The organism is Butyrivibrio fibrisolvens (assembly GCF_023206215.1).
Classification (GTDB): Bacteria; Bacillota; Clostridia; order Lachnospirales; family Lachnospiraceae; genus Butyrivibrio; species Butyrivibrio fibrisolvens_C.
This window is the reverse complement of the sequence record NZ_CP065800.1, coordinates 3,228,544-3,286,214: the sequence shown is the minus strand read 5'-3', so window position 1 is coordinate 3,286,214 and position 57,671 is coordinate 3,228,544. Positions and strand designations below refer to the sequence as shown.

Here is a 57,671-nt window from a genome sequence, read left to right as displayed (position 1 = left end):
ATTTTTCTTGCCATACAAGGCAAAAGTTTGTAAAATATATACATGGGACATGTGGGAGGAGAATCTAGTTTTATCTGCATTTTACCCAAAATAATTACATACTGGAGGACAGGATATGAACGTTTACACCACTGACAAGATTCGTAACGTTGTGTTGCTTGGACATGGAAGCTGTGGTAAGTCAACTCTGGCGGAAGCTATGTGTTATCTTGCCGGCGTTACATCAAGACTTGGTTCTATCGATGATGGCAATACCGTCAGCGATTATGACAAAGAAGAACAAAAGCGTAAGATTTCCATCAGTACATCTACTATCCCGATCGAATGGGATGGCTGTAAGATCAATATTCTTGATACTCCCGGTTTCTTCGATTTCGTTGGAGAAGTTGAGGAAGCTATAAGCGTAGCCGATGCAGCTATCATCGTTGTATCAGGTAAGAGCGGCATAGAAGTTGGAACTCAGAAGGCATGGGATCTGTGCGAAGAATACAATATTCCTCGTATGATCTATGTTTCAGATATGGATATCGATGAAGTTTCATATCGTCAGGTCGTCCAGGATTTAGTAGATAAATTCGGTAAGAAGATAGCGCCTTTCAATCTTCCTATTCGTGAAGATGAGAAGCTTATAGGATACGTTAATGTAATTCAGGAGAAGGCTTTCCGTTGGGAAAATAAAGAAGCAACTCCTATGGATGTTCCGGATTATAGTAAAGAATACCTTGCTTCCTATAGAGATACTCTTATGGAAGCAGTTGCAGAAACAAGTGAAGATCTCATGGAACGTTATTTTAACGGAGAGACATTCTCTGAGAATGAGATCAGATCAGCGCTTAGAACCAATGTATGTGATGGTAGCATAGTACCTGTAGAGCAGGGCTCATCTATATATTGTGAAGGTGTATATACACTTCTTGATGATATCGTTAAGTACATGCCAAGTCCTGAGAACCGTAAGATGAGCGGTATCAATACTAAGACTAATGAGATATTCGAAGCTAACTTCGATTTCTCAAAGCCTAAGACAGCATTTGTATTTAAGACCATCATCGATCCATTTATTGGTAAGTATTCACTTATCAAGGTTCGTTCAGGTGTTCTTAAGACAGATGATGTGCTGTATGATCCTAATAAGGATGAAGAAGTCAAGATCGGCAAACTCTACCTCCTTAGAGGTAACAAGACTGCTGAGATATCTGAGGTTCATGCAGGTGATCTGTGTGCTCTTCAGAAGCTCGATATCAGCACAGGCGATTCTCTTGCTACCAAGGCTACACCTGTACAGTATGCTAAGATGAATATCTCCACACCATATACCTGTCAGAGATATCATGCTCAGAACAAGAGTGATATTGATAAGATCGCACAGTCTCTTGCTAAGCTCCAGGCAGAAGATCCTACCATGAGAGTAGTCAATGATGCTGAGAATCATCAGTCACTTATCTATGGTATGGGTGATATGCATATAGATGTAATCGCGTCTAAACTCCTCAATGAGTATAAGGTTGCGATAGACCTTACAAAGCCGAAGGTTGCATTCCGCGAGACTATCCGTAAGAATGCTGATGTTGAATCCAAATATAAGAAGCAGACAGGCGGACATGGCCAGTATGGTCACGTTAAGATGCGCTTTGAGCCTCTTGGAGATGTGACTAAGTCTTATGAGTTTGCAGAAGAAGTTGTCGGCGGTGCAGTTCCTAAGAACTACTTCCCTGCAGTTGAAAAGGGTCTTGCAGAGTCTGTTCAAAGAGGTCCTCTTGCAGCATATCCTGTTGTAGGCGTTAAGGCTACACTTTATGACGGATCTTATCATCCTGTAGATTCTTCAGAAATGGCATTCAAGGTTGCAGCAAGACAGGCATTCAAGGACGCATTCATGAAGGCAACACCTGTTCTCCTTGAGCCTATCGTAACTTTGAAGGTTACAGTTCCGGATAACTTCACAGGTGATGTTATGGGCGATCTCAACAAGCGCCGCGGCCGCGTAACAGGTATGGATCCTATAGGCGGTGGCAAGCAGGTTATATCAGCCGATGTTCCTCAGATGGAATTGTACGGATACTGCACACAGCTTCGTTCTATTACTGGTGGTGCAGGAGATTTCGAATATGAATTTGCCCGCTACGAGCAGTGCCCTTCAGATGTTCAGGCCAAAGAGGTTGAGGCTAGAGCAGCTAAGGTTGCAGCAGATAGCGAGTCAGATGATTAACTTTTTTAGAGAAGGTAAAAAGGTTATCTAAGTTGCAGATAAGCACTGGGGGTGCTGACTGCAAAAAACAAAAAACAGAAGGTTTGGCGCTGGGGGGCATCAAACCTTCTGTTTTATTATTCACTCAAACTTCCCACTTGGGGGATGCCGGTCCGTCCAAGTGGGAAGTTAATCATTAAAACTATTTGATAAGTATCTTGCTATCCTAACTCTTGATATGGATCTCATCTATTGTAGATACTGTTATAAAGGCTTTTTCTTCAAATGAATCTATTATATCTCTTAGTTTTCTCAGCTCAAAATAAGTCACGTAGCAGATGACAGTCTTGTTCTTGCCTGCTATGGCTCCGTAGGAGTTCATTACAGTGCAGGTCTTCTTCATATCATTTCTTATCTTATCGATCATGGCGTCAGGATTTTTGGTAATGATGGTGACTCGCTTAATTGACTCGAAGTGATCTGTGAAGTGATCGATTATGGAGGAAGCAACTATATATACAAGGAGACCTAGAAGGGCGCTGTTTTGGTTTAGAAGGAAAAAAGCAAGGGCGTATACCATGATGTTGAAGGATACCAGTATAGAGGTCATACTGATATTCTTGCCTGTCTTCTCAGATACCTTGTCTACTACAATGTTGGCAAGGATCTCAGAGCCGTCTATGCAGCCTCCAAATCTCAGGATCATAGATAATCCTCCGCCCAGAATAGCACCGCCAAAAGCTACTGCTATAAAATGCTCAGTATCAAGGGTGAAGGGGATATTCTCAAAAATTTCAAGGCCTATGGTATAAACGGCAGATCCTATAAGAGCCTTGATAGTAAAATGTGTTCCAAGCGCAAAAAAGCCAGCGATTATAAATGGGAGAAAAGCAGCAAATACGCATGCAGACAAGTTTAAACCGGTCAGCTTACTTGCGATGATGCCAAGGCCGGCAGTTCCGTAGTCGAGTGCGTCATTGGGCAGAAGTATACAGGCAACAGAGAAGCTTGCCATCAGTGCACCTGTAATAATAAATATGTAAGACAAAAATTCAGAATAGCTCTTATTTGCGTTATTAGACATACACAGTATCCTTTTTTGATCGTTTACTCTAAATTATATATCGGAACAAAACATATGGAATACATAATTAATTTTGTAATGATCCAAAGACGTGAAATTTACTGCCTTGACACAAATCGTATGATTGTATACAATTATGCACAAATAAAATTCCACTTAAAAATCTACGTTTATTTTCATTATTACTATCAGGGAGGCAGCTGCAATGAGGCAGGATAATAACGCATTCCAGAATCGTCCGGTATCGATGAATTCTAAGAACAATCTTCTTCAGATTGAAGAGCACATGTATATCTTAGACGATGTCCAGAAGCCGAACGTTTTCAGAAACATGTTCCCTTATGAGGAAATTCCTAAGATTCCATTCAATGATCGTATCGTTCCCCACAATATGCCAAGGGATATATGGATCACAGATACAACTTTTCGTGATGGTCAGCAGTCACGTGCGCCGTATACTACAGAGCAGATAGTAAGAATCTATGATATGCTACATGAGCTCGGCGGACCTAATGGAATGATAAGGGCGTCAGAATTCTTTTTGTATAGTAAGAAAGACAGGGATGCGGTTTATAAATGTCTTGAGAAGGGCTACAAGTTCCCTGAGGTTACAAGCTGGATCCGTGCAAGTCAGGAAGACTTTAAGCTGGTCAAAGAGATAGGTCTAAAAGAGACAGGCATTCTGGTATCATGTTCAGATTATCATATTTTCTTAAAGCTCAAGATGACCAGAAGACAGGCTATGGAGCATTACCTTTCTGTCATCCGCTCCTGCCTTGATGAGGGTATAAGCCCCAGGTGCCATCTTGAAGACATAACCCGTGCAGATATCTACGGATTCGTGGTTCCTTTCTGTATCGAGCTTATGAAGTTAAAAGAAGAATATAATATACCGATAAAAGTCCGCGCATGTGATACAATGGGATATGGCGTCAATTTCTCAGGTGCTGTTATTCCAAGAAGTGTACAGGGTATCATATATGCACTTAATACTAATGGTGGCGTTCCATCAGAGCTTATGGAGTGGCATGGTCACAACGACTTCTACAAGGCTGTTACCAACTCAACTACTGCCTGGATCTATGGTTGCAGCGGTGTTAACTGCTCTTTGTTTGGAATTGGAGAGCGTACAGGTAATACACCTCTTGAAGCTATGGTATTTGAATATGCCCAGCTTAAGGGCAGCCTTAACGGCATGAATACTCAGGTGATAACTGACCTTGCAGAGTATTATGAGAAAGAGATCGGATTCCATATTCCGCCACAGACTCCTTTTGTAGGCAAGAATTTCAATGTTACAAGGGCAGGTATCCATGCTGACGGTCTTCTTAAGAACGAAGAAATCTACAATATCTTCGATACAGAGAAGTTCCTCAGAAGACCTCCGATAAGTGCTGTAAGCAATACTTCCGGCCTTGCGGGCATAGCACACTGGATCAACATTCATTATCATCTCAAGGATGATAATGCTATGGATAAAAAGTCTCCACTTGTTATAAAGATCAAAGAGTGGGTAGACAAGCAGTATGCAGATGGAAGAGTTACTGTATTAACTGACGAAGAACTTGTTACTGAAATCGGGAATGTTCAAAAAGAGCTGGGCATGGAAAATGTCTTAAATGAAGTATAAGAGTGAAGCCAATCACTCGGTATAATGAGGTTGAATATGGCAAATAAAGAATTGAATCCCGAAGAGATGGATAAGTACTCCTTACGGGGCAGAGTGTTCCACAAGATTCGCGAAGATATTCTAAGCGGTAAGTACAAGGACAATGAAGAGTTAAAAGAAGTAGCTATAGGCAAGGAACTTGGAGTTTCAAGAACTCCTGTTCGTGAAGCATTCAGACAGCTTGAACTGGAAGGTCTTATTAAGATCATCCCCAATAGAGGAGCATATGTTACCGGAATACATGCAAATGATGTAAAAGATATATACATGATCCGCTCTAAACTTGAGGGTCTGTGCGCAAGATGGGCCTGCGAGAATATCTCCAAGGAGCAGATGGAAGAGATGGAAGAGGTAGTATACCTTTCAGAATTCCATGCAGCCAAGGGACATATGGATCAGCTTGCGGAGCTTGATAACCGATTCCATACAATTTTGTATGAATCATGTCATTCCAAGATGTTAGAGCATACGCTTAAGGATTTCCATCAGTATGTACTTAGGATCAGGCAGAAGACCCTGTCTACCAACAGAGGGCCTGTATCCAACAAGGAACATGAACAGATCATGCTTGCTATCAAGGACAAGAATGCAGATCTTGCCGAGCAGCTTGCTAACCAGCATATGATCAATGCGTATTCCAATATGGTCAAATACGGATTGTATGATCTTTATAGTGATGATAGAGAAGATTCTGAAAAGAAGTAATGCATATTAAGACTAAACAATTAATGATATTAGAAAAGTTCTGATCATTTTTGAAAAAAGAACTAAATTTAAATGTAACTATTGTTTTTTATTCATGACAGGAGAAGATTTAATGGCTAAAATCCAGATGACTACACCAATTGTTGAGATGGACGGAGATGAGATGACCAGGATAATCTGGGCACTTATCAAGGAGCACCTTCTTACACCTTATATTGATCTTAAAACAGAGTATTATGATCTTGGTCTTAAGCACAGAGACGAGACTGACGATCAGGTAACAATCGATTCTGCCAATGCTACAGCTAAATACGGCGTAGCAGTTAAGTGTGCAACTATCACACCTAACGCTGACAGAGTTAAGGAATATGATCTTAAGAAAATGTACAAGTCCCCTAACGGTACTATCCGTGCGATCCTGGATGGTACAGTATTCCGTACACCTATCATGGTCAAGGGCATCGATCCTAATGTTCGTACTTGGGAAAAGCCTATAACACTTGCCCGTCATGCTTACGGCGATGTATACAAGAACGTAGAGATCAAGGTTCCGGGACCTGGTAAAGCTGAGCTTGTATTTACAGGCGCTGATGGCAAAGAAATCCGTGAGACAATCCAGGAATTTGACGGTCCCGGAATCATCCAGGGAATACATAACAAGGACAAGTCCATAGAAAGCTTTGCACATAGCTGCTTCCAGTACGCACTTGATACTAAGATGGATGTATGGTTTGCAACCAAGGATACTATCAGTAAGACCTATGATGCAGACTTTAGAGCTATCTTTGATCAGGTTTACGAAAAAGATTATAAAGATAAATTTGATAAAGCAGGCATAACATATTTCTACACACTTATCGATGATGCTGTAGCTAGAGTAATGAAGTCTAAGGGCGGATTCATCTGGGCATGTAAGAACTACGATGGTGATGTTATGAGTGATATGGTATCATCAGCTTTTGGTTCACTTGCTATGATGACTTCTGTTCTGGTATCTCCAAGCGGAGTATATGAATACGAAGCTGCACACGGAACAGTTCAAAGACACTATTACAAGCATCTTAAGGGCGAGGAGACATCTACTAACCCTGTTGCTACTATATTCGCATGGACAGGCGCTCTTAGAAAGCGCGGAGAGCTTGATGGTAATAAAGAGCTTATGGAGTTTGCAGACAAGCTTGAGAAGGCTACTCTGTCTACTATCGAAAGCGGCAAGATGACAGGTGATCTTCAGCTTATGACAACTCTTGAGAATACACAGAAACTGAATACAGAAGATTTCATTCTTGCAATCAAAGAGACACTTGAGAATATGTGACCTTTTTTGCAAGTAGGTATAGTAAACGACTTAAGAGAATGCACTTTGTAAGTTATCAAATGCCCTGTATGTCAGCATTGGATAACAGGCATAAAACATTTTCTAAAGTCGTTTACTGTTGTTAATGATAAAAATCCGCACTTGTTGCGGATTTTGTGTTATTATTGTTTAGGCTTGTTTTTTGACTGTTTGATCAAAAATGAAAATATTCCGTTTTCAAACCTAAATTGACGTTGCGAGCTCCACTAATTTGAACCATTAGTCACTCGCTATGCTCATTACATGAGGTTAAAATGAAGCCAAAATATAAATATCAACATGACACAATCTTAAAAAGAGATAACTAAAAGACAAATGATAACTTGTCAGCCAATAGTATTGGCCAGACAAAAGATAATAGTTATTCTAGAAAGGATCTAAAATGGATTACGCAAAGGTATCACTTGATAAGCACTACGAATGGAAGGGAAAGATTGAGGTTGCGCTCCGTGCTCCTGTTGATTCATCAGAAGCCCTGAGCCTTGCATACACTCCGGGTGTTGCACAGCCTTGTCTTGAGATTCAGAAGGATATAAATAAGAGCTACGAGCTTACAAGACGCTGGAATACAGTTGCAGTTGTAACTGACGGAACAGCAGTTCTTGGACTTGGTGACATCGGACCAGAAGCAGGTATGCCTGTTATGGAAGGTAAATGTGCACTCTTTAAAGCATTTGGCGATGTTGATGCATTTCCGCTTTGCGTAAGAAGTAAGGATGTTGACGAGATCGTTAAGACTATATCCCTCCTTCTTGGTTCATTTGGCGGTATCAACCTTGAGGATATCTCAGCTCCAAGATGTTTCGAGATCGAAGAGAAGCTCAAAAAAGTAAGTGACATCCCGATCTTCCATGATGATCAGCACGGCACAGCAGTTATCACACTTGCAGGACTTATGAATGCCCTTAAAGTTGTTGGCAAGAACATTGAAGATATCAAGATCGTAACAAGCGGTGCAGGCGCAGCAGGAATCGCTATCATAAGGCTCCTTATGGCTATGGGACTTAAGCATGTCATCATGACAGACCGTAAGGGCGCTATATATGAAGGCAGAGAAGGCCTTAACCCTATCAAAGAAGAGATGGCCAAGATCACTAACTTCGATAAGGAAAAGGGAACACTTGCAGATGTAATAAAGGGCGCAGATGTATTCATCGGAGTATCTGCTCCCGGAACACTTACTCAGGACATGGTTCGCTCTATGGCTAAAGATCCTATCATCTTTGCATGCGCTAACCCTACTCCTGAAATCTTCCCTGACGAAGCCAAGGCAGCAGGCGCAGCAGTAGTATCAACAGGAAGAAGCGACTATCCTAACCAGATCAACAATGTACTCTGCTTCCCTGGAATCTTCCGCGGAGCCCTCGATGTTAGAGCATCTGAGATCAACGACGAGATGAAGATCGCAGCAGCTAAAGCTATCGCATCCCTCGTATCCGACGAAGAACTCTGCGCAGACTACATCCTTCCAAAGGCATTCGATCCTAGGGTAAAAGAAGCCGTTGCAACTGCAACAGCTAAAGCAGCCAGAGAAACTGGTGTTGCCAGAATCTAAATATTGGCAAGAATACTAATACAAATAAATACTAAATCAATGGGCTACAACTTAATGGTTTTTATCATTGAGTTGTAGTTTTTTTCTGGAAAATGCATTTCGTCGTATTAAAATGTCTTTCCGTCAGATATTGAAGTTTTAAAAACTGATGATTGGTATAATGCCTAAGAAGCCAAAAACTTAGCAAATGGCTTTCCACAGATATTTAAAAATGGTATGGGAACTAATGATTCTTGTGGTATGCTTATCTACTGGCGAAAAGCAGCTATGATAGAAGCTGCCAATACCTATGATTAATCAAATCAGATGACTTGTTTAGAGTAACAGGCACAGCTGTTGATAGTATAAAAAACGTATCAATGATTGAGGAATTAAGTTTTATTTGGAGGAAAAATGAAGAAAAAAATCACAGCACTCTTAATTACAGCAACCATGGCTCTTTCACTGATTGGTTGTGGCAGAAATTATGATGGGAAATACACCGCAGATGTTGATCTTACAGAACTTTGGATTGACGTCATGAATGAAGCGCATTACGGTAACAAAAACTATAAGTATGATTATAAAGGCTCTGTTATTGTTCCTTATGAGCTTGAGATTTCTGATGGTGAATATACTATTATTGTTGATAAAAAAGAAGCTGAAGAAATCCTCAGAGAATTTACTAAAGAAAATTCAGGCTACTGGAAGGTTGGCGGTTATCAATCAGAAAATGCCTATGTCAATGATATTATGCAACGCTCTTATCTTTACCCTTTTAATATTGACGAGTCAGGAGATATCAAGACCAGTGGAGATAAGATCACTCTTAAAGATTTCTGTGGCGACGGTGTGACTTTGACTTTTGATAATGGTGAGCTTAAGGGAGACTGGGCCCCGGAAGTATTTGAAATGGTTTTCGAATTGGATTTCAAGCCCGAAGTTGAACAATAATTTTTTAATGTCCTCATTTTCAAAGTTGTTTTTAAAAGATATTTAGGAGTCAAACGTGTATAGCAATAGTATAAAAAAGGCACTGGATGAATGTGCAGATATCAGAATATTAAATCCCAAGACAGGTGAAACTCATGAGGAGAAAGGGCTGGTTATATACAATTCAAAAGCTGAAAAGCTTGTGGCATTGGGAAATGAATGTCTAAGTTTTGATGGTACGAATCCTGATCTTAAGCTTGTTGCGCCAATAATGCGTGGAGAGATAATTGATTATGTTTGTACGGAGCAGCTTTTTTCGTGGATGTACCATAAATATGTATGCAAAAAACATCTTTTTATAAAAAAATCGGTGCTAATATGTGTCGATGAACCCGTTTCACCTATAAACATAAGAGCATATGAGGATGCAATTATACTGGCTGGTGGCGGAAACTTCAAAGATGTTCAGTTCATGGGAGCTTCAGTAACACAAAGAACTGATTCAATGACTTGGGATGAGTGTATAGAAAAAGCTCTTGAGAATCGCAAAGATACAGGATGTGTACTGCGTGTTACTAAAAATGATCCTTCGGGATATGCAAGAAGCTTTTATCAGGAATACTTAGATAGCTGTAAAAGATGGAATGTCGTCCCTGAGAAAAAGTTTATTGAACCTGGTACTATTAATCAGTTGTAGTAATGTGAGGGGACGTGGCTCAATGCCATAGTAGTCCTGAGGCTGGCAGCTGATAAATGATTTTGGGGTCGTGAAAATTATATAAAATTCAAGGCATGATATCTGGATATTTATATTCTAGGGTCCGAAACTCGCTTCGCGGTGGCATGCGGACCCTGAGAAGAATATAAATATCCATCTATCACGCTCTTGAATTTAATATAATTTTCAGAGACCCCAAAATCATTTATCAGCTGCCAGCCTCAGGACTGCTATGGCATTGAGCCACTTTGCGTGTGCGGAGATAGTGGTTGACATGTGTTCTTATATATGTACAATGAATTTGTTGCTATAAATATAGGTTTAAGCTCACGGTGAGCAGAAAGGAGGATAATTATGAAATTTACAATGACTAAAACTAATGAAACTACACAAGAAAGAGGTATGATTGTCCTCTATATATTTAGCTGATTATTATATTAGCATTTCTCATATATTGGACAATCCAGGAGACATATATGACAGCAGAACAGTTATGGGAAGAATTTTGTACTAAAAAAGGAATAAATATAAATACCCCCTATGAAGCATGGGGGTTTGGTGAAGATGAGGAAGGCGATAAGCTCTTACAGCTTGTACTTGAAGGTAAGAAGTTTGGAACAGCAAGTCTCTACGATGCATATGAAGCTGAAGGAGAGCTTGACGAGATTCCGGAAGCTGGTGAATACAGCGTTTTATTAAACAGCAAAGATGAAGCAATGTGCGTTATAAGAGATTATGATGTATACATTAGAAAGTTTAATGAAGTGCCTCCATATCATGCATATTCTGAAGGAGAGGGTGACAGATCTCTAGAATACTGGAGAGAAGTTCATAAAGAGTTTTTTGAAGAAGAGGCAGAGGAATACGGAATAGAATTTACAGAAGAGTCCAGAGTTATCTGTGAAAAGTTCTCACTTGAATATGTGGCAGGTCAGGCTGATGAAGACGAAGATGAGCTTTTATTTTTAGAGCCTTCTATGGATTTTGCAGATGAGATTGCTGCTTACAGGCAGGAGATGCTTGATGCGGATTCAAGCTTTGATGGATGCTTTTCTATGAAAAGAATGTCTGATATGAAGGAGTATGTCGATCATTGTATAGGCTGGGCGAATCCAAGCAGAGAAGCAGATGAGCACGGCGCCTGGGGCAATGTCCTTATGGTCTTTAGAAAATCAGATATGAAAATGGTAGGCTGCATGCAGGTCCACAACGTTCTCACTGAGATAATTATTTATTATTCGAGAGAATACAAAAGAAATTTCAAACCTCAGAAACTCAGTGTTTCTGGGGTTTTTCTTTTATCTATAATTGTATTCAGTTGTGGTGAAACGCAGAAAATTTTGTACCGTAAACAGCGAGTAAACAGCAGGTAGACAGCAAAATTCTCAAGCCTTAGATTTTGTTAATTGCTTCTACCAGAGACTGGATATCAAGGTGTGTGTACACTTTCTCTGTCAGAGACATTGCTCCGGAGTGTCCTACGATTTTCTTGATCATTGTAGGATCCACATGAGCTTCCGCCAGCATTGATATGCAGGTATGCCTAGTATCATGAGGATTGTGCTCCATACCAAGGTTTTCTATTAGTGGTGTCCAGTAGCTGTCTTTATAGTTCCTGTAGGTGAATTTTTTGTTGTCATCTGTGTGAAGAAGGTATTCACAGTCAGAGGATTCATACCAGGCTTTGTAGAATGGTAGAACCTTATCTGCTATAGGAACCTTTCTGATACCATTTTCAGTCTTACTTAGTATCACATCGAAATACTGTTCTTCAAGATGAACATTTTTCTTTTCCAAATCCAGTAGTTCAGATATTCTACAGCCGTTGTAAATCAGCATCAGTACTGTCTGGTAGAACGGATCATCCTTGAGTTCCCATAGCCTGTCAATCTCAGCTTTTGAAAAGATATCTCTCTCAACCTTATTTGGATTTTTGTCCTTATACTTGAGGATATCTACAAATTCGGAATAGTCCTTGTTACAGATATCGTTCTTAAGGGCATAATCGTAAAGCTGATTGAAAAGGACTTTGATCTTACGGAGTGTAGGATAATTCTTTCCGCAGGTATCAATGACATTCTGAAGCTCTGCCAGCCTTATATCTCTAAAAGTTTTGTTGTAAAGGGTGCCACATACGTTATATGAGGCTGTATACCCATGCACATTGGATTTAGAGATTGTAGGATATTTTGCTTCAGACCAGGCGTTATATACGTCTGAGAATGTCATTTTGGCTGCTTTTGTATCAAATGGATTCTGATGATAATCTGATAGCATTTGCAAGCCTTCCTGCTTGGTTTCAGCATATCCTATGACATTGTACGTCTGCTTTTTGGTACCTTTTTCCGGATCAATGGTCCATCCGGTGGTTACTCTTACCATATAGGGCTTTCTGCGTTTCCCGGACATTTTCATAACACTTCCATATCCGTTTGGTAATTTCAAATAATATCGACCTCCTTTGATGCTCAGGTAATTTATGAAAAAGGGGATAGTCCCTTAATCACCTTTCTTATCGGGCAATGCTACATTTGCGTAGTATGCAAGTTCTGTTTCAAACCAGTGATTAAATCTATCTTCATTTGATAGGCCTTGTTCAAGGCTTTCTCGTTCATCTGCGTATCTTTCCAGAAAAAGGCAGAGATCTGCGTTGTTTTCTGCTGCTTCATCGTTTCCTATGAATTTAAGGCTACAGCTCCACTCTTCAGTTTTTGGCGGGCGATTTACGTCTATATTAAAGTGAAGACCTGCTTTTTATTTAATTCGTTTAGAACATAGAGGACATCTGAGAGTGTATCTAAAGTGATGTTCTTCTTCTGATATCCAATAAGTTCTGCCGGAGAGATGTTAAGAATACTTGCGATCTCATTCAGTACACCTATTGAAGGCTCTATTTCACCGCTTTCATATTTCTGTACGGTACGCATAGTTTTACCTAGTCTGTTAGCCAGTTCAGTCTGACTGAGGTGCTGAGCTTTTCTGGCTTCTTTAATTCTATTTCCAATATCAGATCTATTATTCATCATACTGACCTCCTTGTGTGAATTGTAACATGTAGTAATACGAATTGCAAGAACGTAATACGAATTATAAATACATATTTTGTGTTGACAAATGAATTACTAAGACGTATTATCAAAATACGAACTGATAATTCGTATTTTGAAAGAAGGGAGGTGAAAAGTATGGAAGACAAAAAGTTATATGTAGAACTACCAAGATTTACCGGTAGAAATGTTCCTATAACTGAGGTTGCCGAGGCAATGCACAAGGATGCACAGTTCGTAAGAATTGGAATCCAGCAGGGGATATTCAAATTTGGATATGCCATGAAGAAAGAGAATTCTAGTGAATACAACTACTATTGTCCAGACAGAAAGGTATGGGAAGAGATTGGATACTTTAGTCCAGAAGCAGTCTAAAATGAAAAAACTCTCTTGCTGGTAACAAGAGAGTGAATGAAAAGCCGGAGCTTTTGTAAATTCGATTAAATAAAGTATAGCAAGGGTTCCGGCCAAGTTCAACAAAAAAGTAAGATTGGAGGAATCAAAATGGAAACAAGCAAACCAGAATTAAAGCTTATCCAGATGTCAGATGTAGAAGCTGAAGAAGTTTCCTGGCTATGGTATCCGTTTATACCATATGGAAAGCTTACCATCATTCAGGGAGATCCCGGAGATGGAAAAACAACTTTTGTACTAAATGCAGCAGCGAAGTTATCAAAAGGAATTTCGTTAGATACAGGTCTGCAGAGTGAGGAACCAATAAACATCATATATCAGACAGCAGAAGACGGACTGGCTGATACAGTAAAGCCAAGACTTGAAGGTGCCGGGGCTGACTGCTCCAAAATCCATGTGATAGATGAGAGTGATAAATCGCTATCAATGGTAGATGAGAGAGTTGAACAGGCAATCATAAGGACTGGAGCAAAACTCTTGATTCTGGATCCACTACAGGCATATCTCGGAGGCGGAATGGATATGAATAGAGCTAACGAAGCAAGAGATATGACTAAGAAGCTGGGAGCTCTGGCGGAGAAGTACAAATGTGCAATCATCCTAATCGGACACATGAACAAGGCTTCCGGAAACAAGGCAGCCTATAGAGGGATGGGATCAATTGACTTCTACGCAGTAGCAAGAAGTGTCCTGCTGGTAGGAAGGATAGAAGGAGAACCGGAACTAAGGGCAATAGTCCAAATAAAGAACAACTTAGCAGCATTTGGACATTCAAAGGCCTTCAGATTATCAGAAAAGGGATTCGAGTGGATTGGAGATTATGAAATAACCGCAGACGAAGTTCTCGGAGGAATTGCACCGAAAGCGAATAAGCAGGAAAAGGCGATAGCTCTTCTGAGAGAATTGGCTGAAGACCATAATATGATCCCAAGTAACGAGGCAGTAGAACTGGCTAAAGAAGAGGATATATCAAAAAGAACTCTGGAGATAGCCAAAAATGAACTTGGGATAAAAGCCAGGAGAATCAACAATACCTGGTACTGGATATTGAAAGAGAACGAATGATAATCAAGACCGCAACAATGTAAGGTATCTGAAGTTACACTCTTAAGATTGCAAGGTTGTAAAAAGATAAAGACACTGCATTGTTGCGGACTAGAAGAAAGGGACGAATGAAAAACGTACAGATATCACAGGAATTATTTATAAGGCTGGTACGATTACTGGTCTTTGAGTTTGATGAAGATACTGATCTGATCAAAAAAGAACTTGAAGACAAGATGGAAAAACTAGTGAGGCATGAAATCTATTCAAAGTTCAAGACAGCACCCACAGAAGAGGAGAAGGAAAAAGCTCGTCAGGACTACCTCGATATGGTGGGAATGCACAGGGATTTTAGATGGTGATTTCCCTTGATGGATTGAACGGGAGCGTGACACGCTCCGGTAATAATCAGCCAAGGAATGAATGGCTTGGCAGGCGAGCGGAGCGAGCTTCCCATAACGTGTCGTTATGGGTAACCCTCTATGGATAATGACATTACACATCATTATCCGGGGGCTCTCGAGGGGCCTGCCGGCGGCAAAAAATATTACGAAAGGAGTTTGTTTATGATAACAGTGACATTTCACATTTCATGTAAGAAGCATTCGCTCACTAAAACGCGAGATGTGGTTTCGGTGAGCAAACACAATCTTCGATTATTTCAAAGCGAAGAGTATAACGAAGAAATGATCGAAGTGGAAGTCGGGAGTGAAGTAAATGTTCTCGATGATGTAAAAGAGATTTATGAAAGGGAATTCTCTGAGGCACTTGCGGAATACAACAAAGGTAAAAGAAGTGACAGACAGATTCCTGACTATCTGGAGTATGTATCCGAAAGTAAAAAAAGAATGATGTGGCTACGGAGGTAATTCTCCAAGTAGGGGATAAGGAATTCTGGGCAGATAAGACGAGAGAGCAGTGGAATGCAATGAAGCCACTCTTGAGAGATCAGCTTGAATATGTAAAAGAGATAGTTCCGGAATTCAAAATCGCATCGGCGGTAACACACTTGGATGAGGATTCACCTCATATGCACGTAGTAGGAGTTCCGGTAGCAACAGGATACAAACGAGGACTAAGCAAACAGGTGGCAAAAACAAAAGTGTTTGATCAGGAGAGACTAGAAAAAATACAAGATCTAATGCACGATTTTGTAGAGCATCAGATGATAGACCACCCGGAGATCTTTGGAGATGAAACCTTAAAGCCAAAGGAAAAAGGAAGGAATAGCGACTTCTCAAAAGAATTCTACTTAAGGCTAAAGCAGCAAGAATATGAAAAGCTGGAAGATAAGTGCCAGGAGAAGGAGACACAGATTGAAGCTCTGGACGGAACGGCTAAAGAAATGAAGGAGGACATTGAAAGCACAGTTAACCAATATGTGGACTCAGTGGTAAATACAGAAATGAAAAAGGAATTCATGAGATACGCAACACTCGAAAATCCTAAGACCACACTGGGAAAACTAGTCTCGAAAGCCTTCAGAACATTCAAGGAATGGTGGGATAAGACCAAGAAGCCTGAGGTAGCTGAAAAGGCTAAAACAAGCATTTTGCAAAAGCTAAGAGAAAGCCAGGCGATAGTTGATCAGAGAAAAGAGCAACAAGTCCCTAATCTTAATAGGAATAATCAAAGACCTGAGAGATGAATAACTGATAGTGCAATAGGCAGGGGCGTGAAAACGCCCTTGTTTTATGCACATAATATTGAACAGGATGGTAGATATAGGTATAATTATAAACAGTTGCTACAAAGTAAAAATTTAAGTATTTCTGAATAGATTAACTTTCAGTTTAATCTGCTTAATCTGCACATCAACCCATGAAGGGGTGTTAAGTATTTCTGCATCGTCACCCACAAAAACTCTGCTTGCTTCCCCGTCATTCATCAATGTATATCGAGAAGCGGAAGCTGACGCCGTATGACGCGGAGGATTCTGGCGGCGAGACGGTCAAGTGGTACCGTGTCAGGAAGACATGGGCGGATAGTAAGAGTCAGAAGGGCACTTACAAGGTTCTTGCCAATGCGAAGAAGTGTGCAGATCAGAATCCTGGATATAAGGTGTTCGATGCTGACGGCAAGGTGGTGTATGAGCCTAAAACGGCGGAGCCTGCGGTGAAGGTGCCGTTTCTGGTACAGGTGAAGATCAGTGATCTGAATATCAAGAAAGGTCCGGGAACCAACTATGATAGGGTTCAGTTCTGTCCTCTGGGTATTTATACCATTGTGACTACTTCCAGTGGTGCGTGGGCTTCTCTTTGGGGGAAACTGAAAAGCGGGATTGGCTGGCTGAGTTTGGATTTCTGCCAGAGAGTGTAATAATTGCGGCTGATGGAGTTTTGTCTGTCAGCTGGCTTTTTTTGAATTTTCAGTTGACAAGTCAATACAATTTTAGTACAATTGACTTGTCAACTGAGATGGAGGAATTAAAATGTTAAAAGCAGGAACATATATATCTGTGTTGATGCGTCAGCTGAATTTGTTCTTTGGTCATGAACTATCTGATGTTGAGATTACAGCATCGGAGCTGATGTACCTTTCACAGCTGTATAATAGAGACGGACTTACCCAAGAGGAGATGGCAGCTGTGATTACCGTAGATAAGGCGGCAACGACAAGAACTATCCAGGGAATGGAGAAGAAAGGGCTTGTCCGCAGGGAAGCGCATGAAGAAAATTACCGGGCAAAAAGGGTGTATCTGACTGATAAGGCGAAGAACGCAGAGCCGCGGATCCGTGAGCTTCAGAAGAAATGGGTGGATTTTATTACACAGGACATGACGCAAAAGGAAGCAGAAGTCTTTGCTGCTCAGTTAAAGAAGATGTCGCAGCGGGCAAAGGAAATCAATCAGTAAATGGAGGGATTTTATATGGATATGAAACAGGCAATGTTAGAACGGCATATGGTGCGTAAATACACGGATAAAGCTATCCCGGAGGATGTCGTGACGAAACTGAATGACCGCGTAAGAAAAAATAATGAGCAGTTTGGACTATCCATTAAGCTCATGACAAATGATAATACTGCGGTTCCGGGCGTGATTAAGCTGATCCTGGCCAAGGGCGTGAACAATTTTTTCATTATGGCGGGTCCGGAAGGTGCTGATGAACTATGTGGCTATTGCGGCGCAGACCTTATGCTGTATGCGCAGACACTGGGGCTGAATACATGGTGGGTCGGTGGAACCTTTAACAGGAAGGGAGCACAGGAGAAGGCAGAGGGAGCAAAACCGGTGGGGATCATTGCTGTAGGTTATGGTCAGACACAGGGGGTGCCGCATAAGTCTAAGAAGGCATCCGATGTCAGTACTTATGACGGAGAAGTGCCCGAGTGGTTTAAGAATGGTGTGGATGCAGCACTTCTGGCACCTACGGCGTTGGCAAAGCAGGCATTTACTATAAGCGGAAAAGAAAGCAAGGTTTCCATTTCCTGTGATAATGGAATCTTTACCGGGGTGGATACTGGCCTTGTGAAATACCATTTTGAGCTTGGAGCAGGAAAAGATAATTTTGCGTGGGAATGAAATAAGGCCGGCAGACACAGAATGCGACTGCCGGTTTTTATTCAAAAACACAGTTGACAAGTCAAATGAATAAGGAGGTACCTCAATGAGTATTTTAAAGAAAAACAACGGTTCAATGTCAAAAGGACCGAGCATACAGTCAATCTCAGGCAATCATTGGTCTGAGCTTAAGTTTACGGACGGGATCATGACGGATGCCATTATGAAGCATGTGATGGGTCTCTGCTATCTTGGCATGGCGGATGCCGGAGAAGCGTTCGAGGTTGTAAGCCGTTTGAATGACAAGGAAACCGACAGTTGGGAGAATACGTGGGCTGATCTTGCATCAAAACTTAAAACGAGGGCACAGAACTCTGAGAAAAATGAAAAGAAGATTAGCGCATCTACTGCGTATCTTCGTGCGTCAACATATTACCGTATGGCAACCATGTATATGGAGGATGTGCATTCTCCTAAGATGGAAGAATATACAAGGCATAGCTTTGACTGTTATGAGAAATCGCTGGCGCTGTCAGGGTATCCAGGGAAATATGTGGAGATCCCATATGAGGGGACTTATCTTCCGGGTCATTTCTACCAATCTCCTTATGCAAAAAGGGATAAGGCTCCGCTTCTGGTGCTTACTCCAGGCAGGGATACCTGGGCTGTAGATACCAGATGGATGTTTGATGCTGCATTAAAACGTGGAATACACTGTCTTACCTACGATGGACCAGGACAGGGGTATGCCCTTCGATTTCAGAATTTGAAGTTCCGCCCGGACTGGGAAAAGGTTATGGGACCTGTTCTTGATTATGCTGAAACGATGGATTGTGTTGATATGTCTCGCATAGCATGTATGGGATTTTCATTTGGTGGTTTCCTGATGCCGAGAGTAGCAGCGTTTGACAAAAGAATAAAGTTGATCATTGCAGATCCCGGAAATATCAGTTGGGGGAAAGGAATTGGAGAGAGACTGGCAATGCTGCAAAAGATGCCGTCAAAGATGCGCCCAAAGTTCATGAGTGTTATGCTGGAAGATTATGCATGGAAGCATGGAGTGCCGGAGGAATCAGTCGTAGATGAATTGAAAAAGTATGATAACACAAAAATACTGGACAAGGTGGAGTGTGAAGTTTTAATCCTTGATGGTACGGCTGAGATGACATTCGGAGCTGCTAAGGAACTTTATGACGCTCTACCGAATGCAAGGAACAAGGATTATATTCTGTTTGATGATGACAGCACTGCGCAGTGCCATACCCAGATGGGTGGCTATGCGACCGGCTCGGAGATCATTATGGACTGGGTGGAGGATCATATCTGATCTTTAATATACGAGTGATTCATATAGATGAACATATCCAATCAGGTAATAATTGTTCAACTTAATATTAACTGACCGTATGCTGTACCGGAAAGATGCATTATAAAAGGCGAGATAAGAAGTGGCGTACATGTAGATGCGTATCGGACAATGGATCATGTAGAAAGTATTTATTCAGAGGATGCGGTAGGAGCGGGTGCAGAGCTCTGGGTAGATAAAAAAGAGAGAATCACCGTTTACAAGATAGACGTCAATGCCAGGTCTGGAAGTGCTTTAGACAGTTATAAAAGAGCCTTAGAGAAACAGGGAAAGAGAGCCGCAGCAAAGAAATCCTTTGGAGGAAGTGACATTAATTCACTGATAAAACACGGGATGGATGGCCTTAATATATATGGTCCCATGCATAACATACATACAACTGAAGAATACACAACTGTACAGGAAATAGTCAGCTTTGCAGAACTGATTAAGATTCTTATGACACAGCCATGAGGGGGCCATAATGGGAGAGAACTCATATGGAAAACAAGATATTTGCATAAAACATGCATAAATATTTGCTGTTTATAAAGGTCTTTGGTCAATTTTACCGGAATACAATGTAGAGCGACTAATCAGCAGTTTGATGGGGGAAAACTATGGTGAGTGAATATAATGAATATGTTCGTGAGGCTTTATCTGCAGCCGGTGATATTGTCATAAAATCTATGATGGGCGGGTATCTTGTATACCTCAATGGAAAACTGATAGGTGACATTTGCGATAATGAACTGTTTCTAAAGAGAACGCCGACATCGGACAGAATGCTTGCGGAGTCTGAACTGCGTTATCCGTATGAAGGTTCAAAGACTCTGATGCATGTATTTGATAGTTTTGATGACAAGGCTTTGATTTTGGAACTGTTGAATGGTATGTATGCTGAACTTCCGGATAAGAAACCAAAGAAAGCAAAATGAGACAGAAAACATCTCAATTATCGGGATGGATGGTGGAACGTTATTCCGGAAGATAATCTTACAAAAGACAGACAAAGATTTAATGAGTAGAGAATAAAATCAGAGTATTATTTTTGATCGCGGTTATTAAAGTTGCCGCCAGCAGCATACAGTAGCCCTGAGCTTTCTACCGTACGCAGCAGGTAAACAGCAACTCGCCCTAGAAATGCCCAAAACAAGGCACTTAAGGCAGTGAAAAAGTTCTCTAAGAGAGAATGAAAGAGTTCACAGGACATGTTGGTTATTCAGTCAGACCTTCAGAGAGAAGGAAAGGATATGCAAAGAGAATGCTTGCTAAAGCGCTGGATTTTCTTAAGAGCTTTGGATTTGATGAAATAGGAGTAAGCTGTATTCCTTCAAATGAAGCCAGTAAAAAGACAATTCTTGCAAATGGCGGAGAGTATATCGAAACAGTATTTTTAGAATGTGATCAGGTAGATCTTGAAAGATACAGGATCCGTCTGAACTGAATGATTTAGTAAAAGAATAACAGCAGTATTAAAAAGACGTATAGCCTGTGAGTACATGAATTATACGTCTTTTTTTGCTGCGATTATTATTTATTTACAAAGATACTATATGGTAAGCTATGTATCGTTATGATATATGCAGGCCTCATATATCAATTGTATTTTTGTTTTGAATATAGAAAGGTTAATATGATGACAAGTTCAAGTTGTTGGGGATTAGCATTTTTACCATTTGTATTACTCTTGGTAATGGTGGATATGATTTCTGGAATTAAATATAAGAAATCCAAAAAGTTTAAAGGAAGAGTTATTGATAGTATAGACACAGAGATAGTTTATTTTGGTCGCCGCTGTGGTGAAATATATGAAACATATGATGTTTGTTACGAATATAATGGCCAGACACTTCGAGGCGAGGTTTGCACAGATGAAACAGGGTTAAGACGTGGAGATAAGATAGATGTTTATGTATATGATCCGGATAATCTTCATGAAATTCAATCAGATATCGGATGGAGGAAATTTCAAATATTTGCTGCGTGTGCTGTGGGAATTATAGTTATATTATTGATGTTTTTGCTTTTTTATGGGGCATGGACCAAATGAATTATGATAGCCAATATAAAAATAAAGTAACTGTTGGTAGCTATTATAATTCTTATGAATATAACAAATAATTTATTGAGAATAATAAAGAGACATTTAATGATAGTTTTTTCAAGGAGGAAGTTTTTTGAGAGCATTGGGTGGTTATTTAGGAATAGGTTTTTTTATATCGGTATTTATTTTTTGGGCAATTATAAATTTGATTTTAGGAATAAGATATAAGAAATCTAAAAGTTTAGAGGAAAGGTCATTGATAGTAAAGGGACAGAGATTGTTAAGATAAATAGTAGGTGTGGTGAGATATATGAGACATATAATGTTAGCTATGATTATAAAGGCAAGACGCTGGAAGGAGAAGTATGCACCAGTGAAAAAGGTCTAAAACCTGGAGCTAATATCGTTGTTTATATATATGATCCGGAAGGAGTCCATGAAATCCAATCAGATATCAACTGGAGAAAATATAAATTCTATGCTGGGTATAGTCTATTTGTAATCGCATTGTTTTTGATGCTTTCGCTTTTGATATGGTCTTTACGATCAAGTATTGAAACTACTGCTCCCCAAACACATTCATATACGTATGTTTTCCCGGATAATCAACATTGGTGAGGGTTTGCCAAAGTTTATGAGGGTCAGTCCAGAGGGGCTGGCTCTTTTTCCTTATGATGATGAAGAGATCCAAAAACAAGTTGATGAGTATTTGGAAATTAAAAAGGAGCTTGAAAGATATAACTCGAATTAATGAATGCCAATAGCATGATTATAGCAATATATGGCTTGTGAGCGGCTTTTTACATGATTATAATGATAAATCATGCAAATGATTTGATAATAGTAGTACTAGTTGTGACTGTTTATTCTTTCAGTTCAAAGGGGCTGGTTATGAAAAAGAAAAGTATATCAATTATATTGGCATTAGCTATAACGGCACTATGTGCATGTGGTGCAAATTCACAGGGGGACAACGGTATGGGAGCAGAAAACAGTAACGAAGAAATAAGCATGGAAGTAGCAAATAGCACCGGGGAGAGTAGCGTAGCTACAGATAACAGCAGTGAAGACTTAAGCTCTTTTGCTTCAGGAATAAAGACAGAGGATGACTCAGAAGGTGCTGACACAGAGTTCGTTCTTAATGATGAGATTGATGAAAGATGTCCATTAATGATCGAGTCAAAGCGCGGTGATGTAGAATACGGCGAGTTCACACATGCAACTTATTATTCTGAAACCTGTGGACTGGAGAGGGGTTACAGTATTCTTCTTCCTGCAGATTATAGCGAAGATAAGAAGTATCCGGTTTTGTATCTTTTACATGGTATCTTTGGAAACGAGTACTCTTTTTCCTCAGATGGAGAGAACAGGATCAAAGAGATCGTAGGTAATATGGCGGCTGATGAACTCATCGAAGAGACAATCGTTGTATGTCCTAACATGTACGCAACATCTGATCCTTACCAGCAGCCTGGTTTTGATAGCGAGAGCGTTCTTCCTTACGACAATTTCATCAACGATCTTGTTAATGACCTGATGCCTCACATTGAGAGCGAATATTCAATTCTTACAGGTAGAGAAAATACTTATCTTGCAGGCTTTTCAATGGGCGGCAGAGAGACAATCTATATCACGCTTCAAAGACCTGAGCTCTTTGGTTATGTATGTGCAATCTCTGCAGCACCGGGAATCGTTCCTACAACAGATAAATTCATGACTCACGAGGGAATGATCGAAGAGAGCGAGATGAAATTTGCAGATGGCGCAGTAGAGCCTGATGTATTCATTGTCTGCTGCGGCAGCAGGGATTCAGTAGTTGGAACATATCCAAAGCAGTATCATGAGCTTTTAGAAGCTAACGGCGCTGACCACATCTGGTACGAGATTACAGGCGCAGATCATGATAATAATGCTATCAAGAGCGGTCTTTTCAATCTCTTCAAGCAGATCGCCTATGATAAGAGCAAGTCTTAAACTATAGTTCCCGACCAACTTTTCTAACCACGTTTCAACGACACCTCTGCAGGGCAGGAGATCTTAAATAGCTTGTAGAAATCATTCATGATCTTTGTTGCCTCTGTTGTCAGCAGCTCGGTAGCATATATTTTGCACTTCTGATTGCGGAGGTTCATAAACATTGAGTTTATTGAACCTGGTACTATTAACTGGGCTCCGGACGGATTTGATATGGATTTCGAATTGGATTTCAAACGCAAGGATGAATAAAATGTTTTGATGCATTTCGTAATATAAAAATGTCGTTTCGTCGGATTTAGAAGAATCGAATAATAATCGATAGTACAATTGATTTGTCGCATAAAAACTACTACTAGGAGGAAAAGGCTATGGAATACAAATTCAGAGTTCAGACAGAGGAAGAACAAAAGGAGTTTAATGGAGGCGCACATATTTGCGCTATTTACGATTTCTTTAAGTATGCAAAAGAAATGGAATCTAAAATTCCACTTGCATTTGGACAGCTAAAGGCTAGATTTGGGGAGCCTTCATATTTAACCAAAAATTTTGAGAATATGTACAGTTATAATCTCTGTGCAGAAGCTGAAAATGGCGAGAAGTTTTATCTATATGCTTATTGTGGCCCTACAGGCCCTGCTATTGGCGGAAATTCCGGAGATGAAAGCACAGAAAAGGCAGCCAGAGCTTTAGCAGATTACATAATAGAGGCAGATCCAGTGGATTACGAGATTGAAGCATATTATCTTGATGGTCCATGCAGATTGGTTCAGGGTGTGAAAGACGGCGTACCATATTCAACTGAAGAAGAGATTGAATTTGATGATCCCGCACTCGCTGAACTTTATTGATAAGGAAGTCATTACCATTAAAGCTGGCGAAACAATTGAGTATAAAGGAGTGGCTTTCTGCTCAAAGAATAACGGCAGCGAGATCAAGAGCGACAGGCTCTTTCCTGACCTGACAATAGAAGAAATTGAGTGATACTTAAAGAGGGTGAATCTTCTGGAATAGAAGATAACACCCTCTTTTTATTAGTTTTATAACAATCTATAACCTGTATTACTCAGAAAGCATTGCCCACTTATCATACAGTACTTCGAGTTTTGCTGTTATGTCTTCCTGCTCGTCCGTGCGCTTACGAAGTTCTGCAAGGTCTGTTGCGATCTCAGGTCTGGACATTTCTTCATTCAGGACTTCGTTACGCTCTTCAAGTTTTGCGATTTCTTCTTCGCAGGCTTTAAGCTCTTTTTCCTTCTTCTTCTGCTGGGCAGCAGCGGCTTTCTGGGCTTTCCAGTCGGCCTTGCCGTCTGTAGCATCGGCACTGTCACCTGCATACTGGAAGCTGTTAGCTTTGATCGAACCTGAAGCAGATGAAGTATTTGTACTTCCTAAGCTAGAAACGCTCTGGCCTCCAAGAAGTACTCCGCTTGCAGCAGCGGTAGCAGTAGCAGACTGATTACCTGCAAGGATCTGAGCCATACGCTCATCATGGTGCTCGAGATAATAGTCGTAGTTACCAAGATAGTTAACAAGTACGCCGTTTGTAAGATCCAGGATCCTGGTAGCAGTCTTGTTGATGAAGTATCTGTCGTGGCTTACGTACAGGACAGTTCCCTCATAGCCGTTAAGAGCACTTTCAAGAACTTCCTTACTTGTAATATCAAGGTGGTTTGTAGGCTCATCGAGAAGCAAGAGATTAGCTTCAGAGAGCATAAGCTTTGCAAGTGACATACGACCCTTTTCACCACCGGAGAGGTCGCCGACACGCTTAAATACGTCTTCGCCAGTAAAGAGGAAGGCAGCAAGCGTATTTCTTATCTCTGTATTATTAAGAGTTGGATACTCATCTGAAATTTCTTCAAAAAGAGTCTTTTCATCATGAAGCACGTGGTGTTCCTGATCGTAGTAACCAGGGTGAACTTTGACGCCAAGGGTTATCTTGCCTGCATCAGGAGGAAGAAGACCGTTGATGATCTTGAGCATTGTGGTCTTACCGGTTCCGTTATCGCCGATGATCGCTACGCGCTCGCCTCTTTTTATTTCGAATGATATATTCTCAAAAAGGTGGGCATTTTCAAAGGATTTGGAGATGCCTTCTACATTTAGTACGTCATTACCTGATACGCAGGATGGTGTGAGCTTTATCTTCATCTCATCATCAACTTCTGTAGGCTTTTCGATACGCTCGATCTTCTCAAGCATCTTTTCCCTGCTCTCAGCACGCTTTATGGATTTCTCACGGTTGAAGCTCTTAAGCTTATCGATTACTTCCTGCTGGTGCTTGATCTCCTGCTGCTGATTGATGTAGGCGTGCCATGCTATAGCGCGGCGCTTTTCTTTTTCTGTAGCATAGAAAGAGTAGTTGCCGTTGTAGATGCCGGCCTTTGTCTGGTCGATCTCGACGATCTTGCCTGCTATCTTATCAAGGAAGTAACGATCGTGGGATACGATCAGTACGGCGCCCTTGTAGTTGAGAAGATAGGTCTCAAGCCACTGTATGGAATTCATATCAAGATGGTTGGTGGGCTCGTCAAGGATGATAAGGTCAGGCTTTTGGAGAAGGAGCTTACCAAGGGCAACTCTTGTCTTCTGGCCTCCGGAGAGGGTACTGATGGACTTTCCGAACTCTTCATCTGTAAAGCCAAGACCTCTGGCTACTCCGGCGACTTCGCTCTGCCAGGCGTATCCGTCGATAAGCTGGAAGTGGTGAGTCATTGCGGTGTAGTCATTCATGAGCTTTGTAAGGTCGTCTCCTGTAAGGACCTTCATCTGTTCTTCAGCTTCGCGGATCTTCTCTTCAAGCTCTATCGTATCTTTTTTGACAAGCTTAAGTTCATCATAGATCGTATTGCCTGAATCTATGTTCTGGTTCTGTGCCAGGTATCCAAAACTTGTATCCTTGGCAAAAACAACTTCGCCTTCGTCAGGTGACAGCTGCCCTGTTATTATCTTTAAAAGTGTAGTCTTGCCGGCTCCGTTAATACCGACGATAGCTGCTTTTTCATTTGCTTCTATGTGAAAAGAAACACCTTTTAAGATGTCTTTACCGTCGAAAGATTTACATATATTGTGACATGAAAGTAACATGATATACCTCGCATCATTTGTGCTTTGAAATGCAGGCTCAGTCTTGAAATGGCTGGCCTTGTATTTTATTCATAACAGCAATATATTACACTGATTAGGATATAATTTCAATTGACTAAAGTTTAACGATTCGCTACAATTATAGAGTGATACAAAATTAACAATAATAACAGATCAGGAGGAAGGCGCATGGATAAAGAAATATCCCAGGCAGTAGTCAGCCGCCTGCCCCGTTATTTCAGATATCTTGGTGAGCTTAAGGCTAGCGGAGTAGAGAGGATTTCATCTCAGGAACTTTCTGACATAATGAAGGTTACAGCCTCACAGATAAGGCAGGATTTCAACAATTTCGGTGGATTTGGACAACAGGGCTATGGCTATAATGTAGAGTATCTGTATGATGAGATCAGTAAGATACTTGGCATTGATAAGAAGCACCAGCTCATCATTATAGGAACGGGTAATCTTGGTACAGCTCTGGCGGGTTATACCAATTTTTCAACAAGAGGATTTGTTTTCAAGGGTGCATTTGACCGTGACCCGGCTCTTCAAGGCAAGATGATTGGCGATGTTGAGATACGTCCGATAGAAGAGATCGAGGATTTTATCAAGAAGAACAATATCGATATCGCAGTTCTCACAATTCCCAAGGAGCAGGCAGTCCCAATGGCCGACAGACTTATTAAGGCAGGCATCAAGGCAATATGGAACTTTGCTCATGTGGATCTTGATGTTCCGGAGAATGTTCAGGTTGAGAATGTTCATCTTTCAGACAGCCTTATGAAGCTGTCATACAACATTAACCGTTATGAAAGATTCCATGGCGGTAAGAAGTGATTTTGGGCAATATATAAATCGATAGTGATTGGCAGGCTGTGCCGGGACTTAGGTGATTCCGGCGGCCTGTCATTTATATTGATGAAATATAGTATAATAAGTATAGAGCTTTCTCTAAAGACTTTGGATATACCGGTCCGTCGAAGTGAAGAGTTTTAGTATATTCTAAATTAAATCGGGGGATTATCCGAAATACTAAATGCAGGTTTTCGTTGTTTGAGATATAGTCGTGCCTAAGAGGAAGGATGCTATGTCCAGAGAAGAAGATGTCTATATGCCGGCTCTACTTGGCAAGAATATACCAATTGTAACAACTGATGAGAAGTGGAAGATGCTCTTTGGTGAAGAGGGTGTTAGTGATGAGCTGCAGACTCTTGCCGATGAGCTTAATAAGCTTGTGGATGAGCAGGCTAGGTTCAAGCAAAAGATCAAGGATATAAAGCGCCTTAAGAAGACACTTCTTGATGAAGTAATAGGCATATCTGACAGGCTTAATAAGGGCGATAAGTCCGCGGGTAAGGAACTTGATGACAGGAAGAGACTTATAGGAGATTGCAATTCCCAGATCGAAGAGCTTGAAGATCAGCTTTTGGGGCTTCCCAGAGAGATATATCAGCTCAATTATAAGGTTATGGTTGCATCCATGTCTGTATGCTACGAAAGACTTCATCGCAATACAGATGAGATCAACGAGATCGATGAGTGGCTATCCAATACGAGAAAAGAGCTCAAGAAACAGGTCATTAGACTTCAGGAAGGTGAGATGGAGAATTTCAACCTGTATTCATATATGCATGATATCTTCGGACCTGAAGTTATAGATATATTCGATATGGAATATGATCCCGAGAGAAATCACAGGATCAGAACTCCGGGGTCAGGATCCATACAGACGTAATGTACTGGCTTATTCGTAATTGGTCAATAATTAGTACTGACTCATTCATAATAAGCAAAAAGGGGACATATGCAGTATTTAGTAACAGCCAAAGAAATGAAAACATGCGATCGTAATACTTCAGAGCACTTTGGGGTTCCATCCATCGTGCTTATGGAAAGAGCTGCTCTGGCTGTTGCTGCCAGAATCGGTGAGTGGAAGAGAGCTATGCACACTTCCAGAGCTTTTAATGTTCTGATCGTTGCAGGACACGGCGGCAATGGCGGTGACGGGATAGCTATCGGAAGGATTTTGTATCAGCATGGCTACAGAGTGCAGATAGCTCTTGTTGATGACAAGGACTCTAACCCTGATACTGCATCCCAGAAGAAATGCGCAGAGGCGTACAATATTCCAATGGACACTTTTTCCAATGTACGAGCCACCAAATCACAAATGGAATGGGATATCATAGTAGATGCTGTCCTTGGAATCGGATGTACCAAAGATGTAGAAGGCGAATATGTCGAAGCTATAATGTATATCAATGAATGCAAGAAGCTCAAGGACGAGTCTACACTTGTTGTTGCTGTTGATATTCCATCCGGCATAGATACTGATACGGGAAGTGTTCATCTTCTTGCTGTTAAGGCGGACCTTACTGTTACATTTAATTTTGCCAAGATGGGACAGCTGCTGTACCCCGGCACTGAGTACTGCGGGCAGTTATTTGTAGAAGATGTCGGTATTACAGTGGACGGTTTTCTTGGGAATCTTCCTGAATATTTTTTCTTTGATGAGGGTCCCGAAGACCTTCTTCCAAGGAGAGTTGGCTATGGTAATAAGGGAACATTCGGCAAGGTTTTAGTCATTGCCGGAAGCGATAAGGTTACGGGCGCATGCCTTCTGTGTTCCAAGTCAGCGTTCCATACAGGCGCCGGTATGGTCAAAGTATTTACGACACCTGCTAATGTAGAAGCTATTAAGAGCAGTATTCCTGAGGCAATGTTTGATTCATATGCCAATATTGAGACTGACAGCAATATAGACAAGATCAGAGATATACTTATTGAAAACATGAAGTGGGCGTCCGCTATAGTTATAGGCCCAGGGATTGGAACAGGAATGGTTGCTAAGGCCATCCTTAGCATCGTACTAGAACACTATGACAAGTTCCTTGTTGCGGATGCAGATGCTATTACTCTGATAGCACAAGATAGACATATAAGTGAGCTTGCAAGAGCCTATTCTGACTCTAAAGACAAGCAGCTTGTGATAACTCCTCATGTTGCAGAGTTTGCAAGGCTTTACAATGCTGCATTTGGCGATGAACGTCCTGAGCCTGTTACGGTCTATGATGTTAAGGAAAATATGCTGAAGTGGCCTTTGGCACTTTCGGAGTATTATAACTGTGTAGTAATATGTAAGGATGCAAGGTCTGTCGTGGCGGGAGCCGGTAAGAGGCAGATGTATGTTAATATATCAGGTAACAGTGGCATGGCAACTGCAGGATCAGGCGATGTGCTTGCAGGGATAATCGGAGCTTTGAGCTCAAGGAAGCTTGGAGCCTTCCAGACTGCCTGCATTGGAACCTTCATACACGGTCTTGCCGGCAATCGTGCGGCTTCCAGAGTGGGAGAGTATTATATGACAGCAAGTGATATAATAAAGGAACTTGCAAATGTTCTTCCGGAAAAATAATAATAGAATTAAGAAATTGTTTTTGGATCATAGAAAATATTTTTTGATCGTAGAAACTGTCTTTGGATTATAGGAGCTGTTTTCTCGGATTATTAAAAGATATGGTCATTGGGCAATCTCTGAATTCATTAAGATAGAAAGCGTATTTATAAAATGAACTCACATGAAATAGTTAGCAGACAGAATCTTTCTAAGGAGATGGCATTAAAATACCCGAGGGTATGTGCTGCAGTTGATCTTGATGCAATTCTTTCAAATATGCATTCAATGCATGACAATTTAAAGCCTGAAACCAAGATGATCGCAGTTATCAAAACTGATGGTTACGGTTTTGGAGCAGTACCAATTGCAAAACTACTTGAATCAGAGGACTATATTTGGGGATACGCCTGTGCAACCTGCGAAGAGGCGATGGAGCTTAGGGACAATGGAATCAGAAAACCTATACTGATCCTGGGATATACATTTCCTTTCTCTTACGATTCCCTTATTGAAAATGATATAAGACCGGCGGTGTTCAGATATGATCAGCTTGAGCAGCTTGAAGAAAGAGCTGCAAAGAGGTCTGAGACTTGCAAAGTTAAGGTTCATATTGCGGTTGATACATCTATGTCCAGAATAGGTGTTCGTCCTAATGATGAGGGTGCTCTCTTTGTTAAGAAGGCGCTCTCCATGAAGCACATCGAAGTTGAGGGAATCTTCACTCATTTTGCCAGAGCTGATGAGAAAGACCTTACAGATGCTATAGAGAAAAAGATATATTCACAGCTTTTATAGAAAGAGTAGAAAAAGAAAACGGCGTTAGGATTCCTCTACATCACTGCGCGAATTCTGCCAGCATCATAAGTATCCCGCAGGCTCAGATGGATATGGTAAGAGCCGGAGTTACAATGTATGGAATGAAGCCTTCTGAGGATGTTCCTACAGACAAAGTGAAGATCACGCCTGCACTTGGACTGTATAGCCACATCGCTTATATTAAGGATGTACCTGCGGGTGTTGCTGTTAGCTATGGCGGAACCTATATTACAGATAAGCCCACAAGGATTGCTACTATCCCTGTTGGATACGGCGACGGATATCCAAGAAGCCTTTCTAATAAAGGCTATGTCCTTATCCACGGTCATAAAGCACCTATCCTTGGACGTGTATGCATGGATCAGTTCATGGTTGATATAAGTAGAATCCCTGAAGCTTTGGAAAATGATGAAGTCACTATTATAGGATGGAGCGGCGATCAGCATATATCAATTGAAGAACTTGGAAACTTGAGCGGACGCTTTAATTACGAGCTTGCCTGCGATCTTAATCCAAGAATCCCAAGGTTGTATATTAAGGGATAATCGTACATGGAAATACATCCGTGTATTTCCGGACATGTACTAGATACATCCTGTATCCGGTACATGGAAATACATCCATGTATTTCCGGGCATGTACTGGATACATCCTGTATCCGCACATGGAAATACATCCGTGTATTTCATAATAATTTTTGAGGTTACCTACTTATGCTTTTTACCAGTGTACTTGTTACTATTTTCATGACTATACTAAAAGCATACGCATGGCTGCTTAAACAGATGTTTAGGCTTATTTGGAATGTTTATAAACTGTTTTTGTGTCTATTCCCGGCTGCCGGTATCGTACTGGCAGCTCTTGTTGTATTTGAATGCGCAGGTTATTTTACCGGCAATGATTATATAGGACAGGCCAAAGAGTATGTAGAAAGCTATGTTCATGCCTGTGATATAGAGTACCTTCAGGATGAAAACCTGGTGGCTAAGGCTGACAGCTCGTATGGCGTATCCGGAGACATTGCCAATAGTATAGCAGATAACCTTTCAGGAGAGATTTCCAATAATATAGCAAATGGCCTACAGCAAAATATAGAAAATGGCGTAAATGATATATCCGAGAAAGTAACTCAGACACTCCTTGAAGCAGTTACTTCCTGGTGGGAAGGAATACTGGAAAAAAGCGAGCAGAAAGCTTACAGCATCATAGCCTGGGCAATAACTATACTAATAGGAATACCTATTTTCCTCGGACTATTACTATTATCGGCAGCAGCAAGCGGCGTTAACTTTTTGGGAATAGCGATAATAGTAGACCTTGCTATCTATATATTCAGAAGCGTCTTCGGAATGACTACTCCATTCAGACAATTTAGAAGAAGATATTGTTTTCTTTTTCATACCAAACCCTTTTATGATCCTAAATACGAAGACTCCTATCAGGACTGGCTAAAACGCCATCACGACGAATTCGAAAATGACACCTTCGGAACAGACAAAGCAGAATATGATGAGGCATATGACGAAGAAGATTACGACAGAATGGGATATGCGGATTACGAAGGTAAACGTTTATCAAGAAAAGAAATAAGAAGGCTTGAGAAAATAAAAAAACGTCAGCAAAATTATGATGACTACTATGAAGACTATTATGACAGATTAGAAGACCTGGAAGAAAAGGACGAAGAGGACGACAGATTCCGCAGAGGAAGATGGAATAAAAGATATAGTAGCGGACGTTATGATGACTATTATGATGATGACGATGACGATAACTATGATGATTATGATCAGGATAAGGATGAGGATCGTTACGAACGTATAGATGACGATGACCGTTATAATAGATATGGTAGTTATAAATCTGAAAGTAGCTATGATCATCAAAAGCAGAAACAAAATCAGTCATACTATCAGAAATCTGATAGCAGAAGTTCGTCTGATCCTAAAAGACCTTCCGGAAACTATTCAACCTTCGACTTCTTTGCAGGCTGTAAATCCCGCGACGGCATAGTCAAGAAATACCATTCCCTCGCTAAACTCTACCACCCGGACAACTTCGAAGGCGACTCTTCAGCAATAACCGAAATAAACCGCCAATATAAAGAGGCTATGGGCAAATACAAATAAAGGCGATAATGCGACAAGGCGGCAAAGCCTCGACCTTGACTAGTAAGTATCACAATGTTATAGTTTAAGTTGACGTTTTGTGTGCAGAGGCACGCAAACTGTTATGTATCAAACAATTTTTTTGACCAAAAAGGAGATGAATTTATATGGATGATGGCGGACCCTCTGCCTATTATTTTATCGGACTGCTCGTATTACTCGTGCTGGACGTGATCGTGTACGGTTTTGGCGCAGCTCTGCATAATCTAAAAGCAGAAGACCTCTTTAGCGAGTCTGAAGAGGAAGGTGAAGAACCATCCGAAGACCAAAACGAAAAGATTCGCAGCAAAAGTGGCATCTTTTTGTCGGAACTTATGAATAATCCGACAGAATATGTTAATACTGTACAGCTTTTTGTTTTTATACTGAATATCATAATCGGACGCTTCTATGTAGAACGTTTCGGGATCGTTGTTGGAGGATTTATCTTTTCACTCAATGAACTCGTAGCATCTGTTTTGGGCCAGGCAGTAGTAGCATTTCTGCTTTTGTATGTATTTCTTTCAATCGGAGTGCTGCTTCCCAAGAAGCTTGCCAGAAGACATCCTAAAGTCTGGGCCATGATTCTAAGCCCGTTTATCAAGATACTTATGGCGGTTTTGAGGCCATTTACAAGTATTATCGAAGTAACTGTGCATGGAATCATGTATCTGTGCGGTATCAGAGATTTTGATGATGATACAGATGTTACAGAAGAAGAGATAAAGTCGATGGTTTCCGAAGGTCAGGAGCAGGGAGTGCTTCAGGATTCTGAAGCCGACATGATAACCAATATATTTGAATTTTCTGACAAGGAAGTTAGGGATATCATGACCCATCGTAATGATATATGCGGAATCGAAGGAACTATGAGCCTTGAAGATGCGATTTCATTCATGCTTCAGGGCAATAATTCAAGATTTCCTGTATTCCTTGATAATATCGATCATATAATCGGTATAGTTCATATAAGAGATGCGGTTCAGAAGGACTCTGAATCCGGCAATGAGAAAAAGGAAATAAGGCAGATCAAGGGACTTATGCGTCAGCCTATGTATGTGCCTGAGACAAGGAATATAGAGTCATTGTTCCACAGTATGCAGTCTACAAAGACTCAGATAGCGATAGTTATTGATGAGTATGGCCAGACAGCAGGTCTTGTTTCTATGGAAGATATCCTTGAAGAGATCGTCGGCAATATCATGGATGAATATGACGAAGATGAGAGTTTTATCACACCTTCCGGCAAACCCGGAGAGTTTGTGGCTCTTGGAAGGACTCCTATTGAGACAGTTGAGAAGCGCTTCGGAATAGATCTTCATGAGGATGAGTTTGAAACTCTGAATGGTCTTCTGATTTCGAAGATGGACAGGATACCTGAAGAGGATGAGAAATACGATGTTACGATAGATGGTTACAACTTCAGTATCTTGGAAGTTCAGAATCATATGATCACCAGTGTTGGTGTCAAAAAAATTATTGTTTAAATCACGAGGCTGAAAGCTTCGTAATAATATTTATTTTAGGAAAAGGAAAGGTTATAAAGATGTCAGGACATTCAAAATTTGCAAACATCAAGCATAAGAAAGAGAAGAACGACGCTGCTAAGGGTAAGATCTTCACAGTTATCGGACGTGAGATTGCAGTTGCTGTTAAGGAAGGCGGTCCGGATCCGTCTAACAATTTCAAACTTGCTACAGTAATCGCAAAGGCTAAGGCCAACAACGTTCCTAACGATACAATCGAAAGAGGTATCAAGAAGGCTTCCGGTGAGAACGGAGGCGTTGATTATAAGGCGTTCACTTATGAAGGATACGGTCCTGGCGGAACAGCTATCATAGTTGAGACTCTTACAGATAATACAAACCGTACAGCTGCTAATGTAAAGAGCGCATTCACAAAGGGTAAGGGTTCTATGGGAACACCTGGTTGCGTATCTTTCATGTTCGATAAGAAGGGTCAGATCATCATTGATAAGGAAGAGTGCGCAATGTCAGCTGATGACCTTATGATGGCAGTACTTGATGCCGGCGCTGATGATTTCAAGGAAGAAGAGGATTCTTATGAGATCCTTACAGCTCCTGATGCATTCCAGGCTGTAGTTGAAGCTCTTAACAATGCTAAGGTTGAGACTGTTTCTGCAGAGGTTACTATGATTCCTCAGAACTATGTTCAGGTTACAGACGAGGAGAACGTTAAGTGCCTTAGAAGGATTCTTGACATGCTTGATGAAGATGATGATGTACAGAACGTATATCACAACTGGGATGAGCCAGACGAGGACTGATTACTTTAATAAGGGTTTAGGGACTTAAAATTCAAAAAATGGGGGATCGGAAATGATACTGAAGAAGGATGTATCTTCGTATGTTATCTGGGCTTTATTTGCTACATTTAATGTATTACTGATTGCTGTATTTGGGTTATATTCCGGTCTCTTTCCTACTTCGGATACAACTGAAACGATGCTTTTTACCGGGCTGTTCACAGCCCTGGTGACAGGCACGTGTCTTGTTGTATCCTTTTTAATTGACAGACTTTCGGTTTACTTTATGCAGGGGAAAAAATTAAATTCTAATCTTATTTACTTGATATTATTTGCACTTGTCCTTATTGGAGGGATAGTTCTTAGAAGCGTTATTCTCTATAACGATGGAGTTTACATAAAGACAGGCATAATGCTGTTTGAAACGGCTTCTGTTACAAAAGGAGGGATCATCACAGCTGATTCTATCTGGAAGCTTTTTTATCTGGTCATCATGAGAACGGTGCTGTATTTCACTGGAGATATCGTGATAGCAGCCATAGTATATCAGATAGTTGTAAGGATGATCTTTTTTATCCTTATAGGGGTGGCAGTGAGGATAATGACCGGACGGGTTGCGTCTATAATTGTCCTGTCTCTTCTTATGTTCCTTCCGCCATTTATCACGGTTCATATACTTGATGCAGCTTCTTTCTTTGAGATTTTCGTTGCTCTTGAGCTTATCTTTTTGGCAATATATTTTAAAAACATGACAAGAGCAAAGAAAAGTCAGTCTGCAGTCAGGTTTTTACTATATTTTTTACTTGGAATCGGACTTGGTGCATTATTCTATATAGATGCCGGAACCATCCTGTTCTGGAGCCCTATGCTGCTTCTTCTTTTTGTATTTAAGAAGATAAAAGAGGTGCTTAAGAGCTTTGCATGTATTATCCCCGGAGCTGTTTGTGGCTTTATGCTGACTTTGATAGTGTGGGACGGATATGATGTTATAGGACCTGCACTTTACAGATGGTCTTCCAAGTATTTTGCAGATGTTCTTTCGATAGAGAGTTTTGAAGTTATTGGCGAATCGAGCTCATCGGTTTACGCAGTTTTGTATCTTATACTTGCTATAATCATGCTTTGTTCGTCATTTGCTTTTCTTTTCCATAAAAAGACTACACGTCTTGCGCCTGTTATGCTTCCGGCACTATTGGTATGCATTGTATCTCCTGTGATGGGGGAGACTGGCGTTAATACACTCAGAATGATGACACTTATGTGCATTATAGTGATCGGAGGAGGACTTGCCTGCATGTTTACTTCGTATGATACTTCTGATTTTGAACTGTTGTTTGGTAATGATGATTTTGATGATGCATCTGAAAATGAAGAAGATGTAGTTGTGTTCGAGCCTTTAGATGAAGGCGCGGATGATTCACTCAAAGCTGAGGGCGACGAAGAGAAATCTGAAGATCAGCAGACTGCAGAAGGATCCGAAGTTGAGCAGTCCACAGAAAGATCTGAAGATAAGCAGACTGTAGGCAAATCTGAAGACGAGCAGGCTAAAGAGAAATCGGAAATCAAACAGACTGCAGAAGGATCCGAAGATGAGCAGTCCATAGAAAGATCTGAAGATAAGCAGACTGTAGGCAAATCTGAAGACGAGCAGGCTAAAGAGAAATCGGAAATCAAACAGACTGCAGAAGAATCCGAAGATGAGCAGTCTATAGAAAAAACTGAAGAAGAACATACTATAGAGGATGCTGAAAAAGATACTTCGAATAAAAATGCAGGAGAACCTGAGGATAACCAGAAAAAAGAAAATATAGTAAAAGGGCAGAAACTTGAAGATATTCAGTCAGACGATCCCAATTCGCTTAAGGTACTTGAAAATGGCGCTGATTTATTAGACAATACTACAGATATTAAAGTAGCAGATGCTAACAAGCCAGATGACCTGGATTTATCACTGAAAGGTACTTTGGATCCTTCATTTGATGATGAGAAGATCACACGTTTTGTTCCGGAAGGAATGGTGGTTCCTATGGATACAGAAGAAGATGAGCTTCCAAGGCTTGGAAAACAGGAGCTTCTTGAAAGGCGACGCACTATGTCCAAGATGCACAATCCTTCAGGCAAACTGAAGGTTGGACGTAAAGTCATCACTAACAGAGAATTTGATGTTGAAGTCTCTGCAGGAGATGATTTTGATCTTTTCTGATCGAGCGTATATTGGTTTATATGTTTTTGATCTGATTATATTTTGGAAATAACTTAAGCGCCACATGATCAATGACAATGATTAGTTAATATAGTCTTTTCCTTTGGGAGGAGATAATGATATGAGAACAAAAAGAAGGGAATTATAGTATTTATGACAGTTAATGAATTGACTGCTTACGAGGTCTTAGAGCATAGAAGAATAGATGACCTTGGAACAGATAGTTATATCTTAAAGCATAAAAAGACAGGGGCTCGTGTAGTTCTTTTACCAAATGATGATGAAAACAAGGTTTTCTATATAGGTTTCCGTACACCTCCGACAGATTCTACAGGTGTTGCGCATATCATTGAGCATACAGTTTTGTGCGGATCAAGGGATTTTCCTGTTAAGGATCCTTTTATCGAACTTGCCAAGGGTTCACTTAATACATTCCTTAATGCAATGACATATCCGGATAAGACTGTATATCCTGTAGCAAGTTGCAATGATGCTGACTTCCAGAATCTTATGCATGTATATCTTGATGCTGTTTTTTATCCCAATATTTATAAAACAGATAAGATATTCAAGCAGGAAGGCTGGCACTATGAGATGGAAAGCGCTGATGATGATCTTAAAATCAACGGCGTTGTATATAACGAGATGAAGGGCGCTTATTCATCACCGGATGATATTCTTGATAAGGGTATCATGAACTCTCTTTATCCTGACAATACTTATAATATTGAGTCAGGCGGTGATCCGGACGTTATTCCTTCTTTGACATATGAGCAGTATCTTGATTTCCACAGAAGATATTATCATCCGTCCAACAGCTATATCTATCTGTATGGAAATATGGATATGGTATCGAAGCTTACTTATATAGACGAGAATTATCTGTCACATTTTGATCATCTTGATATTGATTCAAGTATCAAGATGCAGAAGCCTTTTGAGAAGCAGTCTGTTGTTCACAAGGACTATTCCATTCTTAAGACAGATGATCTTAAAGATAATACATATCTGACTATGAACTGGTCTGTTGGAACAAGCCTTGACAGAAAGCTCTATGTGGCATTTGATGTTCTTGATTATTGTCTTGTTTCTGCACCCGGCGCTGTTCTTAAGAAGGCTCTTATTGATAAGGGTATTGGTAAAGATGTCTACAGCGAATATGAAAATGGTGTACTTCAGCCATTTTTCTCTGTAATTGCCAAGAATGCAAATGCTGATCAGGCAGATCTTTTCAAACAGACAATCATTGAGTGCCTTGAAAAGACAGTTAAGGAAGGCCTTGATAAGAAGGCTCTTGAAGCTGCCATCAACGTAGATGAGTTTAAGTACAGAGAAGCGGACTTTGGAAGATTCCCTAAGGGACTTTTATATGGACTTCAGGTCCTTGACAGCTGGCTCTATGACGACATGAAGCCTTTTATTCATATCGAAGCAGGAGATACCTATAAAGCACTTAGAGATGAGATAGAAGGCGATTACTTCGAAAGACTTATACAGGAATATCTTCTAGATAATACTCATTCAAGTATGTTTATCATGAATCCTGTAAAGGGCCTTAATGAAGAAAAAGAAGCTGCAAAATCTGCAGAGCTTCAAAAGTATAAGGAAAGCCTTACTAAGGAAGATATAGACAGAATCGTTCGCGAAACTGCCGAGCTTAAGGAATATCAGGAAGCTCCTGACTTGGAAGAGAATCTCAAGAAGATTCCTATGCTTACAAGAAAGGATCTTAGAAGAAACGTAGAGCCTTTCATCTATGAGGAAAAGAAGGTTGGGGATAATATACTCTTATTCCATGATATTTTTACAAATGGTATAGATTATCTTAACTTCGTATTTCGAATGGAAGATGTTCCTTATGAACTGTTTAAATATTCAGGAATCCTTAAGTCTGTACTTGGACTTGTAGATACCAAGAATTATTCTTATGGAGATCTTTATAATGAGATCAACATGAAAACAGGCGGATTCACAGCAAGTATCGGTACTTACTCTGACAGACGTGATCTGTCAAAATTCGCTACAACTTTTGAAATTGCAGTCAAGGTCCTTCCTTCAAATATAGATCATGCATTTGATCTTGCAACTGAGATCATAAGGACTTCAAAAATCGATGATATGAAGCGTATGAAGGAGATCCTTGATGAGAAGATGTCACATATGGAAGCAGATCTTCAGACGGCAGGACATCGTGCTGCTGCTCTTCATGCTGCAGCGGGATTCTCTAAGACAGGCAATGTTTCTGAGAATCTGTCCGGTATAACAGGATATCGCCTTGTTCAAAAGTATGCTAAGCATTATGATGAGGCTGCTCACAAAGAGCTTGTTGAAAAGCTTTCTGAGCTTATGAAGACTCTTTTCCGTAAAGAGAATCTTCTTGTAAGCTTTACTACAGATAAGAAGAACTACGGCCAGATAGAAGCGAAGGTGGCTGAATTTGCTGATAACCTTTATACTCAGGATTGTCAGAAGGGCCGACTTGAATTTGTACCTGTAAAGAGCAATGATGCGTTCAAGACTCCGGGGCAGGTTCAGTATACTGCGCTTGCGGGCAACTTTAGAAAGAACGGACTTGAGTATACAGGAGCGCTTCGTGTCCTTCAGGTTATGATGGGATATGACTTTTTGTGGAACAATATCCGTGTAAAGGGTGGAGCATACGGCGTTATGGGCGGAGCTTCTCCTAATGGAGACTCATATTTTGTAACTTATAGAGATCCTCATCTTAAGAGAAGTCTTGATGTGTTCCGTCAGGTTTCTGATTTTGTAAGGAATTATGAAGCAGATGAGCGTACACTTACAGGATTTGTTATAGGTGCGATAGGAGAGCTTGATACACCTAAGACACCTAGCGCAAAAGGCTCTTATGGCCTTATGGCTTACATGTGCCATGTAGATATTGATAAGCTTCAGGAGCATCGTGACCAGATACTTGATGTAACTGTAGAGGATATCAGGAAGCTTGCAGATTATGTAGATGCTTTTGAAGAAGATAACAGTATCTGCGTAGTTGGTACAAGTGAAAAGATTAATCAGCACAGAGATCTTTTTGACAAAGTCGAAGAACTCTGATAACAGGAAAGTGTGTTTATGGATAGTAATAGTTTTAAAACAGGATTTATAGCACTGGTTGGGCGTCCTAATGTTGGTAAGTCCACTCTTATGAACAATATGATAGGCCAGAAGATAGCCATCACCTCCAATAAGCCCCAGACTACCAGAGGACGTATTCAAACAGTATATACGGATGATCGCTGTCAGATGATCTTCGTTGATACGCCGGGTATACATGAGACCAAGAATAAGCTTGGATCTTATATGCTTCACATAGCTCAGAAGACTCTGGAAGATGCTGATATGATTCTGTGGCTTGTAGAGCCGACAGATTTCATAGGACAAGGTGAAAAATATATCATTAAGCAGCTCAAAAGATGCAAACAGCCTGTAGTTCTTGTTATCAATAAGATTGATACAGTCAAAAAGGACCAGTTGCCAAAGTTCATAGATGCTTACAAAAGTGAGCTGAACTTTTCTGATATAGTTCCTGTTTCAGCTAGGAAAAAAGAGAATCTCGATACCCTTATGGATGTTATATGCAAATATCTTCCATATGGTCCTGCTCTTTATGATGAGGATACTGTAACAGAGGAACCTGAGCGTGATATTGCAGCTGAGATAATCCGTGAAAAGGCTCTTAGACTCCTTCAGGATGAAGTTCCGCATGGAATCGCTGTTACTATTGAGAGAATGAGAGAAAGAGAAGGCTATCTGTCTGACGACGGTCTGCCGCTTCTGGATATAGACGCTACCATTATCTGTGAAAGGGATTCTCATAAAGGAATAGTCATAGGTAAGGGCGGTGCTATGCTCAAAAAGATTGGAAGCCAGGCCAGAGTTGATATTGAAGATATGACTCAGTGCAAGGTTAATTTGAAACTGTGGGTTAAAGTTCGTAAGAACTGGAGAGATGACAGTTCGCAGATGAAGCATTTTGGCTATGATGAAAGAGACATTTGATCAGGACAACAGACTTACTGTAAACGGCATTGTCATAAAGCACAGGCCTGTTGGTGAATATGATTTTACTGTTACGATCATTACTATGGAGCGTGGCAAGATCAGTGCTTTTGCAAGAGGCGCAAGAAAGCCGGGAGGCAAGCTTTCCGGCAATGTCGAACCATTTTGCTATGGAACTTTTACTTTATACGAAGGGAAAAGTTCCTACAATATAATTGAAACAGATATCATCAATTATTTCGAACCTTTCCGCCGGAATCTGGAAGATACCTGCTATGGAACTTATCTTCTGGAACTGGCGGATTATTATGCGACGGAAAACAGCGATGAGACTGAGCTATTAAAGCTTTTATATCTTTCACTTACTGCTCTTACCAAAGATGCTTTTGATAAGAGGCTTGTCAGATGTATATTTGAACTTCGGGCACTTGTTATTGATGGTCAATATCCGGGAGTTCCTGAAAACAGAGGCTATAGCGATGCAGTAAAGCTTGCAATGCAGCATATAAGCGGTTCTGATCTAAAAAGTCTTTTTACATTCAGACTAAGCGATCAGGCACTTAAAGAGCTGATAGATATAACAAGGATGTATCGGGAACATTTTGTTGACAGGCAGCTCAAAAGCCTTGAAATATTAAGCACCGTGGAACGTGAACTTATATGACCATGACTAAACTTTAAAAAAGTTGAAAAAAGGTCATGGCTCTATTATAATCATGTAATGTATGTATTCACATGAAGATATTACATAAGTGCGCATTCTGCGCGCATTTTTGGCGCTGTGAATATATAAAAGAAGAGCTAAGGGCCATATTACGGACTTTTAGAGTTTATTCATCATTAGGAAAGACAGCAGGCATAGCGAATTGGTGCCGCGAGCTCCACCAATTTCAGCCAATAGTAACTCGCTATGATCGCGACATGAGGTTAAGTATGGTTAATTGTGCGGATAATAGTTATAAACTTCATATACGTAAGATAATCTGTGCAGCCGTGTTTATGGCAGTTGCACTGACCGGATGCGGTAAGAGTATGGATGTTACTAAGTCTGATAGCACTGCCGTATATGTGGGCAAGGACGGACAGGTAATAAGTACTATAGTCGAGGATTTCTCGGCACCTTACTATGATCTGGGTGAATTGAAAACTGATATTGAAAGTCAAGTCAATGAGTACAATTCAACCAAAGGTAAGGATCTTATTACTTTTCAGGATGCCGTAACTGAAGATAAGAATGTACGTGTCACAATGACATATAAGGATACGGCTTCTTATGCGGATTTTAATCAGGTTACTCTTTTCTATGGCTCTTATAAAGATATGAAGGCACTTGGATACAGCCTTCCGTCTACACTGGTTGATTCTAAGGGTCAGAAGATAGATGTTAAGCTTATCTCAGAGGATCAGACAGTTATTGTCATGAATGAGAAGATAGGATTCTATTCCTATGGCAAAATAGCTTATGCTCCTGAAGGGAGCTCTTTTAATGGTAGTAAAAACGTAGATTTATCTGCAACTAAGGACGATTTGTGTTATATTGTACTGAAAGCAGATTAACGAATAAAGATACAGGAGATTAAGGAAATGAAAGCAGAAGAGAAGACAATGGACAAAGTAATTGCACTGGCTAAGGGCAGAGGATTTATTTTCCCCGGTTCTGAGATTTACGGAGGTCTTGCAAATACTTGGGATTACGGTCCACTTGGTGTTGAATTCAAAAATAATGTCAAGAAGGCATGGTGGAAGAAATTCGTTCAGGAGAACAAATACAATGTAGGTGTTGATTGCGCGATTCTTATGAACCCTCAGACTTGGGTTGCATCAGGACATCTTGCCGGCTTCTCTGATCCTTTGATGGACTGTAAGGAGTGCCATGAGCGTTTTAGAGCAGATAAGATCATTGAGGATTTTGCTGCTGAGAACAATATCACACTTGAGTCATCAGTTGACGGCTGGAGCCAGCAGCAGATGATGGATTTCATTAACGATAATAATGTTCCTTGCCCTTCATGTGGCAAGCACAATTTTACTGATATCCGTCAGTTCAACCTTATGTTCAAGACATTCCAGGGTGTAACTGAGGATGCTAAGAATACTGTATACCTTCGTCCTGAGACAGCACAGGGTATATTCGTAAACTTCAAGAATGTACAGCGTACAACTCGTAAGAAGCTTCCTTTTGGTATCGGTCAGATCGGTAAGAGCTTCCGTAACGAGATCACACCTGGTAACTTCACATTCAGAACACGTGAGTTCGAGCAGATGGAGCTTGAGTTCTTCTGCGAGCCCGGAACTGATCTTGAGTGGTATGAGTATTGGAAGAATTTCTGCAGAGACTTCCTTGTTGAGCTTGGTATGAAGGAAGATGAGATGCGTCTTCGTGAGCATGATCCTGAAGAGCTTGCATTCTATTCAAAGGGAACAACAGATATCGAGTTCAAGTTCCCATTTGGCTGGGGTGAACTTTGGGGTATCGCTGACAGAACTGATTATGACCTTAGTCAGCACCAGACAACATCAGCTCAGGATCTTACATATTTTGATGAAGAGAAAAAAGAGCGTTATATCCCTTATGTTATCGAGCCTTCACTTGGTGCAGACCGTGTTGCTCTTGCATTCCTGTGCGCAGCATATGATGAAGAGGAAATTGAGGGCGGCGATGTAAGAACAGTTATGCACTTTCATCCTGTTCTTGCTCCTGTTAAGATCGCTGTTCTTCCTATCTCCAAGAAGCTTTCAGAGAATGCTGAGAAGGTATTTGACCAGCTTTCCAAGAAGTGGAACTGCGAGTATGACGATCGCGGATCTATCGGTAAGAGATACAGAAGACAGGATGAGATCGGAACTCCTTTCTGCATAGCTTATGACTTTGATTCTGAAGAAGATCACTGCGTAACAATTCGTGAGCGTGATACCATGAAGCAGATCGAGTACTCTGAAGGCAATGTAAGATGGCCTATCGCAGAGCTTGATAAGTTCTTTGAAGAGAAGTTTGCTTTTTGATAAATGCAGGATTTGAAGATATTTGACGTAAGATCTGCAATAGATGCGGATCTTACGCAAATATTATTTTGAGATAATATTATTGAGACTTTGTATAAACAAAGCCTTTTGAAAGGAACAGTCATGAAGAAATATAGTGTTAATGAACTTCGTGAGATGTATCTTAAGTTCTTTGAGAGCAAAGATCATCTTCGTATGAATAGTTTTTCACTTGTACCACATAATGATAATTCACTTCTTATCATTAACTCAGGTATGGCACCACTTAAGCCTTACTTCACAGGCCAGGAGGTTCCGCCAAAGCGCAGAGTTACTACTTGTCAGAAGTGTATCCGTACAGGTGACCTTGAGAATGTTGGTAAGACAGCTCGCCACGGTACATTCTTTGAAATGCTTGGTAACTTCTCTTTTGGAGACTACTTCAAAGAAGAAGCTATTCCGTGGGCATGGGAATTCCTTACAGAGGTTGTAGGTCTTGATGCAGAGCGTCTGTATCCTTCTGTATATGTGGATGATGATGAGGCTTTCAAGATTTGGACTGATAAGATGCATATTCCTGCTGAGCGTATCATAAAGCTTGGTAAGGAAGATAACTTCTGGGAGCATGGTTCAGGCCCTTGCGGTCCTTGTACAGAGATCTACTATGATCGCGGTGAGAAATACGGTACAGGTCCTGAGGATGTACTGGGCGGAGAAGGCGATCGTTTCATGGAAGTATGGAACGTTGTATTCTCTCAGTTCAACAATGATGGACATGGCAACTACACAGACCTTGTACAGAAGAACATTGATACAGGTATGGGTCTTGAAAGACTTGCTGTTGCAGTTCAGGATGTTGGATCAATCTTTGATGTAGATACAATTAAAGCTCTTCGTGATAAGATCTGCGAGATGGCAGGCGGCGTACAGTATGAAGCAGAAGGAACAGAAGAAAGCGATGTATCTGTTCGTATCGTAACAGATCATATCCGTTCTACTACTTTCATGATCTCAGACGGTATCATGCCTAGCAACGAAGGAAGAGGATATGTTCTTAGAAGAATCATCCGCCGCGCTGTAAGACATGGAAGAAAGCTTGGAATAAGCGGTTCATTCCTTCCTGAGCTTGCACTTTCTGTAATTGCAGGTTCTAAGGATGGTTATCCTGAGCTTGAGGAGAAGAAGGACTTCATCCTTAATGTTATCCGTCAGGAAGAGGATAAATTCGAGAAGACGTTCGAACAGGGTCTTGAGATCCTTGCAAATATGCAGGAAGAGCTTAAGGCTGCCGGCAAGAATACATTGTCAGGTGAAGATGCATTCAAATTATATGATACATACGGATTCCCTCTTGATTCTACAGAAGAGATCCTTGCTGAGAACGGATTCTTAGTAGATGCAGAAGGATTCGAAAAGGCTATGAAGAATCAGCGTGATACAGCTAGAGCTGCTCGTAAAGTAAGTAACTACATGGGCGCTGATGCAACTGTATACGAAGATATTGATCCTAGTATCAATTCAGAGTTTATCGGCTATGATAAGCTTGTAGCTGATTCTACTATCGTAGCTATGGCTGAGCTGCATGCTGCTGATGAAGATGCAGAGAATGCTGTTGCTGATGCTCTTACAGATGGAATGACAGGTGCGATCATAACTTCCCAGACACCTTTCTATGGAACAATGGGTGGTCAGGTAGGAGATCATGGTAAGATTTTCCTGTATCCTGCTGATGTTGACAGCGCTGAGCATGATGCACTTGGCTGCGATAGCTGCAATGATAAGGCGGTTGCTGTATTCAAGGTTGAGAGTACAGAGCATGTTGCCGGATCTAAGATCGCTATGATAGGCCGCGTTGTTAAGGGTATGTTCAAGACAGGAGATAAGGTTACACTTAAGGTTTGCAAGCATGGTCGTATGGCTACATGCCGTAATCATTCTGCAACTCACCTTATGCAGAAGGCACTTCGTGAGGTGCTTGGTACACACGTAGAGCAGGCTGGATCATATCAGGATGCAGATCGTACAAGATTCGACTTCTCTCACTTTAAGGCAATGACACCTGCTGAGATCCAGAAGGTTGAAGAGCTTGTAAATGAGAAGATTGCAGCTGAACTTGATGTTAATACACAGGTTATGACTCTTGAAGAAGCTAAGAAGTCAGGTGCTATGGCTCTGTTCGGAGAAAAGTACGGTGACAGCGTAAGAGTTGTTAACATGGGTGACTGGTCTATAGAGCTTTGTGGTGGTACACATGTATCAAATACAAGACAGATCGGCCAGTTCAAGATCCTTTCTGAGTCCGGTGTTGCTGCAGGCGTTAGACGTATTGAAGCTATCACAGGCAGCAATGTAACAGAGTATTACAAAGAGCTTGAGCAAAATGCCAAGGATGCAGCAGCTCTTCTCAAGGCTACACCAGATACTTTGTATGATCACATCAAGAAGCTTCAGGAAGAACTTAAAGCTGTTAAGAGCGAGAACGAGTCCTTAAAGAGCAGCGCTGCCAAGGAAGCTCTTGGTAATGCAGCTGATGATGCTGTAGATGTTAAGGGTCTTAAGCTTGTAGCTAAGTCACTTAAGGATGTAGATATGAACGGACTTCGTGAACTTGGAGATTCTCTTAAAGAGAAGCTTGGAGACTGCGTTGTAGTTCTTATGAGTGATAATGGTGGCAAGGTCAGCATCATGACAATGGCTTCTGACTCAGCTGTTAAGAAGGGTGCACATGCCGGCAATCTTGTTAAAGAGATAGCTCCTATGGTAGGAGGCGGCGGTGGCGGTCGTCCTAACATGGCTCAGGCTGGTGGTAAGAATCCTGCAGGTATCGAAGATGCCCTCAAGAAGGCTGCTGAAGTGCTTGCCGGTCAGATCCAGTAAAAAAGATGTCAAAGACCCCCTTGACTATCGAAATAAAACAGTATATAATTTTAAATGCTGTGAGTTAAATTGATTTAACTTAAGTAAATAACCCGATCAGTTCAATAATGTAACGGGACTGAAGGGAGGGTAGAGAATATATGTCAACAGTTATAGTAAAAGAGAATGAAACACTTGACTCCGCACTTCGTCGTTTTAAGAGAAGTTGTGCTAAGGCTGGTATCCAGCAGGAGATTCGTAAGAGAGAACATTACGAGAAGCCTAGCGTAAAGCGTAAGAAGAAGTCTGAAGCTGCTAGAAAGCGTAAATACAACTAAAGAAATACAGCCCTTGGTTTTTATATAAAATCAAGGGCTTTTCTTTTATCATGGTAGCTTTATGATTGCAATTATGTTTTATATTTGCAATAGATTACATAGTAGCAATACATTTCACGAAAGTTGGGTTTTAATTTGCTGATTAAAATATTGGAAATTCTGATCATACTGATCATTGTCTGCGCTGTTATAGGTATCTGTAACAGTATATATAATTCAAAAAGATTTGTTATTAGAAAATATAACGTAAAGAGTTCTAAGCTTAAAAAAAGTCTTCGAATATGCCATTTATCTGATATTCACGGCTGGCAGTATGGCGATGATAACAAGAACCTTATCAAAGCTATAGATGAACTAAATCCTGATATCATTGTCTTTTCAGGAGACATTCTTACAGGCTCTTCGCCTCGTAAGACATGGCCTTTAGAGAAGGGACTTGTCAGAGAGCTTGCATCCAGATATCCTGTGTATGCAGCAAATGGCAATCACGAAAGTGAGCTTAACTGGTATTATGAAGGCTTTGGGCAATTTTATGATACATATATCAATGATATGAGCAGTTTTGGCGTGAATCTTTTGAACAATGATAAGATGTTTCTTGATGAATATGGTATCAGGATAACAGGTCTTGAGCTTCCTCATGAATATTTCAGGAAAGTTATCATACGCCGAATGAAGGATGATTATCTTGATAGCATGATAGGCAAACCTGATGAAGATAGATTTAATCTTCTTATAGCACACAATCCCCAGTATTTTCCTAAATATGCAAAGTGGGGAGCAGACCTTGTTTTGTCAGGCCATATTCACGGAGGTATCATAAAACTTCCTTTGCTTGGAGGTGTAATATCTCCGGCACTTATTCTTTTTCCAAAATATGATGGCGGATTGTTTAAGATAGGTGGTCATACCATGGTTCTGTCCAGAGGGCTTTGGACACATACTATTCCTATCAGGGTATTTAATCCCGGAGAACTTGTGGTGATCGACCTTGAAGCTGATAATGGGGAGGCACAGTAATGTCACTTGAAGTTAAGCTTGAGGCATTTGAAGGACCTTTGGACCTTCTGCTTCATCTTATAGATAAAAATAAAGTTGAGATTTATGATATTCCGATCTCCACTATCACAGCTCAGTATCTTGAATACCTTAGCCTTATGGAGAAAGAGGACATGGATGTTACCAGTGAATTTCTGGTCATGGCGGCTGAACTTATGGATATAAAGTGCAAGATGCTGCTTCCTCGCGAAGTCAATGAAGAAGGCGAAGAGGAGGATCCAAGAGCAGAACTTGTTGAAAAACTCCTTGAGCACAAGATGTTCAAGTATCTGTCGGGAGAGCTGGCGCAGAGATTCGATGGCGGCGATATGTATTTTTATCGTAAGCAGAACCTTCCTTCAGAAGTTACGTCTTATGAACCTCCTATAGATTACGCGGAGCTTGTTGGTGATAACAATCTTCAGAAACTAAACGAGATATTCCAGGAATTGATTCGAAGGCAGGAAGATAAGATCGATCCTGTTAGAAGTACGTTCGGACGAATTGAACGAGAGTCTGTTGATATTGATGAGAAGACTCTTTTTATTAAAGCTTATGTCAGAAAACATAAGAGCTTCAGCTTTAGAAAACTCTTGCAGGAACAAGCAACTAAGGCTGAGATCATTGTTGCGTTTCTTGTAATCTTAGAAGAGATCAAACTTGGAGAAGTTACTGTGACTCAGGATGACACTTTTGCGGATATAACCATAACTTCAAATAAGTTTGGTGAAGAGATGGACGAGGAAGAGGCGGTTAAGACAGCTATGGAATTAGAAAAGGAGCAGAGCTGATATGAAAAAGAAAGAAGGAGCAGCAGCTATTGAGGCTATTCTTTTTACAATGGGAGATTCTGTTGAAGTGTCCAAGCTTGCAGATGCTCTTGAAGAAAGTATAGAAGAAGTAAAAGAACAGATAGAGTATCTTAAAGATAAATATAAAAAAAATGACAGCGGAATAAATCTGCTGGAACTGGAAGATTCACTGCAGCTTAGCACCAAGAAGGATTTTTATCCTCAGCTTATCAAGGTTGCGAGTTCACCAAAGAAGTACATTCTTACGGATTCTCTTCTTGAGACTCTTTCGATCATTGCTTACAAGCAGCCTGTTACCAAAGCTGAAGTAGAGCGTATCCGCGGAGTCAATTCAGATCATGCTGTTAACAGGCTTGTAGAATTCGAGCTTGTAAAGGAGCTGGGCCGTATGGATGCTCCCGGAAGACCTATCTTGTTCGGAACTACAGAACAGTTCCTTAGATCTTTTGGAGTAAGATCTGTCGATGATCTGCCTTCAATTGATATAGATCATGCAGAAGAGTTCAAAAAAGAGGCTGAAAAAGAGATAGATGTCAAATTGGATATCTGACCATATCTTCATGTTTACTAATATAAAATCTGTAATTTTGATATTGGAAAAAGTAAAAGAATACTTTCAATATCACAATTACAGATTTAATTGTGTATACAATTAAATTTTTTAAGCGTTATTATATAAAAATCCTTATAAATACTGTACTATTTCCGATTTGTTTATGTTACAATAATATTTGTGAAAAGTTTGGCATTATCAAGTTTTAGGACATGTAAGAGATTTCATTTCACAAACAAATCAATATGTTTCTACTTGCGAGTGCTTTAACGTCAACATATATTATACGGAGGTAAGTAAATGAGTAGTACTTCACAGGCGAGTCAAAGAATTAATGCTTTACTCGATGAGAACAGTTTCGTCGAAATTGGTGCTATGGTTACAGCAAGGAGCACTGACTTCGGTCTGAAACAGTCAGAGACTCCATCCGATGGTGTTGTTACGGGATATGGTGTCATCGATGGTAACCTTGTGTATGTATACAGCCAGGACGCAAGTGTACTAGGCGGTTCCGTTGGTGAAATGCATGCAAAGAAGATTGCACGTATCTACGATATGGCAGTCAAGATGGGAGCACCTGTAATTGGTCTTATTGATTCTACAGGTATGCGTCTTCAGGAGGCAACAGATGCTCTTTCAGCTTTTGGCGAGATCTACGCTAAAGAGGTTGAGGCTTCAGGAGTTGTTCCTCAGATCACAGCTGTATTCGGTGGCTGTGGTGGTGGTCTGGCACTTGTACCGGCACTTTCTGATTTTACATTCATGGAGACCAAGAACGGAAAGCTTTTCGTTAATTCTCCAAATTCCATTAAAGGCAATTATGAAGAGAAGTGTGACACAGCAGCTGCTGATTTCCAGAGCTCTAAGACTGGAATCGTAGATGTAGCTGGTGATGAAGAGACAATCTACAACGAGATTCGTCAGCTTGTAAGTCTTCTTCCTTCCAATAACGAAGACAGCGACTTCTATGAAGAGTGTGCTGATGATCTTAACAGATCACTTGAGAATTTTGACGGAGCAGTTGCAGATCCTGCACTTGCACTTTCAATTCTTTCAGATAACGGCGTTTTCTTTGAAACAAAGAGAGAGTACGCTAAAGAGATGGTTACAGGATTCATCAAGCTTAACGGTGCTACAGTAGGTGCTGTTGCAAACCGCAGCGTAGTATTTGATGAAAATGGTAAAGAAAAAGAGAAGTTCGATGCAGTTCTTACAGCAAACGGTCTTGAGAAGGCTGCTGATTTTGTACGTTTCTGCGATGCATTCGATCTTCCTATCGTTACATTCACTAACGTAAAGGGATTCCTTGCAACAACATGTGAGGAGAGAAGACTTGCCAAGAATGCAGCATCACTTGTTTCTGCACTTGGTAATGCTTCTGTTCCGAAGGTTAACGTTGTTACAGGTAAGGCTCTTGGTAGCGCATTCGTTATCATGAACTCTAAGGCAGATATCAATGTATGCTGGCCTGATTCCCAGATCGGAACTATGGAAGCAGATATGGCTGCCAAGATCATCGGTGATGGTAAGAGCGCAGAAGAGGTTAATGAGATCGCAGCTGAGTATGCTAAGCTTCAGAACAGCGCTGTAAGTGCTGCAAGAAGAGGCTATGTTGACGAGATCATCGAGCCTGCAGATACAAGAAAATATGTTATCGGTGCATTAGAAATGCTTTTTACAAAGAGAGAAGCTAAACCTGCAAAGAAGCATGTAACGAAATAAGGAGGTAAATGATGATGGAATTTTTTACAAGTTCTTTATCTTATCTTCCTATAGCTCTTGAAGCAACTGGAACTACTTCAATGGCTGACGCTCTTGCTGATGCGGGTATTAATACACTGCTTGGAATGGGAACTGCATTTGCAGTACTTATTCTTATCAGTCTGATCATTTCTCTTTTCCCTATGATCGGAAAGATCGGTAAGAAACAGCCTGCTCCAGCTCCTGCAAACAAGCCTGCAGCAGCTCCTGAGGTTGTAGAAGAAGAGGATCTTTCTGATGATGATGAGCTTGTTGCTGTAATTGCAGCAGCTATCGCAGCTTATGAGGGAAGTAACGCTTCTGCATCCGGTGATGGATTTGTTGTTCGTTCTATTAGAAAGAGACGTTCCGGAGCCAGAGCATAACTGATGCCTCACGGCAACACAAGATAAGAATTTACAGGATTCACATAAAATTTCGAAGCCGTTATACATACGGCAGGAAGGGATAAACATGAAAAACTATACTATTACCGTAAATGGCAACGTATATGATGTTACAGTAGAAGAAGGTGCAGGCGGCGCAGCTCCTGCAGCAGCTCCAAAGGCAGCTCCTAAGAAAGCTCCTGCAGCTAAGAAGGCATCCGCTGGTGCTGGTTCAATCAAGGTTGAAGCCGGTGCAGCCGGAAAGGTTGTTAAGGTTAACGCTAACGTAGGACAGGCTGTTAAGAAGGGTGACGCTGTTGTTACAATCGAGTCTATGAAGATGGAGATTCCTATGGTTGCTCCTTCAGACGGAACTGTTGCAAGCATTGACTGCGCAGTAGGTGATTCAGTAGAAGCAGGAGCAGTTCTTGCGACACTTAACTAATAGTTACGTATTCTACTGGAGGAACAATAATGGAAAAAATCGTTGAAACCTTTTCGAATCTATGGAATCAGACAGCTTTCCAGAACCTTTACTGGGGCAATTATGTTATGATTCTTGTAGCGTTCGTATTTCTTTATTTGGCTATAGCCCATGATTTTGAACCTCTGCTTCTTGTTCCGATCGCATTTGGTATGCTTCTTGTTAATATCTATCCTGATATTATGCACGAGATATCCGAAGACGGAAGCGGCGGTGGATTATTCACATATTTCTACAAGCTGGATGAATGGTCTATCCTTCCTTCACTCATATTCATGGGTGTAGGTGCGATGACCGACTTTGGTCCGCTTATTGCCAACCCTAAGTCATTCCTGCTTGGTGCAGCAGCACAGTTCGGTATTTTCTCAGCTTACTTTATGGCTATCTTTATGGGATTCTCCGGAACAGAAGCTGCTTCTATCTCTATAATCGGTGGTGCTGATGGTCCTACATCTATCTTCCTTGCTACAAAGCTTGGTTGCACAACTCTTCTTGGACCTATTGCCGTTGCTGCATATTCGTACATGTCACTTGTACCGATCATCCAGCCTCCGATCATGAAGCTTTTCACAACAGAGAAGGAACGTAAGATTCGCATGCTTCAGCTTCGTCCTGTATCACAGCTTGAGAAGATTCTCTTCCCTATTGTTGTTACAGTCGTTGTCTGCATGATCCTTCCTACAACAGCTCCGCTTATTGGTATGCTGATGCTTGGTAACCTCTTCCGTGAGTGTGGTGTAGTACACCAGCTTCAGGAGACAGCATCTAATGCACTTATGTACATTGTAGTTATCCTTCTTGGTACATCAGTTGGAGCTTCTACAAGTGCAGAAGCATTCCTTAATGTTGCTACACTTAAGATCGTAGCTCTTGGTCTTATTGCGTTTGCAGTAGGAACAGCCGCAGGTGTACTGTTCGGTAAGCTGATGAATCTTTTCAGTGGTGGAAGCATCAATCCGCTTATCGGTTCAGCCGGTGTATCAGCCGTTCCTATGGCTGCACGTGTATCTCAGAAGGTTGGTGCTGAAACAGATCCTACCAACTTCCTTCTAATGCATGCTATGGGACCTAACGTTGCAGGTGTAATCGGAACAGCAGTTGTTGCCGGTACATTTATGGCGATATTCGGAATCTAAATTTATAAAGGAGAAAATCTATGTCTGATATTGAAAGAAAACCGGTAAAGATCACCGAGACAGTCCTTCGTGATGCACATCAGTCTCTGATCGCTACCAGAATGCCAATAGAGCAGATGCTTCCTATTGTTGATACAATGGACAAAGTAGGATATGCCGCAGTAGAGTGCTGGGGTGGTGCTACATTTGATTCATGCCTTCGTTTCCTTAAAGAGGATCCATGGGTAAGACTTCGTAAACTTAAAGAAGGCTTCAAAAATACACCTCTTCAGATGCTTCTTCGTGGTCAGAACCTTCTTGGATACAGCCACTATGCTGATGACGTAGTAGAAGCTTTCGTTGCTAAGTCAATCGAGAACGGTATTGATATCATCCGTATCTTCGACTGTCTTAATGACCTTCGTAACCTTGAGACATCTGTAAAGGCCTGCAAGAAGTATGGCGGAAAAGCTCAGATCGCTCTTTCCTACACACTTGGCGGTGCTTATGATGATGAATACTGGAAGAGAATTGCTGGTGAGATCGAGTCACTTGGTGCTGATTCACTCTGTATCAAGGATATGGCAGGACTTCTTCTTCCTTACGAAGCAGATAAGCTTGTCAGAGCATTAAAGAGCGGTACTAAGATCCCGATCGAACTTCATACTCACTACACATCAGGTGTAGCCAGCATGACATACATGAAGGCTATTGAAGCCGGTGTTGATATCATCGACTGCGCAATCAGCCCATTTGCTCTTGGTACATCACAGCCTGCTACAGAAGTTATGGTTGAAGCCCTTAAGGGAACACCATACGATACAGGTTATGATCAGAAGATCCTTTCTAAGATTGCTGATCACTTCCGTCCATACAGAGAAGAGTGCCTTGAGTCAGGACTTATGTCTACTAAGGTTCTTGGTGTTAATATCAAGACTCTTATGTATCAGGTACCTGGTGGTATGCTTTCTAACCTTACTAAGCAGCTCTCTGATCAGGGCAAGCTTGATAAGCTTGAAGCAGTTCTTGAAGAAGTACCGAGAGTTCGTAAAGACCTTGGTGAGCCACCGCTCGTTACACCTTCATCACAGATCGTTGGTACTCAGGCAGTTATGAACGTCCTTATGGGCGAGAGATATAAGATCGTTCCTGAGCAGACCAAGGACCTTGTAAGAGGTAAATACGGTCAGACTATCAAGCCTATGGATCCTGAAGTTGTTAAGAAGTGCATCGGCGACGAAGAGCGTATCACATGCCGTCCTGCAGATCTTATCGAGCCTCAGATGGACAAGTTCAGAGAAGAGTGCAAGCAGTGGGCTACATGCGATGAAGATGTTCTTTCATACGCATTATTCCCTCAGGTTGCTACAGACTTCTTCAAGTATCGTGAAGCTCAGAAGAGCGGAGTAGATCTTGCTAAGGCTGATACTAAGAACGGAGCATATCCTGCTTAATAGGAGCTTTAGTTGAGAATATAGTGTATACTATTACTATATTTTTATAATTCCAAAAACATAACACCTCGGATTTACCAAATTGGTTTTCCGGGGTGTTTTTTTATGTTAAACTATAAATGAGGTTTTGCGTTTAAAAACATTTACAAAGGCGGAAGGTTTTTTATGCAAGAGTTCAGAAGACGCAGAGTAGAAAGAAAAGTACTCAGAGAGCACCGCGGTGTAGAATTCAGAAAGATGGATCTAAACCGCCAGATGCTGGCACTTGATGAGATCAATGGTTTTCGTATCAGGCCTGGTTATTATGAAATGAACGGAGCCACTGTCATCCCTGATGGTGTTAATTTTACATGCTATTCTAAAGGAGCCAAGTCTATAACATTATTGTTATTCCACAGAGGCGATTCTGCTCCTTTTGGAACAATCCCTTTTCCTGAATCTTATAAAATCGGTAAGACATATTCAATGATCGTATTCGGACTGGATATAGAGAATATTGAATATGCATATTCTGTTGATGGTCCCTGGGATCCGTCAAGAGGGCTTCTTTTTGATAAAAAGCATATGCTTCTGGATCCGTATGCCAAGGCTGTAAGCGGGCAACGCATCTGGGGACAGAATGATAATAGAAATGGCATATACAGAGCCAGAATAGTAAGGAATAACTTTGAGTGGAATGCTACAAGGCAGCTTGAAACTCCCATGGAAGACTCTATCATATACGAGCTTCATGTTAGAGGGTTCACCAAAGACCCGTCTTCCGGTGTAAGGTATCCCGGAACTTTTGAAGGACTTAAGGAGAAGGTGCCTTACCTTAAGCATCTTGGAATAACAGCAGTAGAGCTGATGCCTATTTTCGAGTTTGATGAGACTAGGGATAAAAGAGAAGTTAACGGGCGAACCTTGCTTGATTACTGGGGATATAACACGGTCAGTTTTTTTGCACCAAACACAGCTTATGCTTCTGTTGGCGAGTACAATTACGAAGGTCTTGAACTCAAAAATCTTATAAAAGAATTTAAGGATAATGGAATAGAAGTAATCCTTGATGTTGTATTCAATCATACAGCTGAAGGTAATGAGAACGGTCCCTTTATTTCTTTTAAAGGTTTTGATAATAATATCTACTATATGCTGACACCTGACGGCAAATATTACAATTTCTCAGGGTGTGGCAATACTGTGAACTGTAACAATCCACTGGTTCAGGAGATGATAGTCAATTGCCTGCGCTACTGGGTTGAGGATTATAGAGTGGATGGATTCCGCTTTGATCTTGCGAGCATTCTTGGTAGAAATGAGGATGGTACTCCAATGGACAGGCCACCTCTTATTCAGAGACTTGCTTATGATCCTATCCTTGGCAACTGTAAACTAATCGCAGAAGCCTGGGATGCAGGTGGAATGTATCAGGTAGGGAGTTTTCCTGCATGGAACAGATGGGCTGAATGGAACGGCAAATACCGTGACGACATTCGTTCATATCTTAAGGGTGAGTACTGGTCTGCGCCGGAAGCAATAAAGAGGATCACAGGTTCCATGGACCTTTATGGTGGTGAGTATGTTGGTTATAATTCATCGATCAATTTTATAACCTGTCATGATGGTTTTCCTCTATATGATCTGTATTCATATAATGGCAAGCATAATGAAGCTAACGGATGGAACAATACTGACGGAACAGATGATAACAGAAGCTGGAACTGCGGCCAAGAAGGAGAGACTGATGATCCTGAGATTTTAAAGCTGCGCTTTAGGATGATGCGCAATGCCATTACGATCCTTATGTGCTCCAGAGGTACACCAATGCTGCTTGCCGGTGATGAGTTTGCCAATACCCAGTTTGGTAACAATAATGCTTATTGTCAGGATAATGAGATATCCTGGCTTAACTGGGATCTTATTAATAAAAACCACGATTTCTATGATTTTTATAGAAATGCTATACAGTTTAGGAAAAGGCATCCTGCGATCAGAAAAGATTTACAACCTGCTAGATGCGGCCTTCCTTATGAAAGTTGCCATGTAGAAGATCCTTATAATGGTAATATAACTAAGGATAGCAGAATGATTGGTATCCGTTTTGCAGGCTTTTCCAGAGAAAAAGGTCATGATGATGTAGTATATATTGCGATCAATGTTTTCTGGGAAGATATAGCTATAAAACTTCCCGGGCTTCCCGGAGGTGGATATTGGGCTCTTGCTATAAATACAGGAGCTACGGATGGCAAGTTCTTTTATAATAGGCCTGTACCGCTGACAGATGAGGGATGGATATTGAAAGCACGAAGCGTAAGTGTATTTGTTGGTAATTTCCCGACAGATTATTCGTGATCAGGGATGAGAGCAAGTTAAAAAGCTTCTTTGAGGATATTTCACTGCCGAAGTGGTAGATTTGAAATAAGTATTTATAAAA

50 protein-coding genes and 1 pseudogene are annotated in these 57,671 nt (G+C 40.9%); 47 read left to right on the top strand and 4 right to left on the bottom strand.

The genetic code is table 11. The features are described from left to right. Positions 1-115 precede the first annotated feature (115 nt). Complete coding sequence (gene fusA / locus I7804_RS13755; RefSeq protein ID WP_248403894.1) at positions 116-2,209, top strand: elongation factor G; 2,094 nt, start codon at positions 116-118, stop codon at positions 2,207-2,209. A gap of 205 nt (positions 2,210-2,414) precedes the next feature. Here the strand turns inward: fusA and I7804_RS13750 are convergent, their stop codons facing one another. Then, the gene (locus I7804_RS13750) at positions 2,415-3,272 is read right to left on the bottom strand and encodes a YitT family protein (RefSeq protein ID WP_248403893.1); all 858 of its coding nucleotides are present in this window, start codon (positions 3,270-3,272) and stop codon (positions 2,415-2,417) included. Positions 3,273-3,477: 205 nt separating this feature from the next. Here I7804_RS13750 and I7804_RS13745 point away from each other — a divergent pair, with 205 nt between their 5' ends. From I7804_RS13745 to I7804_RS13715, 7 genes are all read left to right on the top strand, one after another. Then, complete coding sequence (locus I7804_RS13745; protein ID WP_248403892.1) at positions 3,478-4,902, top strand: 2-isopropylmalate synthase; 1,425 nt, start codon at positions 3,478-3,480, stop codon at positions 4,900-4,902. 36 nt (positions 4,903-4,938) lie between these two features. Beyond that, positions 4,939-5,646: a GntR family transcriptional regulator gene (locus I7804_RS13740; protein WP_248403891.1), complete on the top strand. Its 708-nt coding sequence runs from the start codon at positions 4,939-4,941 to the stop codon at positions 5,644-5,646. Positions 5,647-5,758: 112 nt separating this feature from the next. Further along, positions 5,759-6,964, top strand: a complete 1,206-nt coding sequence (locus I7804_RS13735; RefSeq protein WP_248403890.1) for an NADP-dependent isocitrate dehydrogenase — start codon at positions 5,759-5,761, stop codon at positions 6,962-6,964. A gap of 421 nt (positions 6,965-7,385) precedes the next feature. Next, a complete protein-coding gene (locus I7804_RS13730) occupies positions 7,386-8,558 on the top strand; it encodes an NAD(P)-dependent malic enzyme (RefSeq protein WP_248403889.1) in 1,173 nt (390 codons plus the stop codon). Between the two features lie 393 nt (positions 8,559-8,951). Further along, on the top strand, positions 8,952-9,491 hold the full coding sequence (locus tag I7804_RS13725; protein WP_248403888.1) for a hypothetical protein: 540 nt from the start codon (positions 8,952-8,954) through the stop codon (positions 9,489-9,491). Positions 9,492-9,546: 55 nt separating this feature from the next. Continuing rightward, the gene (locus I7804_RS13720; protein WP_248403887.1) at positions 9,547-10,167 is read left to right on the top strand and encodes a rod shape-determining protein; all 621 of its coding nucleotides are present in this window, start codon (positions 9,547-9,549) and stop codon (positions 10,165-10,167) included. Positions 10,168-10,664: 497 nt separating this feature from the next. Then, positions 10,665-11,561, top strand: a complete 897-nt coding sequence (locus tag I7804_RS13715; protein WP_248403886.1) for an ASCH domain-containing protein — start codon at positions 10,665-10,667, stop codon at positions 11,559-11,561. Between the two features lie 19 nt (positions 11,562-11,580). On the opposite strand, the gene I7804_RS13710 is transcribed toward I7804_RS13715, so the two are convergent. Both I7804_RS13710 and I7804_RS13705 read right to left on the bottom strand, forming a co-directional pair. Continuing rightward, positions 11,581-12,633 (bottom strand): tyrosine-type recombinase/integrase, encoded by a 1,053-nt coding sequence (locus I7804_RS13710; protein WP_248403885.1) that lies wholly within the window; start codon positions 12,631-12,633, stop codon positions 11,581-11,583. Positions 12,634-12,917: 284 nt separating this feature from the next. Continuing rightward, a complete protein-coding gene (locus I7804_RS13705) occupies positions 12,918-13,214 on the bottom strand; it encodes a helix-turn-helix domain-containing protein (RefSeq protein WP_248403884.1) in 297 nt (98 codons plus the stop codon). Positions 13,215-13,373: 159 nt separating this feature from the next. Here I7804_RS13705 and I7804_RS13700 point away from each other — a divergent pair, with 159 nt between their 5' ends. The 15 genes from I7804_RS13700 to I7804_RS13630 all read left to right on the top strand — a co-directional run bounded on the left by I7804_RS13700 (position 13,374) and on the right by I7804_RS13630 (position 24,412). Next, entirely contained in the window at positions 13,374-13,610 is a 237-nt protein-coding gene (locus I7804_RS13700) for a hypothetical protein (RefSeq protein WP_013280038.1), read from the top strand. A 129-nt stretch (positions 13,611-13,739) separates the two neighbouring features. Then, entirely contained in the window at positions 13,740-14,714 is a 975-nt protein-coding gene (locus I7804_RS13695) for an AAA family ATPase (protein ID WP_015550818.1), read from the top strand. A 107-nt stretch (positions 14,715-14,821) separates the two neighbouring features. Continuing rightward, positions 14,822-15,055 (top strand): hypothetical protein, encoded by a 234-nt coding sequence (locus I7804_RS13690; protein WP_015550817.1) that lies wholly within the window; start codon positions 14,822-14,824, stop codon positions 15,053-15,055. A 273-nt stretch (positions 15,056-15,328) separates the two neighbouring features. Next, the gene (locus tag I7804_RS13685; RefSeq protein WP_248403883.1) at positions 15,329-15,562 is read left to right on the top strand and encodes a hypothetical protein; all 234 of its coding nucleotides are present in this window, start codon (positions 15,329-15,331) and stop codon (positions 15,560-15,562) included. Then, the gene (locus I7804_RS13680) at positions 15,547-16,341 is read left to right on the top strand and encodes a plasmid recombination protein (RefSeq protein ID WP_248403882.1); all 795 of its coding nucleotides are present in this window, start codon (positions 15,547-15,549) and stop codon (positions 16,339-16,341) included. Before I7804_RS13685 ends, I7804_RS13680 begins: the two co-directional genes overlap by 16 nt. A gap of 242 nt (positions 16,342-16,583) precedes the next feature. After that, positions 16,584-17,012, top strand: a complete 429-nt coding sequence (locus tag I7804_RS13675) for a hypothetical protein (protein WP_103952124.1) — start codon at positions 16,584-16,586, stop codon at positions 17,010-17,012. Between the two features lie 112 nt (positions 17,013-17,124). Beyond that, a complete protein-coding gene (locus tag I7804_RS13670; protein WP_034491627.1) occupies positions 17,125-17,547 on the top strand; it encodes a MarR family winged helix-turn-helix transcriptional regulator in 423 nt (140 codons plus the stop codon). Continuing rightward, positions 17,548-18,216, top strand: a complete 669-nt coding sequence (locus I7804_RS13665) for a nitroreductase family protein (RefSeq protein ID WP_331477814.1) — start codon at positions 17,548-17,550, stop codon at positions 18,214-18,216. An 85-nt stretch (positions 18,217-18,301) separates the two neighbouring features. Beyond that, complete coding sequence (locus tag I7804_RS13660; protein ID WP_248403880.1) at positions 18,302-19,522, top strand: alpha/beta hydrolase family protein; 1,221 nt, start codon at positions 18,302-18,304, stop codon at positions 19,520-19,522. 150 nt (positions 19,523-19,672) lie between these two features. Then, positions 19,673-20,014, top strand: a complete 342-nt coding sequence (locus I7804_RS13655; protein WP_248403879.1) for a hypothetical protein — start codon at positions 19,673-19,675, stop codon at positions 20,012-20,014. A 146-nt stretch (positions 20,015-20,160) separates the two neighbouring features. Then, complete coding sequence (locus tag I7804_RS13650; RefSeq protein WP_331477813.1) at positions 20,161-20,478, top strand: TfoX/Sxy family protein; 318 nt, start codon at positions 20,161-20,163, stop codon at positions 20,476-20,478. Between the two features lie 254 nt (positions 20,479-20,732). Further along, complete coding sequence (locus tag I7804_RS13645; RefSeq protein WP_248403878.1) at positions 20,733-20,987, top strand: GNAT family N-acetyltransferase; 255 nt, start codon at positions 20,733-20,735, stop codon at positions 20,985-20,987. 189 nt (positions 20,988-21,176) lie between these two features. Then, entirely contained in the window at positions 21,177-21,593 is a 417-nt protein-coding gene (locus I7804_RS13640; protein ID WP_248403877.1) for a hypothetical protein, read from the top strand. An 885-nt stretch (positions 21,594-22,478) separates the two neighbouring features. Beyond that, the gene (locus tag I7804_RS13635) at positions 22,479-23,561 is read left to right on the top strand and encodes an alpha/beta hydrolase (protein WP_248403876.1); all 1,083 of its coding nucleotides are present in this window, start codon (positions 22,479-22,481) and stop codon (positions 23,559-23,561) included. Positions 23,562-23,932: 371 nt separating this feature from the next. Further along, complete coding sequence (locus I7804_RS13630) at positions 23,933-24,412, top strand: hypothetical protein (RefSeq protein ID WP_248403875.1); 480 nt, start codon at positions 23,933-23,935, stop codon at positions 24,410-24,412. A 211-nt stretch (positions 24,413-24,623) separates the two neighbouring features. Here the strand turns inward: I7804_RS13630 and abc-f are convergent, their stop codons facing one another. Then, positions 24,624-26,651 carry a ribosomal protection-like ABC-F family protein gene (gene abc-f / locus I7804_RS13625; protein WP_248403874.1) on the bottom strand — a complete coding sequence of 676 codons (2,028 nt, stop codon included), beginning with the start codon at positions 26,649-26,651 and terminating at the stop codon, positions 24,624-24,626. A 189-nt stretch (positions 26,652-26,840) separates the two neighbouring features. Here abc-f and I7804_RS13620 point away from each other — a divergent pair, with 189 nt between their 5' ends. The 24 genes and pseudogenes from I7804_RS13620 (at position 26,841) to I7804_RS13505 (ending at position 57,589) form a co-directional block, all read left to right on the top strand. Further along, the gene (locus I7804_RS13620; protein WP_022758731.1) at positions 26,841-27,488 is read left to right on the top strand and encodes a redox-sensing transcriptional repressor Rex; all 648 of its coding nucleotides are present in this window, start codon (positions 26,841-26,843) and stop codon (positions 27,486-27,488) included. A gap of 250 nt (positions 27,489-27,738) precedes the next feature. Beyond that, positions 27,739-28,386 carry a hypothetical protein gene (locus I7804_RS13615; RefSeq protein ID WP_248403873.1) on the top strand — a complete coding sequence of 216 codons (648 nt, stop codon included), beginning with the start codon at positions 27,739-27,741 and terminating at the stop codon, positions 28,384-28,386. 69 nt (positions 28,387-28,455) lie between these two features. Then, positions 28,456-30,066, top strand: a complete 1,611-nt coding sequence (locus I7804_RS13610) for an NAD(P)H-hydrate dehydratase (protein WP_248403872.1) — start codon at positions 28,456-28,458, stop codon at positions 30,064-30,066. Positions 30,067-30,219: 153 nt separating this feature from the next. After that, a pseudogene (gene alr / locus I7804_RS13605) lies at positions 30,220-31,409 on the top strand (alanine racemase). A gap of 168 nt (positions 31,410-31,577) precedes the next feature. Continuing rightward, the gene (locus tag I7804_RS13600; protein WP_248403871.1) at positions 31,578-32,993 is read left to right on the top strand and encodes a hypothetical protein; all 1,416 of its coding nucleotides are present in this window, start codon (positions 31,578-31,580) and stop codon (positions 32,991-32,993) included. A 146-nt stretch (positions 32,994-33,139) separates the two neighbouring features. Next, complete coding sequence (locus tag I7804_RS13595) at positions 33,140-34,498, top strand: hemolysin family protein (protein WP_248403870.1); 1,359 nt, start codon at positions 33,140-33,142, stop codon at positions 34,496-34,498. A 59-nt stretch (positions 34,499-34,557) separates the two neighbouring features. Next, entirely contained in the window at positions 34,558-35,298 is a 741-nt protein-coding gene (locus I7804_RS13590; protein WP_022752965.1) for a YebC/PmpR family DNA-binding transcriptional regulator, read from the top strand. A gap of 52 nt (positions 35,299-35,350) precedes the next feature. Then, positions 35,351-37,480: a hypothetical protein gene (locus tag I7804_RS13585; RefSeq protein WP_248403869.1), complete on the top strand. Its 2,130-nt coding sequence runs from the start codon at positions 35,351-35,353 to the stop codon at positions 37,478-37,480. A 153-nt stretch (positions 37,481-37,633) separates the two neighbouring features. Further along, positions 37,634-40,552, top strand: a complete 2,919-nt coding sequence (locus tag I7804_RS13580; protein ID WP_248403868.1) for an insulinase family protein — start codon at positions 37,634-37,636, stop codon at positions 40,550-40,552. Between the two features lie 18 nt (positions 40,553-40,570). Continuing rightward, positions 40,571-41,497 (top strand): GTPase Era, encoded by a 927-nt coding sequence (gene era / locus I7804_RS13575; RefSeq protein ID WP_022755624.1) that lies wholly within the window; start codon positions 40,571-40,573, stop codon positions 41,495-41,497. Further along, the gene (recO, locus tag I7804_RS13570) at positions 41,478-42,161 is read left to right on the top strand and encodes a DNA repair protein RecO (protein ID WP_248403867.1); all 684 of its coding nucleotides are present in this window, start codon (positions 41,478-41,480) and stop codon (positions 42,159-42,161) included. Before era ends, recO begins: the two co-directional genes overlap by 20 nt. Positions 42,162-42,418: 257 nt before the next feature. Beyond that, positions 42,419-43,054, top strand: a complete 636-nt coding sequence (locus tag I7804_RS13565; protein ID WP_248403866.1) for a hypothetical protein — start codon at positions 42,419-42,421, stop codon at positions 43,052-43,054. A gap of 27 nt (positions 43,055-43,081) precedes the next feature. Continuing rightward, the gene (locus I7804_RS13560; protein WP_248403865.1) at positions 43,082-44,500 is read left to right on the top strand and encodes a glycine--tRNA ligase; all 1,419 of its coding nucleotides are present in this window, start codon (positions 43,082-43,084) and stop codon (positions 44,498-44,500) included. A gap of 123 nt (positions 44,501-44,623) precedes the next feature. Further along, complete coding sequence (gene alaS, locus I7804_RS13555; RefSeq protein ID WP_248403864.1) at positions 44,624-47,356, top strand: alanine--tRNA ligase; 2,733 nt, start codon at positions 44,624-44,626, stop codon at positions 47,354-47,356. Between the two features lie 140 nt (positions 47,357-47,496). Further along, a complete protein-coding gene (gene rpsU, locus I7804_RS13550; protein WP_022755619.1) occupies positions 47,497-47,673 on the top strand; it encodes a 30S ribosomal protein S21 in 177 nt (58 codons plus the stop codon). 135 nt (positions 47,674-47,808) lie between these two features. Further along, a complete protein-coding gene (locus I7804_RS13545) occupies positions 47,809-48,693 on the top strand; it encodes a metallophosphoesterase (RefSeq protein ID WP_248403863.1) in 885 nt (294 codons plus the stop codon). Continuing rightward, positions 48,693-49,502: a segregation and condensation protein A gene (locus tag I7804_RS13540; RefSeq protein WP_110073212.1), complete on the top strand. Its 810-nt coding sequence runs from the start codon at positions 48,693-48,695 to the stop codon at positions 49,500-49,502. The genes I7804_RS13545 and I7804_RS13540 overlap by 1 nt, the downstream gene beginning before the upstream one ends. Position 49,503: 1 nt before the next feature. After that, complete coding sequence (gene scpB, locus I7804_RS13535; RefSeq protein ID WP_022755616.1) at positions 49,504-50,073, top strand: SMC-Scp complex subunit ScpB; 570 nt, start codon at positions 49,504-49,506, stop codon at positions 50,071-50,073. A gap of 303 nt (positions 50,074-50,376) precedes the next feature. After that, the gene (locus tag I7804_RS13530) at positions 50,377-51,798 is read left to right on the top strand and encodes an acyl-CoA carboxylase subunit beta (protein WP_248403862.1); all 1,422 of its coding nucleotides are present in this window, start codon (positions 50,377-50,379) and stop codon (positions 51,796-51,798) included. Positions 51,799-51,809: 11 nt separating this feature from the next. Further along, positions 51,810-52,202, top strand: coding sequence for an OadG family transporter subunit (locus I7804_RS13525; protein ID WP_331477812.1), 393 nt, complete (start codon positions 51,810-51,812; stop codon positions 52,200-52,202). Between the two features lie 88 nt (positions 52,203-52,290). Then, on the top strand, positions 52,291-52,647 hold the full coding sequence (locus I7804_RS13520; RefSeq protein WP_073387897.1) for a biotin/lipoyl-containing protein: 357 nt from the start codon (positions 52,291-52,293) through the stop codon (positions 52,645-52,647). A 29-nt stretch (positions 52,648-52,676) separates the two neighbouring features. Continuing rightward, the gene (locus I7804_RS13515) at positions 52,677-53,822 is read left to right on the top strand and encodes a sodium ion-translocating decarboxylase subunit beta (RefSeq protein WP_248403861.1); all 1,146 of its coding nucleotides are present in this window, start codon (positions 52,677-52,679) and stop codon (positions 53,820-53,822) included. A gap of 20 nt (positions 53,823-53,842) precedes the next feature. Continuing rightward, the gene (locus tag I7804_RS13510) at positions 53,843-55,255 is read left to right on the top strand and encodes an oxaloacetate decarboxylase subunit alpha (RefSeq protein ID WP_092043212.1); all 1,413 of its coding nucleotides are present in this window, start codon (positions 53,843-53,845) and stop codon (positions 55,253-55,255) included. Between the two features lie 237 nt (positions 55,256-55,492). After that, on the top strand, positions 55,493-57,589 hold the full coding sequence (locus I7804_RS13505) for a glycogen debranching protein (RefSeq protein WP_242994499.1): 2,097 nt from the start codon (positions 55,493-55,495) through the stop codon (positions 57,587-57,589). Positions 57,590-57,671: the final 82 nt, after the last annotated feature.

Bases quoted from the DNA above. Each gene is read 5' to 3' on its own strand.
- fusA (WP_248403894.1), top strand. From the start codon at position 116: ATGAACGTTTACACCACTGACAAGATTCGTAACGTTGTGTTGCTTGGA.
- I7804_RS13750 (WP_248403893.1), bottom strand. From the start codon at position 3,272: ATGTCTAATAACGCAAATAAGAGCTATTCTGAATTTTTGTCTTACATA.
- I7804_RS13745 (WP_248403892.1), top strand. From the start codon at position 3,478: ATGAGGCAGGATAATAACGCATTCCAGAATCGTCCGGTATCGATGAAT.
- I7804_RS13740 (WP_248403891.1), top strand. From the start codon at position 4,939: ATGGCAAATAAAGAATTGAATCCCGAAGAGATGGATAAGTACTCCTTA.
- I7804_RS13735 (WP_248403890.1), top strand. From the start codon at position 5,759: ATGGCTAAAATCCAGATGACTACACCAATTGTTGAGATGGACGGAGAT.
- I7804_RS13730 (WP_248403889.1), top strand. From the start codon at position 7,386: ATGGATTACGCAAAGGTATCACTTGATAAGCACTACGAATGGAAGGGA.
- I7804_RS13725 (WP_248403888.1), top strand. From the start codon at position 8,952: ATGAAGAAAAAAATCACAGCACTCTTAATTACAGCAACCATGGCTCTT.
- I7804_RS13715 (WP_248403886.1), top strand. From the start codon at position 10,665: ATGACAGCAGAACAGTTATGGGAAGAATTTTGTACTAAAAAAGGAATA.
- I7804_RS13705 (WP_248403884.1), bottom strand. From the start codon at position 13,214: ATGATGAATAATAGATCTGATATTGGAAATAGAATTAAAGAAGCCAGA.
- I7804_RS13700 (WP_013280038.1), top strand. From the start codon at position 13,374: ATGGAAGACAAAAAGTTATATGTAGAACTACCAAGATTTACCGGTAGA.
- I7804_RS13695 (WP_015550818.1), top strand. From the start codon at position 13,740: ATGGAAACAAGCAAACCAGAATTAAAGCTTATCCAGATGTCAGATGTA.
- I7804_RS13690 (WP_015550817.1), top strand. From the start codon at position 14,822: ATGAAAAACGTACAGATATCACAGGAATTATTTATAAGGCTGGTACGA.
- I7804_RS13675 (WP_103952124.1), top strand. From the start codon at position 16,584: ATGTATATCGAGAAGCGGAAGCTGACGCCGTATGACGCGGAGGATTCT.
- I7804_RS13670 (WP_034491627.1), top strand. From the start codon at position 17,125: ATGTTAAAAGCAGGAACATATATATCTGTGTTGATGCGTCAGCTGAAT.
- I7804_RS13665 (WP_331477814.1), top strand. From the start codon at position 17,548: ATGGAGGGATTTTATATGGATATGAAACAGGCAATGTTAGAACGGCAT.
- I7804_RS13660 (WP_248403880.1), top strand. From the start codon at position 18,302: ATGAGTATTTTAAAGAAAAACAACGGTTCAATGTCAAAAGGACCGAGC.
- I7804_RS13655 (WP_248403879.1), top strand. From the start codon at position 19,673: ATGGATCATGTAGAAAGTATTTATTCAGAGGATGCGGTAGGAGCGGGT.
- I7804_RS13650 (WP_331477813.1), top strand. From the start codon at position 20,161: ATGGTGAGTGAATATAATGAATATGTTCGTGAGGCTTTATCTGCAGCC.
- I7804_RS13645 (WP_248403878.1), top strand. From the start codon at position 20,733: ATGAAAGAGTTCACAGGACATGTTGGTTATTCAGTCAGACCTTCAGAG.
- I7804_RS13640 (WP_248403877.1), top strand. From the start codon at position 21,177: ATGATGACAAGTTCAAGTTGTTGGGGATTAGCATTTTTACCATTTGTA.
- I7804_RS13635 (WP_248403876.1), top strand. From the start codon at position 22,479: ATGAAAAAGAAAAGTATATCAATTATATTGGCATTAGCTATAACGGCA.
- I7804_RS13630 (WP_248403875.1), top strand. From the start codon at position 23,933: ATGGAATACAAATTCAGAGTTCAGACAGAGGAAGAACAAAAGGAGTTT.
- abc-f (WP_248403874.1), bottom strand. From the start codon at position 26,651: ATGTTACTTTCATGTCACAATATATGTAAATCTTTCGACGGTAAAGAC.
- I7804_RS13620 (WP_022758731.1), top strand. From the start codon at position 26,841: ATGGATAAAGAAATATCCCAGGCAGTAGTCAGCCGCCTGCCCCGTTAT.
- I7804_RS13615 (WP_248403873.1), top strand. From the start codon at position 27,739: ATGTCCAGAGAAGAAGATGTCTATATGCCGGCTCTACTTGGCAAGAAT.
- I7804_RS13610 (WP_248403872.1), top strand. From the start codon at position 28,456: ATGCAGTATTTAGTAACAGCCAAAGAAATGAAAACATGCGATCGTAAT.
- I7804_RS13600 (WP_248403871.1), top strand. From the start codon at position 31,578: ATGCTTTTTACCAGTGTACTTGTTACTATTTTCATGACTATACTAAAA.
- I7804_RS13595 (WP_248403870.1), top strand. From the start codon at position 33,140: ATGGATGATGGCGGACCCTCTGCCTATTATTTTATCGGACTGCTCGTA.
- I7804_RS13590 (WP_022752965.1), top strand. From the start codon at position 34,558: ATGTCAGGACATTCAAAATTTGCAAACATCAAGCATAAGAAAGAGAAG.
- I7804_RS13585 (WP_248403869.1), top strand. From the start codon at position 35,351: ATGATACTGAAGAAGGATGTATCTTCGTATGTTATCTGGGCTTTATTT.
- I7804_RS13580 (WP_248403868.1), top strand. From the start codon at position 37,634: ATGACAGTTAATGAATTGACTGCTTACGAGGTCTTAGAGCATAGAAGA.
- era (WP_022755624.1), top strand. From the start codon at position 40,571: ATGGATAGTAATAGTTTTAAAACAGGATTTATAGCACTGGTTGGGCGT.
- recO (WP_248403867.1), top strand. From the start codon at position 41,478: ATGATGAAAGAGACATTTGATCAGGACAACAGACTTACTGTAAACGGC.
- I7804_RS13565 (WP_248403866.1), top strand. From the start codon at position 42,419: ATGAGGTTAAGTATGGTTAATTGTGCGGATAATAGTTATAAACTTCAT.
- I7804_RS13560 (WP_248403865.1), top strand. From the start codon at position 43,082: ATGAAAGCAGAAGAGAAGACAATGGACAAAGTAATTGCACTGGCTAAG.
- alaS (WP_248403864.1), top strand. From the start codon at position 44,624: ATGAAGAAATATAGTGTTAATGAACTTCGTGAGATGTATCTTAAGTTC.
- rpsU (WP_022755619.1), top strand. From the start codon at position 47,497: ATGTCAACAGTTATAGTAAAAGAGAATGAAACACTTGACTCCGCACTT.
- I7804_RS13540 (WP_110073212.1), top strand. From the start codon at position 48,693: ATGTCACTTGAAGTTAAGCTTGAGGCATTTGAAGGACCTTTGGACCTT.
- scpB (WP_022755616.1), top strand. From the start codon at position 49,504: ATGAAAAAGAAAGAAGGAGCAGCAGCTATTGAGGCTATTCTTTTTACA.
- I7804_RS13530 (WP_248403862.1), top strand. From the start codon at position 50,377: ATGAGTAGTACTTCACAGGCGAGTCAAAGAATTAATGCTTTACTCGAT.
- I7804_RS13525 (WP_331477812.1), top strand. From the start codon at position 51,810: ATGATGGAATTTTTTACAAGTTCTTTATCTTATCTTCCTATAGCTCTT.
- I7804_RS13520 (WP_073387897.1), top strand. From the start codon at position 52,291: ATGAAAAACTATACTATTACCGTAAATGGCAACGTATATGATGTTACA.
- I7804_RS13515 (WP_248403861.1), top strand. From the start codon at position 52,677: ATGGAAAAAATCGTTGAAACCTTTTCGAATCTATGGAATCAGACAGCT.
- I7804_RS13510 (WP_092043212.1), top strand. From the start codon at position 53,843: ATGTCTGATATTGAAAGAAAACCGGTAAAGATCACCGAGACAGTCCTT.
- I7804_RS13505 (WP_242994499.1), top strand. From the start codon at position 55,493: ATGGATCTAAACCGCCAGATGCTGGCACTTGATGAGATCAATGGTTTT.